Here is a 55499-nt window from a genome sequence, read left to right on the forward strand (position 1 = left end):
CTCGCGCGGGCATTGGTGGCGCTCGCAGCAGCGGGAAGCGCCTTCTGGGGAGGCTCCCTTCCGGCTCATGCCGCCTCACCCGGCAGCGCGGAAGGCACAGCCCGGCCGGTTGCGCTGCGTTACCTGAACGCGCCGCCGGACGGCGAGCCTCTGCTGCGCAGCCCGCTGCTCGGCATCTCCATCAATGGCGGCCGGCGCCGGGCGGTGATGGACACCGGCTCCACCGGCATCGTCATCTCCGCGAGCGCCATTCCCGGCTGGCAATCCCTGCCGGACCTGGGGCCGGGCAAGCTCACCTACACCAGCTCCGGCCGCGTGATGGTGGGGCGCTATGTGGAAGCGGCGGTCACGATCACCGGTGCGGACGGCGCCAGCCTCACCACCCGGCCGATGCCGGTGCTGGCCGTCACCGGCATCGAATGCCTGATGGCCGCGCGGGACTGCGAGCCCAGCACGGCGCCGGAGCACGTTTCCATGCTGGGGGTGGGCTTTGCCCGCGAGAGCGACCGCCAGAGCGGTGGCACGCCGGAAAAGAACCCCTTCCTGAACCTGCCGGGCATGGGCGCGCCGGGCGGCCCGGCCGGGCCGCTGGGGCGCGGCTACATCGTCACGCGCGCGGGCGTGCAGGTGGGCCTTTCGCCTGCCGATGGCGCGGGCTTCACCCGCGTGGCGCTGGCGCCGGGCGAGATCCCCGGAGAGTGGCGGGCGGCGCCAGCCTGCTATTCCCTTGCCGGCCGCACCCCGCCAGCCTGCGGCACCATGCTGGTGGACACGGGCGTGGTGCGCAGCTTCCTCACCGTGCCGGAGGCTCAGTTCGCGGGCCTGCTCGCGCCCGATGGCGCACCCCGGCTCGCCGATGGCACGCGCGTGGATGTGGTGCCGGGGCCCGGCGCCGCCGCGCCGCACTACGGCTACGCGGTGGGTGACTGGATGAATCCGGTGGCGCCGACAGAGGTGGTCGTGGTGCCGCATGCCGGCAAGCCGGCCTTCCTCAACACCTCCGTGCGCTTCCTGAATGCCTACGACTATCTCTATGACGCGGACGGCGGCGCGGTAGGCTTGCGCGCGCTCCGCTACTGATGCCGAGGCTCTGCGGGCCTTGACCTGCGGGGCCTTCGGGGCAAGCCCCCGCGCGGCATCGACCTCGACCGGACGCCGATGAAAAGGGGGCGGCTGGACACGCCCGGCGGAAGCGATCACCCTCTTCTCCAGGTCCCGGGGCTGCCCCAATTTTCCCCCGGGGGAGAACATATTGCCATGTCCACGCTCATCGACGCGTCCCCGACGCTCCGCATTCCGTTCGACAATTCCTATGCCCGCCTGCCCGAGAGCTTCTTCGCCCCGGCCCTACCGACACCTGTGGCGGCGCCGCGCCTCGTGAAGCTCAATACCGCTTTGGCCGAGGAACTGGGGCTCGACCCCGCCGCTCTTGCCACCCCCGAGGCGGTGGAGATGTTCGCGGGCGTGCGGGTGCCCGAGGGGGCAACCCCCATCGCGCTCGCCTATGCGGGGCACCAGTTCGGCCAGTTCGTGCCGCAGCTCGGCGACGGGCGCGCCATCCTGCTCGGCGAGGTCATCGACCGGGCGGGGCGGCGGCGCGACATCCAGCTCAAGGGTGCGGGCCCCACCGCCTTCTCCCGCCGCGGCGACGGGCGCGCGGCCCTCGGCCCGGTGCTGCGCGAATATATCGTGAGCGAGGCCATGGCGGCACTCGGCGTGCCCACCACCCGCACGCTCGCGGCCGTCACCACCGGCGAGCCGGTGTGGCGCGAACGGGCCCTGCCGGGCGCGGTGCTCACGCGCGTGGCGGCGAGCCATATCCGCATCGGCACCTTCCAGTTCTTCGCCGCGCGCAAGGATGTGGAAGGGCTGCGCACGCTCGCCGACTATGCCATCGCCCGCCACTACCCCGAGGTCGCCGCCACCGCGCGGCCCTATGCCGGGCTGTTGGAGAAGGTGATGGAGCGCCAGGCGGCGCTGGTGGCCCGCTGGCAGCTCATCGGCTTCATCCACGGGGTGATGAACACCGACAACATGTCCATCGTTGGTGAAACGATAGACTATGGCCCGTGCGCCTTCATGGATGCGTACCACCCTTCGACGGTGTTCTCGTCCATCGATTACATGGGCCGCTATGCCTTTAAGAACCAGCCGCAGATCGCCCACTGGAACCTCGCGCGGCTGGCCGAATGCCTCATTCCGCTGCTGAACGCGGAGCGGGAGCCGGCGGTGGAGGAGGCGAATGCGCTGCTCGGCACCTTCCCGGGCCGCTTCGAGGCTGCGTACCACGCGGGCCTGCTGGAGAAGATCGGCCTTTCCGCCGGCACGACGGAGGATGTGGCGCTGGCGCTGGAGCTGCTGCAGGTGATGCAAGCGGGGAAGGCGGACTTCACCCTCCTCTTCCGCCGCCTGTGCGCGGCCGCCGAAGGCACTGAGGGCTCCAACCCGGCGCGCGACCTGTTCCCCGACCGCGAGGCGTTCGACGCCTGGGCAGGGCGCTGGCGGGCGCGGCTCGCGCAGGCGGGGCGCGAGGGCGCTGCCGTCCGGGCCGCCATGGAGCGTGTGAACCCCAAGTACATTCCGCGCAACCATCAGGTGGAATGGGCGCTGGAGGCTGCGGTGGACAATGCCGATTTCGCTCCGTTCGAGGAGCTTCTGGGCGTGATCCAGAAGCCCTACGAGGAGCAGCCGCGCTTTTCCGCTTATGCCGATCTGCCGCCGGAGATGAAGGACTACCAGACCTTCTGCGGCACCTGAGGCCACCGACCTCCGGTTCCTGACCGGTGCCACGCGGGTTTCGTTCAAAAGCCGCGCAGGGCGCCCAGAAGGCCCGTGGCGGGATGGGACCGGGGGCAGGGTGCCTCCTGCCAAAAGAAAAGGGCGCGGCCGAAGCCGCGCCCTTCCTTTTTTCACAGACCGATGGGGCTGGATCAGAAGTCCATGCCGCCACCGAAGCCGGCCCAGCCGGCTTCGGTACTCGAAGTCTCGGTCGGCAAGGACGTTCTCAGAAGTCCATGCCACCCATGCCGCCCATGCCGCCGCCGGGCATGGCGGGGAGGGCCGCGTCCTTCTTCGGCAGCTCGGCCACGAGGGCCTCGGTGGTCACCAGCAGGCCGGCCACGGAGCCGGCGTCCTGCAGCGCGGTGCGCACCACCTTGGCCGGGTCCACGACGCCGGCGGCGACGAGGTCCACGTATTCCTCGGTCTGGGCGTTGAAGCCGAAGTTCGGATCGGTCGCCTCGAGCACCTTGCCCACCACGATGGAGCCTTCCACGCCGGAGTTCTCGGCGATCTGGCGGATCGGGGCCTCAAGGGCGCGCAGCACGATCTTGATGCCGGCCTTGATGTCGGCATTGTCGGAGGAGACGGCCTCGACGGCCTTCTTGGCGCGCAGCAGGGCCACGCCGCCGCCGGGGACGATGCCTTCTTCCACCGCGGCGCGGGTGGCGTTGAGCGCGTCGTCCACGCGGTCCTTCTTCTCCTTGACTTCCACTTCCGTGGAGCCGCCCACGCGGATCACGGCCACGCCGCCGGCCAGCTTGGCGAGACGCTCCTGGAGCTTCTCACGGTCGTAGTCGGAGGTGGTGCCTTCGATCTGCGCCTTGATCTGGGCCACGCGGGCCTCGATGTCGGCCTTCTCGCCGACGCCGTCCACGATGGTGGTCTTCTCCTTCTCGAGGATCACCTTCTTGGCGCGGCCGAGCTGGGCGAGGGTCACGTTCTCGAGCTTGATGCCGAGATCTTCCGAGATCACCTGGCCGCCGGTGAGGATGGCGATGTCCTCCAGCATGGCCTTGCGGCGGTCACCGAAGCCGGGAGCCTTCACCGCCGCGACCTTCAGGCCGCCGCGCAGCTTGTTCACCACCAGGGTGGCCAGGGCCTCGCCCTCGACGTCCTCGGCGACGATCACCAGCGGACGGCCGGACTGCACCACGGCCTCGAGGACCGGGAGAATCGGTTGGAGGCCGGAGAGCTTCTTCTCGAAGATGAGGATGTAGGGCTCTTCCAGGTCGGCGATCATCTTCTCCGCATTGGTGATGAAGTACGGAGAGAGGTAGCCGCGGTCGAACTGCATGCCTTCGACCACGTCGAGCTCGGTGTCGGCGGTCTTGGCTTCCTCGACGGTGATGACACCCTCGTTGCCCACGCGCTGCATGGCGCCGGCGATCATCTCGCCGATGGAGCTGTCACCGTTGGCGGAGATGGTGCCCACCTGCGCCACTTCGGCGGAGGAGGAGACCTTCTTGGCGCGGCCCTGGATGTCCTTGAGGGCGGCGGCGACCGCGAGGTCGATGCCGCGCTTCAGGTCCATCGGGTTCATGCCGGCGGCAACCGCCTTGGCGCCTTCCTTCACGATGGCCTGGGCCAGCACGGTGGCGGTGGTGGTGCCGTCGCCGGCGAGGTCGTTGGTCTTGGAGGCGACCTCACGCACGAGCTGGGCGCCGAGGTTCTCGAACTTGTCCTCGAGCTCGATCTCCTTGGCGACGGAGACGCCGTCCTTGGTGATGCGCGGGGCGCCGAACGACTTCTCGATCACCACGTTGCGGCCCTTGGGGCCGAGCGTGACCTTCACGGCATTGGCGAGGATATCCACGCCGCGCAGCAGCTTCTCGCGCGCGTCAGCGGAAAACTTGACTTCTTTGGCAGCCATTGCGGCCTCCTGACTTGAATTTCCAAATGACCGAAGGGGTCACATCACCTTTGGGCGAGTCACTTGGCGATGACGCCGAGGATGTCGCTTTCCTTCATGATGAGCAGGTCCTGGCCGTCGATCTTGACCTCGGTGCCGGACCACTTGCCGAACAGCACGCGGTCGCCGGCCTTCACGTCGAGGGGAACGAGCTTGCCGGCCTCGTCGCGGGCGCCGGCGCCAACCGCCACAACCTCGCCCTCCTGGGGCTTTTCCTTGGCGGTGTCGGGGATGATGATGCCGCCGGCGGTCTTCTGCTCGGCTTCGATGCGCTTGACCACCACGCGGTCGTGCAGGGGACGGAAGGACATGGGTCTATTCCTCTCGGAACATGGATTTGCCGCGGCTCGCGCCGCTGCCTACACTGCTGGCACTCTCGAAAGCGGAGTGCCAAGCTCGCCGGGGAGATAAGCGCGCCTCCCCGCTCCGTCAAGGCGGGCGGCTGAAACTCGCTGCGCGCGGGGGCGGGATACGAACCGGTAACCGGCACCGCGTAAAGTCGTTTTCCGAAGGCCGGCGAGGCGGTTCGCCCCGCGCGGCGGCAGCCGGCACGAAGCATTATCGACGCCGCGGGGATGAGCCGTTATGGTCGGCGCGCCGGCCGGCACCCGTGTGGGCGATGGCAAGGACCGGAGTTGAGACGGCGGAGGCCTCGGAATATCCCATGAACATCACGCTTGCACGATCGAACGCGCGCCCCGGGAAGTCTCCTCGCGCCGGCCTCGCCGGGGTGGCCGCCACCGCGCTGGCGCTGACGCTCGCTGCCTGCAGCACCACGCCCTCGGAGCCGCCTCCGCCCGCAAGGCCGGTGTTCACCAGCCCCATTCCGCCGGACCGCCTCGTCGGCCGCTGGGGTCTTGCCGCCTACCACCGCCCCGATGATGCCGGCCGCACCGAGACTCAGGCCAAGGCCCAGTGCTCGAATCCCTATGTCATCACCGCCGGCAATGGCGGCGGCGTCATGATGTACCTCGCCGATGACAACAAGCTGACCGAGGTGGTGTCCAAGCAGGTGGGCAACGGCCCCATCTTCCTCGGCCCGCCCGACGAGCCCGCCGGCGCGCAGACCGACCGCCAGGTGATGCGCTTCGACGGCAACGTGCTGGTGCTGCGCTGGGTCGATCAGGAGGTCGCCAAGCGCTACGGCACCATGGTCTACGTGCGCTGCAGCTGACGTGAAAAAGGCCGGCGCCCGAGAGGGGCCGGCCTTTTTTGAATCCCGGGGGTCGTGACAAGGGGCGCCCTGCGCGCGGGGGAGGAGCGGCAGGCCCGCGCGGGCGCCGCCGCTCTCCCGGCCTCAGTCTTCCTTGTAGCCGAGCTGCTGGATGCCCTGCTCGGCGCCATAATACTTGTAGGGCAGGAACTTGCCGGACATGGAGATGGCGACGCGGTCGCCCTTCTCGTTGGCCTCGCGGGCGATATCCATGTTGAAGTCGATGGCGGACATGATGCCGTCGCCGAACTCGTCCTCGATCAGCGCCTTGATGGCCGGGCCGTTCACCAGGATCAGCTCGTAGAAGCGATAGATCAGCGGGTCGGTGGGCGGCATCTGGGTGCCGCGCATGGGTACCTCGTTCAGCATCCGCTCCTCGATCTCGGAGAGGCCGAACAGGGTGGCGGCCTTCTTGGCCAGGGGCTTCACCAGCTTCATCTGGCCCAGCAGCGCGCCGGTGATGAGGATGGGCGAGATGCCGCCGATCTCCTCGCAGATATACTTCCAGCTCCAGCCCTTTTCGCGCTTGATGTCGAGGATCTTCTCGGTGAGCTGCTCGCGCTTCATTTTCGTCTCCATGCTTGGATGTCGGATTTCGGATGATGTGCCGGCGCCGGCGGGGCCGTCGGCGGGCGGGTGCCTCGCGCCTCAGTCGCGGCCGGTGGCCGCGGCGGGAAAGCGGATGGTGTTGGCGGTCTCGGCGGCCTCCGCCGCGCGGGCGGCGCCGCCGAGCTGGACGGTGGGCGGGCGGCGGGTGTCGTAGCCGGCGGGTTTCTCGTCGCGGAAGGTGCGGCTGCGGCTTACCAGGAAGTCCACCAGGTGGTTGCGCACCGCGTAATAGTCCTCGTGGCGGTGGATGCTGTCGCGGGCGCGGTCCTTGGGCAGCGGGTTCTCTACCACCTCGGCCACCATGGCCTCCGGGCCGTTGGTCATGAGCACGATCCGGTCGGCGAGGTAGATGGCCTCGTCCACGTCGTGGGTGATCATCACCACGGTCTGCCCGGTGGAGGTGCAGATGCGCCGCACCTCGTCCTGCAGCGTGCCGCGGGTGAGGGCGTCGAGGGCCGAGAAGGGCTCGTCCATGAGCAGGATCTTCGGCTCGATGGAGAGGGCGCGGGCGATGCCCACGCGCTGGCGCATGCCGCCGGAAAGCTCGGCCGGCTTCTTCGCCTCGCTGCCCTTGAGGCCCACGAGCTCGATGAAGCGGCGGGAGCGCTCCTCCACCTCGGCCTTGCCCGCCTTGCGCCAGCGGGAGGTGACCGCATAGGCGACATTGCCGAGCACGCTCTTCCAGGGCAGCAGCGCGTGGCCCTGGAAGATCACGGCGCGGTCGAGGCTGGGGCCGGAGATGGCCTGCCCGTCCACGATCACCGCGCCCTCCGAGGGTGTCTCCAGCCCCGCCAGGATGTTGAGCACGGAGGTCTTGCCGCATCCCGAGTGGCCGATGATGCACACGAACTCGCCGCGCGGCACCTGGAGCCACAAATTCTCGAAGATGGTGGTCTCTCCGCCCTCGCGCCTGGGGTAGCGCCGGGCGATGCCCTCGATGGAGATGAACTTAGCGTCGGTCTCGGCCATGGCGCTCACTCCGGGAAGGTCACGCGCCGCTGGAGGCGCGCCAGGATGAGATCGAGGACCATGCCCACGAGGCCGATCAGCAGGATGCCGACGATCACGTTGGAGATGGACAGGTTGTTCCACTCGTTCCACACGAAGTAGCCAATGCCGGTGCCGCCCACGAGCATCTCCGCCGCCACGATGACGAGCCAGGCGATGCCGATGGAGATGCGCATGCCCGTGAGGATGGTGGGGGCCGCCGCCGGCAGGATCACCGTGAACGCCCGCCGCCACGCGCCCACCTCCAGGGTGCGGGCCACGTTCAGCCACTCCTTGCGCACCGCGCCGACGCCGAACGCGGTGTTCAGCAGCATCGGCCACACCGAGCAGATGAAGATGACGAACACGGCCGAGAGGTTGGAGTCCTTGATGGTGTAGAGGGCGAGCGGCATCCAGGCCAGGGGCGAGATGGGCTTGAGCACCTGGATGAACGGGTCGAGCGCCCGATAGGCCAAAGGCGACATGCCGATGAGGAAGCCCAGCGGCACCGCCACCAGCACCGCCAGCCCGTAGCCGATGGCGACCCGGCCGATGGAATAGAGGAGCTGGAGGCCCAGCCCCTTGTCGTTGGGCCCGTTGTCGTAGAACGGGTCCTTCATGGCGTCCCAGAGCTTGTGCGCCACGTCGAGCGGCCCCGGCATGGCGGACTGGGCCCCGGCCGTGGTGATGCCCATGAGCTTCGCATATTCCGGGTCGAGGGCCGGCCCCGAGCTCGCGCTCGGGGTGACGGCGATCTGCCAGGCGAGGCAGAAGGCGAGGAACAGCATCACCGACAGGATGCCGGCGCGCACGCCGAGGCTCTTCATCGCGTCAGCTCCGCTTGATGGCGAAGGAGGCGAGGTATTGCTCGGGCTGGGCCGGGTCGAACACCTTGCCCATCACCGAGAAGCTCTTGGTGGTGGCGGTGGGCGGGGTAAGGCCCATCTCCTTCATCACCTTGGCCGCGTCGGTGGCGAGGAAGACACGGTTGGCGATGCCCTGGTAATCGACCTCGCCCTTCACCTGGCCCCAGCGCTTCATCTGGGTCAGCATCCACACCGCGAAGCTTTCCCACGGGAAGGGATCGAAATCGATGCGGTTCGGGTCGTCCTTGATCTGGCCGAGGCCGTTCGCATACTTGCCCACCAGCACCTGCTCCAGCACGATGGGCGGGGCGTTGAGATAGGCGGCGGGGGCGATGGCCTCGGCGATGGCCTTGCGGTTCTCGGCCTTGGAGGCATAGCCGGTGGCGTCCACGATGGCCCGCAGCAGCGCCGCATAGGTGTTGGGCATGGTGGCCATGAATTCGCGGCTGGCCGCGAACGAGCAGCAGGGGTGCCCGTCCCACATGGACTTCGACAGGGAGTGGATGAAGCCCACGCCGTCATAGACCGCGCGCTGGGCCACGTTGTCGGGCGCCAGGAAGCCGTCGATGTTCTCGGCGCGCAGGTTGGCCACCATCTCCGGCGGCGGCACCACGCGCAGCTGCACGTCCGTGTCCGGGTCGAGGCCGTTTTCTGCAAGCAGATAGCGCAGCAGGTAGTTGTGCATGGAGAAGTCGTAGGGAATGGCAAGCTTCATGCCCTTCCACGACTTCACGTCCATCTTGTCCTTGTGCTTGATGCCGAGGGTGAAGGACTGCCCGTTGATGTTCTCGATGGCCGCCGCCACGAACGGGATGGGGTTGGAGCCGAGCCCCTGGGAGATGGCAAGCGGCATGGGCGCCAGCATGTGGGCGGCGTCGTATTCCTTGTTGATGGTCTTGTCGCGGATCACGGCCCAGCCGGCGGTCTTCACCACGTCCACGTTGAGGCCGTGCTTGGTGTAGAAGCCCATGGGGTGCGCCATGATGATGGGGGTGGCGCAGGTGATGGGGATGAAGCCCACCTTCAGGTCGGTCTTCTCCGGCTTGCCGGTGTCGGCGAAGGCCTCGGTGGCGGCGTCCAGGGGGAAGAAGGTGGCGAGCGCGGCGGCAGCGGTGGAGGCGCCCACCGCCTTGAGGAAGGCGCGGCGCTTCATGTCCTGCGGGAACAGCGCGCGCATGAGGCCGGAGGCGACCACCTCCCGGTAGCGGGTTTCGTCGTCGAGGTTCCCCGCCCGCTCGGCCGCCAGGTGCGCCTCCGCGCTTTCATGGCGCCCGCAGGCGCACCGCCCCGACAGCTTCGACTTCGTTGAGAACGGGTTCGAGAACATCGACATCGACAGATCTCCTTGGGCTGAAACGGGAAAGCGGCGCACGCTTCGCAACAGGCGTGCCAGCGGGTGACGCAGGGTCGGCTCAGGCGGGGGCGGGGGTGGCCTGCGGCGCCGGGGCGGCCAGGGCGCGGCGCGCCAGCATGTGGCTCTTGGGATCGTTGACGGAGCACACGGCGACCAGCCGCTCTCCCGCGAAATACCGCACGCTGAAGCGTCCGGCGGAAATGTCGCCCTCGCATTCGGTGCGGGTGAAGCCGTCCAGCAGGCCGGCGATCTGCAGCTTCACATCGTATTGATCGGACCAGAACCAGGGCACGGGATCATAGGTGACGGGGCCGCCGGCGATGGATTTCGCGGCCGCCTTTGCCTGATCGATGGCATTCTGCACGGATTCCAGGCGCACCCGCCGCCCATAAAGCGCACTCGGGAAGGAGGCGACGTCGCCGATGGCATACACGTCGGCCATGCTGGTTCGCGCCTGGGCATCCACCTTGATGCCGTTGTCGAGGGCAATGCCCGCTTCGGCGGCAAGCTCGGTGTTGGGCACGGCGCCGACGGCGCTGAGCACGAGATCGGCCGGCAGCACGCGGCCATCGGAAAGCTCGACCCCGCTCACCCGGTCCGTGCCGACGAGGCGCGCCACCCCCGTGCCGGTGAGGAGGGTCACGCCGTGGCCCTCGTGCAGGGCGCGCGCGAAATCGGAGATGGTGGCGCAGGCGACGCGGGCGAGCAGGCGCGGCTGGCCTTCCACCAGCGTCACCTCCAGCCCGAGCTTGCGCGCCTTGGCGGCCACCTCCAGCCCGATGTAGCCGCCGCCGATGATGACGAGCCGCGCGCCCGCCACCGCTCCGGCACGGAAGCGCTTCACGTCGTCGATGGAGCGGATGGAGTGGACGCCGGGCAGGTCCGCCCCCGGCACGGGCAGGTCGCGGGCGCGGGTGCCGGTGGCGAGCACGAGCGTGGAATAGGGCCGCCGCGTGCCGTCGGCCAGCTCCAGCACCTTCTCCGCCGGCAGCAGGCGCGCGACGCGGGTGGCGAGATGCACCTCGACGCCGCTTTCCGCATAGAATTTGGGAGCCTTCAGCTCCAGCCGCTCTTCGCTCATCTCGTCGCCCAGATAGGCCTTGGAGAGGGGCGGGCGCTGGTAGGGCAGGTAGGGTTCGTCGCCATAGAGCGCGATGTCGCCGGCGAAGCCTTCCGCGCGCAGGGAGGCGATGGCCTGGGCCGCGGCCTGGCCGGCTCCGACGATGACGAGGGGCGCGCTCATGGGGGTGTCTCCTGGATGACGTGAGGGGAGGCATCGCCTCGGTGCCGCGCAGGGGCGCCGCGCGGCGGATCGGGACGCTGCGGGATCGGCCGAGGCTGCGCCGCCCCGGCCGGGGCCGCAAGGCCGGCCGCTCCCGCGGCGCTCAGAGGCCGGCGGCCGGGTGCCCTTCCTCGATGGGCAGGGCTGGATCGCGCGACCACTCGTTCCACGAGCCGAAATACATCTTCACGTCCTTCACCCCCGCCTCCTTGAGGGCCAGGAAGGTGTTGGACGCCCGCGCGCCCTTGAAGCAGTAGAGATAGACCGGGGTTTCGGGAGAGATGCCCACGGTGGCGCACTCGGCCAGGATCTCGGGCGCGGACTTGAAGCGCGGGCCCTCCCCCGTGGGCTTCATCATGCGGTACCACTCGATCCAGACGGCGCCGGGGATGCGGCCCTTGCGCGGGCAGAAGTCCTTGCCATAGGGCGAGGAGCTTTCGCCGATCCACTCGTCCACGTCGCGCACGTCGAGCTTGGCCACCTTCGGGTCGGCCACGGCGGCAAGCATGGCGGCGGCGTCGATGACCACCTCGCCGGCCGCATCGTCCACCGGGAAGGCGGCGGGGGCGGGGCTCGGCACCTCGGCGCTCACCGGCAGGCCGGCGGCGCTCCAGGCCGAAAAGCCGCCGTGCAGCACCTTGATCTTCGGATAGCCGAGGAAGGTGAGCAGGAAATAGCCGCGGCAGGACTGGCCGAAGCCAGAGGCCATGGACTGCTCGTAGATCACCGCCGTTTCGGCGCCGGAAAGGCCGGCCTTGCCGAAGGCATCGGCGAACTTCAGCCGCAGCTCCGCATGGCCTTCCGGGGTGGAGGTCGCGAGATAGGTGAAGATCTCGTTGAGGTTGACGGCCCCCGGAATGTGCTCCGCCGCGTAGCTCGCGGTGTCACGGGTGTCGATGACCACCGTGGGCTCGGACGACATGAGGACGGACAGTTCGGACGGCGTAATCAGCACTCCGCTCATGGTAATCCCCTCTGGAAATCAGGCTGAACCGAGACAGGCTGGAAGGTGTGATGGCTTTGCCATCTTGTTTTCGGCGAGGGATTCTTCCCTCGTCCGTCAGGAACTGCGGGGAGAGGCCGGCCTCAGGCCGGTATCTGGTCCAGCATCAGCCGGAGCTGCTTGGTGGCCGGGGTCACGATGGCCACGAAATAGGCCTCGCGCAGGCGCCTCTGGCAGCGGTGGGCGGCCACGTAGCCGCGCGCACCGCAATGGAGCATGGCGTTATGGGCCGCCTGCACACTGGTTTCGCCGGCCAATAGCCGCGCGGAGACGACGCGCCGCCAGAAGGCATCGGAGGTGTCGAACGGATCGGCGGCGAGCGCGGCCACCTCGGCCTCGATGGCGGCCAGCGTCTCGGCCATCTGGCCGGGCTGCACCTCAAGATGGCGGTTCACGTGGCCGAGCGGGCTCTCCACCTCGCGCATCAGCGCGATGCAGTCGCGGATGAGGCCCACCGCCATGCCCGCCTGCAGCAGGATGAAGCCGGCCCGCATCTTCTTCACGAAGGGCATGGCGTCGTCGGCGAGCACCATGTCGTCCGGCACGAACAGGTCGCGCACCTGCACGCCGTAGGTGCCGGTGCCGTCCATGGAAAGGAAGCGCTCGCAGGGCTTCAGGGTGATGGCCGGGTCGGCGCAGTCGAACAGCGCCATGACGGGCGCCTCGCGGCCCTCCACCGCGAAGATGCCGCCGAAGACATGGTCGGCGCCGAGGTTCGAGACCCAGGGCAGGATGCCCTTCACCACATAGCCGCCGGCGACGCGCTTGCCCTTCAGCTTCAGCGTCTCGATGCCGTAGAACGACTTCATGGGATTGGAGAGGGCGGTGCCGCCAAGGATTCGGCCCTGGGCGGCCGCATCGAGATATTTCTCGCGGGCGGCGACGTTCTCGGAATTCACGAGGTACCACACCAGCGTGTTCTGGCACCACGCCATGAAGCCGGTGGAGACGCACTGCGCGGACACCAGCGACATGCCCTCGATGGCGTCGCCGAGCCTGTGGCCCTCGTTCAGGTGCAGGCGGAAGGCGCCGGCCTCGGCGAGGCGCTGCAGCACTGTGGTGGGGTAGGTGCCTTCATCGATGGCGCGGGCCCAGGCCGCAAGGTCGCCCGAGGCGATCTTGCCGATCTCGGCGAGCGCCGCCTCGGGCGGCGGCGGGGCGGCGGCGACTTCAGCCGTGGATGCGGTGGCGGCGAGCATGTCGATCCTCGAAGGCGGGAAGGGCGCGCGCCCGGCCCCGTGCCGGGCGCGTCGTTCGTCGTCTGCGGCCGGGCTCAGGCGAGGCCGACCTCGAGGTTCACAGGGCGGACGAAGGTGTTGGCCACCGGCGACCACTTCTTCACGTGGGCGATGAGGGCGTCGATGTCGTCCTTGGAGACGCCGTCGCACTCCATCTCCACCTTGATGCGCACGTCGGTGAAGCCCACCGGCTTTTCGCTCACGTCGCCCGTGCCCCACACGGCGGTGATGTTGAGGTCACCTTCCAGGTGCAGTTCCAGCTTGCGCACGGTCCAGCCGCGGTGGATGGCATTCGCGTGCAGGCCCACCGCGATGCAGGAGCCGAGCGCGGCCAGGGAGGCCTCGGAGGGGTTCGGCGCGGTGTCGTCGCCCAGCAGGCCCGGAGGCTCGTCCACGATGTAGGGGGGCAGGCTGCGGATGTAGTTGGCGTGGCGGAAGCGGCCCTCGGCCACCGTCTTGCACTTGAGGGTCTTGATGACCTTCGGATCGGCCTTGCCGGCTTCGATCAGCTTGTCGAGGCCATCCTTGCTGATAGGGGCGAGGCAACCCGTGGCCGCTTCCGGCGCGAGGCAGCTGGTGAGCACGGTGTTGGGGGCGGGTGCAGACATCTCAATCTCCTTGGTGCGCCTGTGAAGACAGACCGGTCTGTCTAATGCAGATGGCGTGCCAAGCAGGGGCGGCTGCGGCCATGACTTCGGAGAATCGCCTCAAGCTCCCATGTGGCCTACATTCCCGCCGGGATTCGCCGGCTGCGTCCCGGCACGATCCCTGCTAGATGTAGTCAGACAGGTCTGTCTTTTTGCCTGCTAATGCGGCAGAGTGGCGAGGCCTCATGCAGGACCTGCTTCAGGAAAGAGCGAAGGCGAAGATGGCGCGCTTGACCACCCCCCCCTCCCGCACGGCTGCCCCGACCGCGCCCGCCACCGCCATGCCGTCCAAGCCGCGCAATCCCCACGGCGGCGCCCCCGCGCAGGGTGCCGAGGGCGCGGAACCCAAGGCCCGCGACCGCATTATCGCCGCCGCCACCCGCCTGTTCTGCCAATACGGCATCACCGCCGTGGGGGTGGATGCCGTGGTGGCGGAGGCCGCCACCGCCAAGGCGACGCTCTACAAGACCTTCGGCTCCAAGGAGCGGCTGGTGGAGGCGGTGCTGGAGAAGGAGGGTGCGGCCTGGCGTGACTGGTTCATAGGCGAATTGCTGAAAGGTGAGGCAACGCCGCAGGCGCGCCTGCGCCGCGTGTTCCCGGTGCTGCGCGAGTGGTTCAACGACGATGCCTTCTTCGGCTGCCCCTTCATCAACGCCGTGGCCGAGACCGACAAGCGCGACGACCGCATGCGCCAGATCGCCCTGAACCATAAGAAGGTGGTGCTGGACACCCTGACCGATCTTGCCGCCAAGGCCGGCGCGCGCGACCCGAACGGCCTTGCCCACCAGCTCGGCCTGCTGATCGACGGCGCCATCATTGCCGCCATGATCACCAAGGATTCCAACGTCGCCCTGCTGGCGGGCCAGAGCGCTGACGTGCTGCTGCGCGGCCTGTGCGCTGACGCCGCCTGAGGCGGGCGGCGGCGCTGCGCTCTTTTCCTGACGGATTGGAAATTTGCGCCACGCCCTTGGGAGGACGCCCCGCGGCGCGGCGCTCAGCATGCCCTCTCCCGCGCGGGGAGAGGGCCTCCGAGTGCCCGGCGAAGGCGACGCGCGCGCGGCCGATGACAACGGTGCTGCGGGCTATTCCGCCGGGTGCGCGGGGCGGCCGGTGCCGTGTCCGGCGTGGTCCTCGGGCTCGTCCTTGCTGCCTACGAAGCGGCCGAACAGGCGGCCGAGCAGGCGGCTCAGGTCGTCCATCACCGTGAACACCGCCGGCACGAACACCAGCGACAGCACGGTGGAGGTGATGAGCCCGCCGATGACCGCGATGGCCATGGGCGCGCGGAAGCCGCCGCCTTCGCCCAGCGCCAGGGCCGAGGGTAGCATGCCCGCGGCCATGGCGATGGTGGTCATGACGATGGGCTGCGCCCGCTTGTGGCCGGCCTCCATCAGGGCGGTGAAGCGGTCGGCCCCCTGCTTGATGGACTCGATGGCGAAATCCACCAGCAGGATGGCGTTCTTGGTCACGATGCCCATCAGCATCAGGAAGCCGATCACCACCGGCATCGAGACGGAATTGCCGGTGATGAGCAGCGCGATGAACGCCCCGCCCACCGAGAGCGGCAGCGAGATGAGGATGGTGATGGGCTGCAGCACGTCGTGAAACAGCAGCACCAGCACCGCGAGCACCAGCATGAGCCCGGCCCCCATGGCGAGCGCGAAGCCGGTGAATACCTCGCCCATGATCTCGGCGTCGCCCGCCTCCTTGAGGGTCACGCCGGGGGGCAGGTCGCGGGCGGTGGGCAGCGCCTTCACCGCGTCCACGGCGGTGCCGAGGGGGGTGTCACCCACGAGGTCCGCCTCCACGGCGATGCGGCGCGCACGGTCGTAGCGGTCGAGGGCGGTGGGGCCCTTGCCGAACTGGATGTCCGCCACCGCCGAGAGCGGCACCGCGCCGCCGCTGGCGGTCGGCACCTTCAGGGCATCGAAGGTGGACAGGGCAGTGCGCGCCTTCTCGTCGAGCTGCACGCGGATGTCGATCTGCCGGTCCTTGGCGGAGAATTTGGCGAGGTTGGCGGAGACGTCGCCGATGGTGGCGATGCGCACCGTCTCGGCGATGGTGTCCACGGAGACGCCCAGCTCCGCCGCCTCGTCCAGCTTGGGCACGATGCGGATTTCCGGCCGGTCCAGCGCCGCGGAGGACACCACGTTGGTGAGCACGGGCACCTCGTGCCGCATCTCCTTTTCCAGGGCCAGGGCGGCCTTTTCCACCGCCTCGCCGTCGTTGCCGGAGAGCACCATCTGGAAGCCGCGCTGGGCCGCCTGCCCGTTGGAACTCCAGGTGAAGCGCATGTCCGGGATGGCGGAGAGCGGGGCGTTCAGCGACGCCTCGAAGCTTTTCTGGTCCATGGTCCGCTCGGCGCGGGGCTTCAGGTTGATGACGATCTGCGCCTTGCGCACCTCGCCGGCGAGCATGGCGAGCCCGCCCGAGCCGCCGGCGCCGGCGGTGGCGAAGACATTGGACACCTCCGGCCGCTCCAGCAGCATGCGGGTGATGCGGTCCGACACGTTCTGCGTCTCCGCGAGCGTGGTGCCCGGCGGCAGCTCGATGGAGACCATGGAGCGGGAGATGTCGTTGGTGGGCAGGAAGCCCGAGGGCAGCAGCGTCGAGAGGAAGATGGTGCCGACGAAGATGCCGAGCCCCATGGCGATGGTGAGGAAGCGATGGTGGAGCGACCAGTTCAGCAGCCGCATGTAGCCCGCCATCACCGGCCCGTCATGGGTGTGGCGGTGGCCGTTGTCGCGCAGGAAGTAGGCGGCCAGCAGCGGCGTGACCAGCCGCGCCACCGCCAGCGAGAACAGCACCGCGATCGCCACCGTGAGGCCGAACTGCTTGAAATACTGGCCCGCGATGCCGCCCATGAACGACACCGGCGCGAACACCGCCACGATGGTGAGCGTGGTCGCCACCACCGCGAGGCCGATTTCGTCCGCCGCCTCGATGGCGGCACGGTAGGGAGATTTGCCCTGCCGCATGTGGCGTACGATGTTCTCGATCTCGACGATGGCGTCGTCCACCAGGATGCCGGTGACGAGCGTGATGGCGAGCAGGCTCACCCCGTTGAGCGAGAAGCCCAGCATGTCCATCACCGAGAAGGTCGGCAGGATGGAGAGCGGGATGGCGAGGGTGGTGATGATGGTGGCGCGCCAGTCGCGCAGGAAGATGAACACCACGATCACCGCCAGGATGGCGCCCTCGATGAGCGTGTGCATGGCGGACTGGTAGTCCGCCTTGGTGTAGCGCACGGTGGTGTCGATCTCGGTGACGGTGACGTCGGGGTGCAGGGCGCGCAGGCTGCCGACCGCCTCCTGCACCCTGTCGTAGACGGTCACGTCCGAGAAGCCCTTGGCGCGGTAGACGCCGAAGGCCACCACGTTCTTGCCGTCGAGCCGGGCGAACACCCGCGGCTCGGCGGCCCCGTCGGTGACCGTGCCGAGATCCTTCAGGCGCACGTAGCGGCCGTTGGAAAGGGCGATGCGGGTCTCCGCGAGGTCGTCCACGCTGCCCGCGCCGGCCAGCGTGCGGATGGACTGCTCCTGGGTGCCGACCTCGCCGCGCCCGCCGGAGACGTCGAGATTGGTGGCGCGCAGCTGACGGCTGACATCGGCGGCGGTGATGCCGAGCGCCATCAGCCGGTCGGGGTCGAGGGCGATGCGGATCTCGCGGTCGAGCCCGCCCTCGCGCTTCACCTGGGCGACGCCCCGCACCCCCTGCAGGGCGCGGGCGATGGTGTCGTCCACGAACCAGGACATCTCCTCCGTGCTCATGGAAGGGGAGGAGACCGCGAAGGTGACGATGGGCAGGCCCTCGATGTCCACGCGCTGGATCAGCGGCTCGTCGATGGAGCGCGGCAGCTCGGAGCGGATCTTGGTGACCGCGTCGCGGGTGTCGTTCACCGCGCGGTCCACCTGGGTCTCCAGGTGGAACTCGACGGTGGTGACGCTGGTGCCCTCGGAGATGGAGGAGGTGATGTGCTTCACCCCCGACACGCCGGCGATGGAATTCTCCACCTTCTTGGTCACCTGGGTTTCCAGCTCGCTCGGCGCGGCGCCGGTCTGGGTGATGGTGACCATGACGATGGGCACGTCGATGTTCGGCATCTGTGTCACCGGCAAGGTGCGGAAATGCACCAGGCCGAGCACCGTGAGGATGACGAACAGGACCAGGGTGGGGACGGGCTTGCGGATGGCCCAGGCGGAGATGTTGATGGCCATCAGCGGGCCTCGCCCAGGGAAAGCGGGGCCTCGACCGGATTGACCCTGTCGCCCTCGCGCAGGAAGCCGCCGGCGCGGGAAACCACATGCTCGTCGCCGGAGAGCCCGTGCGACACCAGCACGCTGCCCCGGCTCTTGAGGGCGGGGGTGATGCGGCGCGCCGCCACCGTGCCGTCGTTCACCACCAGCACATAGGCGCCGTCTGCGTCGAACATCACGGCCGACTGGGGCACCACCAGCCCCTCGCGCGCGCCCAGGGTCACCTGCGCGCGGGCATAGGCGCCGGGCTTCAGGCGCGGATCAGCGGGCAGGGCGATCTTGGCGCGGCCGAGGCGCGAGGCCTTGTCCACCTCGGCCGAGACCAGCCGCACCGTGCCCGGAACCGGTGCGTCGAAGCCGGCGGGGATCACCTCGGCCGAAAGGCCGGTCTTCATGCGCGGCATGGCGCTTTCGGGCACCTCGGCATCGAGGTCGATGGCGCCATCCTCGGCGATACGGAACAGGGGCTCGCTGCGCGCGGAAAGGGCGATGGCACCCACTCTGGCGGTGCGGGAAAGGATGATGCCGGCCTTCGGCGCGCGGATCTCGGTGCGCTTGAGCTTCACCTCGATCTCGTCGCGCTGGGCCTTCACCAGCACCGCTTCCGCCTCGGCCGCCGCGAGGCTTTCCTGGGCGGCGGCCACCTGCGCGGTGGCGACCTTCACGGCGCGTTCGCGCTCGTCCAAAGTCTCCTGCGAGGCGGTGCCGGTGACGCGCAGTTTGCGGGCGCGGTCCACGGCTGCGGCCGCCTCGGTCTGCTGGGCGAGGGCCTGGTCGAGGGCGGCGCGCTGCTGGGCGATGGCGGCCTTGGCCTTGGCGGCGCTGGCGGTGTTCTGGGCGAGCTGGGTGTCGAGCACCTCGCGGGAGAGGCGGGCCAGCACCTGGTCCTTCGCCACGCGGTCGCCGGCCTCCACCAGGATGCTCTCCAGGCGCAGGCCCTCCACCTCAGGCCCCACCTCGATCTCCTCGCGCGGGAGCAGGGAACCGGTCACCAGAAGGGTTTCCGGCAGGGTCTCTCGGCGTGGGCGCAGCACCGAGACGGTGAGCGCCGCGGGGGCGGCGGGGGCTGCGGCCGCCTGCCCGCCCTCTGCGCGCGCGGGGGCGGCCCCGAAGGTGCCGCCCGCTGTTCCCATGAGGCAGGTGGCGAGCGCGAGGGCGCGGGCGCGGCGGGCGAAGGCAGGCATGGTGAAGCGAACCTCGTTTGCAAAGCGGGAGGCACCCTGCCGGGCCGCGGCGGCATTCCCGTGACGGGGGCAGGGCGTAGGGCGGGAAGGAGAGGGCAGCACGGCGGCTCAGCCCGGTGGATCGGGCGCAAGCATCCGGCGCACCAGGGCAGTGAGGGCATCGATGCGCCCCGCGACGTTCCAGGCCGGGTGGAGCTGGTGGTGCAGGATCAGCCCGTCGGCCATGGCCTGGAGCATGATCATCACGTCGTCGAGGTCGAGGGCGGGGTCGATCTCGCCCCGTGCCATGGCGGCGCCGAGAGCCTCGCGCAGCTCGGCGCGTGCCTCCTCGTCGGCGGGTTCGATGGCTTCGCGCAGGGCGGTGTTGCGGATCGCCTCGGCCATGATCTCCGGCGCGAGCTGCGCCGTGGGCAGGGTCGGCTCGTTCAGCATCAGCCGCATGCAGTCCGTCAGCGCGTCCAGCACCGAGGGCGCGTGCGCCAGCTCGTCCAGCAGGTGCTGGCGCTCGCTGCGCTCGTCGGCGACGATGGCGGCGATCAGCTCCTCCTTGGAGCGGAAGTAGCGATAGAGGGCGCCGGGGCTCATGCCTGCCTCGGCGCAGATCTTCTGCATGGAGGTGGCATGGAACCCCTCCCGCGCGAAGCAGGCCATGGCGGCGGAAAGGATGCGTCGGCGCTGCTCCGCCCTCCGGTCGGCGGGAGCGCCGGGCGGCGGCGAGGCCGTGTGGGGCGAGGTGGGGGGCGATGCCATCTTCGCAGCGGTTTCCGGTTCCGGCGGCGCGCCGTGGCGCCAGGATGTGAGTGAACGTTCGTTCACATTCAACAAGCTTCTAGTGCCTTTCCACCTGATCCGGCAAGAGTGAACGTTCGTTCGCATGCTGCGGCGCAGCGCCGCCCCTTGAGCCCGGCGGCGGGAACGCCTACCTCTCGGCGGACACCGGAGCCCGAAGCGCCATGCTTGCCGCCGCCCTCGAAGCCCTGCGCCAGACCTTCTCGCCCCTGCTGCGCGGAGTGCTGCTGCGCTCCGTCGGCCTTGCCCTCGGCCTGCTGGTGGTGCTCGCCATCGGGCTTGAGGCGGCGCTGGGCCATTTCGTCCATGTGCCCTCCTATCCCTGGATCGAGACCACGCTGGCGGTGGTGGCGGGGCTCGGCTTGGTGTTCGGGGTGTTCTATCTGGTGCCTGCGGTCTCCTCCCTGGTGGCGGGCCTGTTCCTGGATGAGGTGGCCGAGAAGGTGGAAGCCGCGAGCTATCCGCAGGACCCGCGCGGCGTGCCCCAGCCGGTGCTGCGCTCACTGCTCTATTCGGCGCGCTTCTTCGGCGTGGTGCTGGCGGTGAACATTGCCGCCTTGATGCTGTTGCTGGTGCCGGGGGTGAACGTGGTCATCTTCTTCGTGGCCAACGCCTATCTCATCAGCCGGGAATATTTCGAGCTGGCCGCCATGCGCTACCGCAGCCCCGAGGAGGCGCGCGCGCTGCGGCAGGCCAATGCCACCACGGTGTTCATCGCCGGCCTGGTGATGACGCCGATCCTGCTGGTGCCGGTGCTGAACCTCATCGTGCCGGTGTTCGGCACCGCCTTCATGGTGCACCTGCACCGCCGCCTCGCACCCCTGCCGGCGCGGCGCGGGCCGGATGGCGGGCTCGTCATCGAGGGGCGGGCGCTCTGATGGCGTGGGCGCCGGCCTTTTCGGCCGGTGCCGGGAGAACTTTGCTCAAACGCCGTGCGGAGTGTGGTTCGAGGGGACGCGCCGCTCAGTGCAGGCCGGTGGCGGCGAGCGCCGCCATCTGGCGCACGGCCACCCGCCCCGCGTCGAAATCGCCGATGGCGGCCTCGAACAGGCGGTGAAAGTTGAGCTGCGCGCGCAGGTGCAGGAACACCGCGCCGAGGCCCACCGCCGCGCGGTCCATGAACACGAACTCGCGCGGCACCGTCACCGGCCCCAGGCGCTTCAGCTCGGTGTGCACCTTGAACGCCTCCTTGCGGCCGTACTGGCCGGGCGCCACGCCGTCGGCGATGGTGCGCACGCGGTCATCCATCAAGGGGCCGTAGATGAAGCGCGCCCAGATGTTCAGCGCATCGATCAGGTCGCGGTTGAGGCCCTTGAAGCCCCAGGTCTCGTAGGCGTGCACCACCCGCGCGGCGTCGCCCTCCAAAAGGCCGCGATAGAGGTCCACCACCCCCGCCACGAACGAGGGCGGGAAGATGCGGATGCAGCCGTAGTCCAGGAGATTGATGCCCGCCGGGCGGCCAGCCTCGTCCACGAACACGGTGTAGTTGCCGAGATGCGGGTCGCCATGGATGACGCCGAACCGGCTGAAGGGCTGCCACCAGGCGGTGAACAGTGCCTGCGCCAGCGCGTTGCGCTCGGCCTGGGCGTGGCGGGTGAAGGAGAGGATCTTCTCCCCCTCCAGCCATTGCATGGTGAGCAGGCGGCCGGTGGAGAGATCGGCCCGCACGGAGGGCACGCGCACCCGCGGCTCGTCCTTCAGCATCAGGGCGTAGAGGGCGGCGTGGCGCGCCTCGCGGCGGTAGTCGAGCTCCTCGCGCACGCGCTCGCCGATCTCGGTGGCGATCTCCCGCGTGTCGAGGGTGGAATCCATGCGCCGGTGGAGGGAGAACAAGAGCTGGAGCTGCGTCAGGTCTGCTTCCACCGCCGCCTGCATGTCTGGATACTGGAGCTTGCAGGCGACGGTTTCGCCGTCGAGCGTCACCGCCTTGTGCACCTGCCCGAGGGAGGCGGCGGCGGAAGGCTGGTGCTCGAAGCGGGCGAATCGCTTCTCCCAGTCGCGGCCCAGCTCGGCGCTCATGCGCCGCTTCACGAACGACCAGCCCATGGGCGGGGCGTCTGACTGCAGGCGCCGCAGCTCTGCGGCGTATTCGGGGGGCAGCAGGTCCGGCACCGTGGCCATGAGCTGGGCCACCTTCATGAGCGGGCCCTTGAGCCCGCCGAGGGCGGACGCGAGGGCGGCGGCGTTGTCGCCCGCCCGGTCGGCGCGGCCCAGCAGGCGGTTGCCGGCGATGCGCGCGGCCACCCCGCCCACATTGGCGCCCACCTTCGCGTAGCGTGCGGCGCGGGCCGAAAAGCGGTTTCTCTCGTCGTCAGCCATGCGTGCCTCCGCCGCGCCGGGGCCCCAGCCTCAGCTTCGCGCCCTCCGCGCCGTGAGCGCGAGCAGCACCAGCAGCGACAGGGGGGTGAGCATATCCGTGTAGAGGATGGGGCCGGCATTGCCCGCCGCCATGTTCCCCGTCTGCGAGATCTGCACCAGGTGGCCCACCGCCGCGCCGCCCAGGAAGCCCGCGGCCACCACCGCCACCCCCGCCCGGAAGCCCCAATTGGAATAGAAGGCGGCGACGACGCCGGCGAGGCCGATGCCCAGGTTCGCCACCCCCACCTCGAACTGGAACGGGCTCGGTGCCCAGCCGATGGCGCGCGCGGCCTCCTGCGCGAAGGCGATGTGGCCGAGCGCGCCCCACAGCCCCATCAGCCCCAGCGGGAACAGGCAGATGTAGCGCATGAGCCGGTCCGCGATCAGGCCGAAGGTGCGTGGCGCCGGGGCGCGGACGATGGCGAGGAGGGCGCAGGCCAGGGCCGCCGCCCAGGAAATGATCGGGACCCAGAACACCATGCGCGAGGCCTCCCGTCGTGCTGCGCCGCAAGGTGACAGATCACGCGCCCCATCGCCAGCGCAACATGCGCCGTCCCCTCAGGCCACGGCGTAGAGCGGGTGCTCGCGGCGGATTTCCTCGCCCAGGATCTCCTCCACCTTGGCGAAGGCGGCGGTGCGCGCGCCGGGCCGCCCGTAAAGCACGAATTCCATGTTCGGCAGCGGCGCGGTGGCGAGGTCGTTCACAACCGCGAGATCGTGCCGCAGCGAGCGGGGCGAGCGCACGGTGACGCCGAGCCCCGCGCCCACCGCCGCCATCAGCCCCGGCAGGGAGGGGCTGGTAAAGGCGATGCGGAAGCCGCGCCCGGCCGCCGTCAGCGCGGCGATGGCGGCGCTGCGGCAGACACAGGGATTCTCGAACAGCACCAGCGGCACCGGCGCGTCGCGGTCGAGCCGCAGGTGGCGCGCGGCGATCCACACCATGGGCTCGCGCAGCAGCACGGTGGAGGGCAAATCGGTGTCGTGGCGGAAGCCCACGGTGAGGTCCAGTTCCTCCACCATCAGCTTTTCCAGCATGGCGGCGGTGGAGCACACCCGCACCGTGATGGGTGCCTGGGGGAAGGAGCAGGCCACCCGCGCCAGGATGCGCTGCATCACCGCCTCGCCCACGTCCTGCACGAAGCCCAGCCGCAGCGGCTGGGCGAAGCTGCCGTGGACATGCTGGGTGAGCACCTGGTCGTTGAGGTCGAGCAGGCGGCGGGCATCATCCAGGAAGGCGCCGCCGCGCGGGGTGGGCACCACGCCGCGCCCCTTGCGCGCCAGCACCGGGAAGCCGAGCGTGTCGGCAAGGCGGTCCATCTGCAGGCTCACGGCCGACTGGCTGCGCCCCACCCGCCGCGCCGCGGAGGAGATGGACCCCAGCTCCGCCACCGCCACGAAGCTGCGCAGGAGATCGAGATCGAGGTTCCGGATCATTCCATGAGGTTAGCAAAAGAGTTGAATTTTTGAATTCAATTTTTTTCATGGGTGGGTGCCAGATAGGGTGAGTCGTCCCCAAGAGCCGAGGAGGCGCCCATGCCCTTGCTGAACGTGACCCTTTCCGCCGCGCCCGACGACGCTTTGGCCGCCGCCGTGGCCGAGACCCTGAGCGCGCTGACCGCCCGCATCCTGCGCAAGGACCCGGCCGTGACGGCGGTGTGCGTCGCCTTCGTCCCGCCGGAGCGCTGGTTCACGGGCGGGGTGTCGCTGGCGGCGAAGGGGGCGTCCTCCTTCTCGCTCGACATCCTGGTGGTGGACGGCACCAACACCAAGGACGAGAAGGCCGCCTATCTGGAGGCGGTGTTCGCCGCCATGTCCGGCCTGCTGCCGGGCCTCGACCCGAAAAGCTACATCCTGGTCTGGGAAGTGAAGGCCGACGCCTACGGCTATGGCGGGCAGACGCAGGAGCGGCGCTATATCGCCCGGCGCCTCGCGCAGGCAAACCTTGCGGCCTGAGGCGGCCCGAAATGCAGCAGGGCCCGGAGCGGGAGCTCCGGGCCCTGCTTTTCCTTCTCCATCCGCCGAAGCGAACCGGCACAGGTCAAAGACCGGTGCCGTCGGAATGACCTGGGACCTACTTGCCGGCCAGCAGCGGGGCCAGCTCCTTGTCCCACTCGGCGATGTCGAGGGTGCCGGAGAGCTTCTTGCCGTTCACGAAGAAGGTGGGGGTGGCGTTCACGCCCAGCTCGGTGTTGGCGTACTTGGCACTGTCCTGCACCTTCTGGGCGAGGTCCTTGTCGCTCAGGCACTTCTCGAACTCGGCCTGGCTCATGCCAGTCTGGCGCACCACGGCCAGCAGCGCGGCCGCCGGGTCCTTGCCGTAGGCCCAGGTCTTCTGCGTCTCGAACAGGGTCGAGACCATCGGGAAGTATTTGTCCTGCGGGGCGCAGCGCGCCAGCATGAAGGCGGCGGTGGCGACCGGGTCGAACGGGAACTCGCGGAAGATGAAGCGCACCTTGCCGGTGTCCACGTACTTCGTCTTCAGCTCCGGGAACACCTTGGTATGGAAATCCGCGCAGTGGCTGCAGGTCATGGAGGCGTATTCCACCACCGTCACCGGCGCGTCGGGATTGCCCAGCGCCTGGACGGTGAGGGGGCTCGCGGCCGGCGCCATCACCTTCGCCACGTCGGCCGACTGGGCCTTCGCGTCATGGGCGGTGAGGGGCAGGCCGAAGCCGGCGAGGAGGGCGGCGACGCCCGCTCCGGCAAGGACGCGGCGGCGGTCGAAGGTCATGGTCGTCTCCATGGGAAGCCGAAAACGCTGGGAATTCGCGTGAAATGAGGGGCCTGACGCCAATGTGCAGCGCGCTAGCATGTCGGGCGTGCGGCGGCAAATGGTGCGCGATCACAGATGGGTCAGGAGCCGCCCTTGGGTCCGCGCTCCGGGCCGCGGCGCTCGCGCCGCACCAGGGCGCCGAGCCGGGCGAGGGACGCCGCCAGCGCCTCGTCCTCGAAGGCGCCGATCTCGCGGCGCACCGCGCTCACGGTGGCGGGCTCCGGTGGCGGCATCGGCCGGGGGCGGGCATGGCGCGGGGGAACGGGCCCCTGGCGCAGCGCGATTCGCCCGACGCACCGCCAGCCGAAATAGACGTTGATGCGCTCGATCACCACCGGCGCGGCATATTGCATCTCGATGGCATAGGCGCCCTCCACCCGCACCACCAGCGTGGCCGGCTCGGTCTCGCTGCCGCGGGCCCATTGCAGCTTTACGGGCAGGGAGCGGGGCGCGAGATCCGGCCCCACGATCTCATCCCAGTGGGTCACCACCTCCACCACGGAGAAGCCCGCCTTGCCGCACACGTCGGCGATGGTGGGGGCCACGAAATCGGCAAGCGGGCGCGCGGCGCGCGGGCGGAAAACGCGGGGGGCGGGGCTTTTCATCGGTCGGGGTTCGGCTCGCTGTGCATCTCGCGTCGGGCGCGGCGCCCTGGCGGCACCCCCTTGCCGGGATGGGCCGGGGCGGCCACCTTGGGCGCATGACATCTTCGCCCGCCGCCGCCACGGGGACAAGGCCGCCCAAGGCGCCCGACTCCGCAGCCCTGCTCGCCTGGTACGATATCCACCGCCGCCGCCTGCCGTGGCGGGCGGAGAAGGGCCGGCGCGCCGACCCCTACCACGTCTTTCTCTCCGAGATCATGCTGCAGCAGACCACGGTGAAGGCGGTGGTGCCCTATTTCGGCGCGTTCCTGCGGCGCTGGCCCAGCGTGACGCATCTCGCCGCCGCGCCGCTGGAAGAGGTGCTCTCGGCCTGGGCTGGGCTGGGTTACTATGCACGGGCGCGCAATCTCCACGCCTGCGCAAAGGCGGTGACGGCCCGCCACGGCGGGCGCTTCCCCGCCGATGAGGCGGCGCTGCTCGACCTGCCGGGCATCGGCCCCTATACGGCGGCCGCCATTTCCGCCATCGCCTTCGACCTGCCGGCGAGCCCGGTGGACGGAAACATCGAACGGGTGGTCTCGCGCCTCCATGCGGTGGAAGAGGCGCTGCCGAAGGCGAAGCCGCGCATCAAGGCGCTGGCGGCGGCCCTGGTGGCGCGGGAGCGGCCGGGGGACCACGCCCAGGCGATGATGGACCTCGGCGCCACCATCTGCACGCCCAAGTCGCCCGCCTGCGCGCTCTGCCCCTTCTCCGGCGCCTGCCGGGCGGAGGCGGAGGGCACGGCGCTGCGCTATCCGCTGAAGGAGAAGAAGGCGGCGAAGCCCGAGCGCGTCGCCATCGCCTTCCTGGCGGTGCGCACCGACGGGGCGGTGCTGCTGCGCACCCGCCCGGACAAGGGGTTGCTCGCGAAGATGACGGAGGTGCCGGCTTCTCCGTGGTCTGCTTCGGAGGGGGCGATTCCGGCCGATCCCGCCCGCCATGCGCCGGTGAAGGCGCAATGGCGCGCGCTGCCGGGCGCGGTGCGGCACGTCTTCACGCATTTCGCGCTGGAGATGACGGTGTGGCGGGCGGAGCTGCCGGCGGACACCGTAGCGCCGGAAGGCCTGCGATTCGTGCTGCCGCGCGATTTCGAGGGCGAGGCGCTGCCCTCCCTCATGCGCAAGGTGATCGCCCACGGTCGGGCCGACCGGCCGCCGCCGAAGGCGTGAGGGAACGGGCGCGGGGCGGCGGCGTCAGAGCTTCGAGCTCACGCGTTTGCTTCGCGCGAACCGGTGTCCACTTCGCCCGAAAATGCTCTATTCCGCCGCGATGCCCATTTCCGAGCGCAGGCGGGCGCGCAGCACGTCGATGGGGTGGCGCCGGCCGTCCTGCTCCACGTGCCAGAAGGTCCAGCCGTTGCAGGCCTCGGCCCCCTGGGCGAGGGCGCCGACGCGATGGATGGAGCCCACCTTCTGCCCCTCTCCCGAAAGGGCGATGGTGCCATCCGCCCGCACCACGGCGCGGAAGCGGCCCTTGGCATCGGTGAGCTCGGCGCCCGGCGTCACCAGCCCGCGCTCCACCAGGGCAGAGAAGGCGACGCGCGGTGCTTCCCGCGCGCTCGGGGGGGCGATGAGGGTGTGCTCGGGCAGGGGCTCCACCGCCGCGATGCGGGCGCGGGCGGCCTCGGCATAGCTCTCCTCGCGCTCGATGCCGATGAAGCGGCGGCGCAGGCGCCGGGCCACGGCGCCCGTGGTGCCGGAGCCGAAGAAGGGATCGAGCACCACCTCGCCCGGCTTGGTGGCCGAGAGCAGGATGCGCGCCAGCAGCGCCTCCGGCTTCTGGGTGGGGTGGAGCTTGCGGCCCTTCTCGTCCTTCAGCCGTTCCTGGCCGGTGCACAGGGGGAACAGCCAGTCGGAGCGCACCTGCACGTCTTCGTTGCCGGCCTTCAGCGCCTCGTAATTGAAGGTGTAGCGGGCATCGGCGTCGCGCGCGGCCCAGATCAGGGTCTCGTGCGCGTTGGTGAAGCGCCGGCCCCGGAAGTTGGGCATGGGGTTCGCCTTGCGCCAGATGATGTCGTTGAGGATCCAGAAGCCCAGATCCTGCATCGTGGCGCCGACGCGGAAGATGTTGTGGTAGGAGCCGATGACGAACAGCGTGCCGTTCGGCTTCAGCACCCGGCGCGCGGCCATGAGCCAGGCGCGGCTGAAGGCATCATAGGCCTGGAAGCTCTCGAACTGGTCCCAGGCATCGTCCACCGCGTCCACGCGGCTTTCATCCGGGCGCTTCAGCTCGCCGCCGAGCTGGAGATTGTACGGGGGATCAGCGAACACGAGGTCCACCGAATGGGCCGGCAGCCGGGAGAGTTCCAGGATGCTGTCGCCCACCAGCACCTCGTCGAGGGGCAAGGCGGGCGGGGTTTTTGTGGCCAAGGGGGCGAATGACGCAAACTCACTCGGGTGCTCGCCGGACCGGCGGGGCGCCCGCGCGGGTGCCCCCTTGACCACACTACGCATGACGCAACCCTACGCAACGCTTACTCACGAAAGGGAGTATGGCTGCAAGGGGTTAAGGCGGGGTGAAGGGCGCGGCGCGGGCCCGCGGCATTACCGCGTCACGGCTCGCACGATGGCTTCCGCCACCAGCTCGGGCATGCACAGGCGGGTTCGCTGCTCGGCGGGGGAGGGGCCGTTCACCGGCATCGGCGCCTGGCCGGGCGCGGCGGGCTGGGAGAGCAGGTAGCTCGTGGCGGCGTATTGCTGCACCACGTTCATCTTCTCCTGGTCGGAGACGGCGTCGATCTGGTTGACGATGCGGCCGTAGAGCTGCTCGTGCGACACGTTGGGCACGAACGGCGGATCGATGAGGACGAGATCGATGTTCCGTCCCTTCAGATAGCCGGATGCCTGCTCCAGCGTGTGGCCGAATTCTTCCGGGTCGGTGGCGGCGAGGGCGTCGCCCGTGCCCACCTGCCAGATCACGAGGTCGGGTTCGTACTGCTCGATGGCGCTGCGGATGCGCTGGAAATCCTCCCGCGCCAGCCCCGGCTGGGGGCCTTCCTCGATGATGCTGAAGGCGATGTCGGGCAGGCGGCGGTTCAGCTCCACTTCCAGCCGGCTGCGCTTGTGCGGGGAGAAGGCCTGCCGGTCCGGCTGCGGGCCGATGAGCAGGATGCGCACCGGCTGGGAGCGGTCCACCAGGCGCTCGGTGCGCTTCAGTTCGCTGTCGAAGGTGAGGAGGATGTCCGGCACCCGGCAGGGCTTCGACATGTCGGCCCGCGCCGGCCCTGCCAGCAGGGGGAGCGTGGCCAGAAGCAGGGCCAGAAGCAGAGCTAGGCGCGCCGCCCTCATGCCCCCGGCGCGAGGGGCCGTGGCGCGCTCGCGCCCGGCGCGCGTGCGTTCACTGTGCGTCCGCCCTTCTGCCATTCGAGCGCCCATGCGAGCAACCACTGAAGCGAAAACCCGACTAGAACGATTAACAAATCAAACGATACAGCGCCATCAAATGCAGGCCGCAGCACCTGCGCGCCGAGGCTCAGCACCGTGCCCAGGCAGAACACCGGCAGGCCATGCCGCCCGATGAGGGTGAGCGGCGCGCTCAGGGGGGTGGCGCGAAGCCAGCGTTCCACCGGCAGCCGCGCGGCGCAATAGGCGAGCGCCAGCACGTGCAGCACGCGCGGCAGGTCCAGCGAGGACTTGTCGAAATCCCACATGAAGGCGGGCAGGGGCCACACTTCCAGCGAGAAGGGGAAGTGGAGCTGCGCCCATACGAGCGCCGCCAGCAGGTAGGCCGGCGCCAGGATGTCGAGGCTGCGCCGCGCGAATCGCACGCCGCCCCGGTCCAGCACCACGCCGATGGCGAGCCCGATGGTGAACAGGAGCTGCCACGCCAGTGGGTTGAAATACCAGCGTCCCGCGCCCGGCCACACCGGCGGGCCGAGGCCCGCGAGCTGGGTGGCCAGATAGAGCACCGCGGAAAAGCCGAGCGCGAGCGCGATGGAGCGCCGGGTGAGCATCACCAGCAGCGGCGCCAGCAGCAGCAGGCACACATAGAGCGGCAGGATGTTGAGATAGGCCGGCTGGAAGGTGAGCATCGCGATGCCCACCAGCGCTTCCAGCGGCGCCTCCATGATGACGTCCAGGTGGTACCAGGCCAGCACGCGGGTGTCGGCGGTCTCCACCACGAAGCCGCCGATGACCGCCACCGCCACCATCACCAGCGCCAGATGCGCCACGTAGAGGTTGAAGGCCCGGGTGACGATGCGCGCACCGACCAGCAGCCGCCGGCCCGGCTCGAACGGGCGCGCATAGGCGAAGGCCGCGGACACGCCGGCCAGGAGCACGAACAGCTCGGCGGCATCCGACACCCCGAAGTTGCGGAAGGTATAGGCGCCGAGGATATGGCCGGGGATGTGGTTGACGAAGATCGTGAGCAGGGCGAAGCCGCGCCAGAAATCAATGCTGACGATGCGCGAATCCGCCACCGCGTCCACCTCCGCTCTTCGCTGGAAACGTCAGCCCGCCCATCCCGTTCCCGCCCCAAGGCGGAAAGGCGCGCGCCGCGATGCAGCATGTCTAGGCGTGATTCATGTTCAAATGGTTGTCAATGGCCACCCAGGGGAAGACGCAGGGGAGCACGAAAGGGCAGGGCACCACGGCCCGCGTCGCAACGCGCGGGCCGTGGTGCGGCAAGGCGCCGGCCGCGTCAGGCGGCCTTGATCGTGATGGTCTTCTCCTGGCTGCGGGCCTGCGCGCTCTTGGGCAGGGCCACGGTGAGCACCCCCTTGGAGAAGCGCGCCTCCACCTTCTCGGGATCGACGCCCTCCGGCACCTTGAAGGCGCGGGAGAAGGCGCCATAGCGGCGCTCGGAGAGGTAATAGTCCTTCTCCTGTTCCTCCCGCTCCTCCTTCTTCTCGCCGCGGATGACGAGGGTGCCGTTGGCGAGCTTTACCTCGATGTCCTTCTCCTCCATGCCGGGAAGCTCGGCGGTGATCTCGTAGGCACCCTCGCGCTCGGTGATGTCCACCGCGGGCGCCAGCGCCGCCGCGCCGAGGCGCGGCCAGGGCAGGTCGAGCCCGCCGCGTGTGAGCGGGAAGCCGAGCGCGCCGAGCCGGACGTTCTCGAACACCTGCTCGATCTCGCGCCGGAGCTGGTCGAACGGCGAGGCGGACGGCACCGGAGCCGCACCGGCAGCCCGGCCGGGATCAACATTCACGGGGACTTTCTTGATGTCGGCCATGATCGTCTCCTTCAAGCGGACAATGACCGGCGGCACGGTCGCCGCCGTATCATCGGCTTCGCGCCGGCCGGGGATGGAACCCGGCGCCGGACACAGGAAGTCGAACGCGATCACTCGTTTCGGCCCGTCCCGCGAGGCAATGCCCGCGAGACGCGCCGGTGACGATGTCATGCGCCCGGAGGATGGCGGCATTGTGCCGGCCGCGCCTGCCTTGGAAGGGGGGATGCCTTCCAGGGCCCCGCGGTGCCCCGGATCAATGGGATGCGGCCATCTCCGTGGCGCATGAGCCTCATCAGCTGCGGGCATCAACTCCAGCGGGCACCTGCGCGCCTTGATGTACGTCAATACCAGGCGTTGCGTCGCTGGCATGGTGCGCGCGACGAGCGGCCGCTATAACGCGGCATCCGCGCGGCTTTTCTCCGCGCCCCTTCCGGCCTGCTCCTATGATCCTGCCTATCACCGACCCCGACGACCCCCGGATCGCCGACTATCGCGACGTGCGTGAGCGCGACCTCGTGGGCCGGCAGGGCCGCTTCATGGCGGAGGGCGAGGTGGTGCTGCGCCTCCTCGCCGCCCACGTGGACGTGGAAGGGCGCACCGCCCACGGCCACCGCCTGCTCTCGCTGCTGCTCTCGGAAGGGCAGGCGGAGCGGCTCGAAGACGTGCTGGCGGGCCTGCCCCCGCAGGTTCCGGTGCATGTGGCGGGGCAGGGGGTGATGGACCGCATCGTGGGCTTTCCCATCCATCGCGGCATCCTGGCGCTGGGCGCGGCGCGGCCGTCGGCGGAAGCGGGGGCGCTGCTCGCGGGCCTCGGGCTCCGTGCGCTGGTGGTGGGGGTCGCGGGCATCACCAACCACGACAACATGGGCGGCATCTTCCGCAACGCCGCCGCCTTCGGGGCGGATCTGGTGCTGCTGGACGCGGCGAGCTGCGATCCACTCTACCGCAAGGCCATCCGCGTCTCCGTGGGGGCGAGCCTCATCGTGCCTTTCGCCCGCGTGCCCGACGCCACCGCCATGATGGCGGCGCTGGAGACGGCGGGGGTGCCGGTGGTGGCGCTCTCCCCCGCGGGCCGCGAGCGGCTTTCGGCCTTCGCGCCGCCGCCGCGGGTGGCGGCGCTGTTCGGCACGGAGGGGCCGGGCCTGCCGGCCCACGTGCTCACCGCCGCGCGCACCCTCTCCATTCCCATGGCGCCGGGCTTCGACAGCCTGAACGTCGCCACCACATCGGGCATCGTGCTGCACCACCTGGCGGGGGTGTGAGGGCATCAGTTCTGGGTGGTGATTTCCCAGGTGGCGTGGGCGACGCCGGGCACATGCTTCAGCCGCTCCACCACGTCGTCCAGCTCGGCGCGGTCCACGGCGGTGCTGACCAGCCGCGCCACGATATCCACGCCATCTCCCACACCACGTTCGGTATCGACGTCGGCGGCCGGGTACTTGGCGGCGTCGAGGATGTCGTTGACGAGGTCGCGCACGACGGCAGCGGTGGCGGTGCCGGTGGAGACCCGCACCTCGTAGGTGATCTCCGAGACCCGCTCGTTGATGGGGATGCGGTCGATGAAGGCCGCGAGCGGCCGCAGCACGGTGTTACCGGCGACGATGATGAAGGTGATGAGCACCGCCTCGGCAAGCATGTCGGAGCCGGTGCACGAGCCCACCGCCGCCGAGCACCACAGGGTGGCCGCCGTATTGAGCCCGCGGATGTTGAGGCCTTCCTTCATGATGACGCCGGCGCCCAGGAAGCCGACGCCCGTGACGACGTTGGCCACCACGCGCATGGCGTCCTGCGGGCTGCCGACGCGGTTGGCGAGGTCCGCGAACGCGGCCGCCCCCACCGCCACCAGTACGTTGGTGCGCAGGCCCGCCGTGCGCTGGCGATACTGCCGCTCCGCCCCGATGATGGTGCCCAGCACGAATGCCGCGCCCAGGCTGATGATGGAATCGAGGAAGCTCGCCATTTCGAACGCCGCGATGAAACGCACGCTGTTTCCCCCAGATTGCCGGGCGCCCGGGCCCGGCGGGTGCGTAGCCGCCGGCCGCAAGCGTGGCAATACCCCTTCGCCGGGGTGCGCCGCGGCCATCTCTCGCTCATGTGTGGGGCCATGTGGCGGCGCATGATTGTCGCGGCAGCGTGGAACTGCTACAAACCCTTCATGTCCTATGCGTGCGCCATTTCCACGAGCCTGAGCCGGGCGGCCTTCTGCGCCGCCGGGCCGTTCGCGCGCACCACCATGGAATTCGCGGCGGTGCCTGACCATGTGCGCCTGCCGGGCCGTTTCTTCGGCCGCTTCACCACCGCCGCCTCGGCCGTGCTCGGGCGCTGACGCGCCCTCCCATCCGCCTTTCCTGTTCGGACCGGCCGCCCCATGCGCGCGCCGGCCTCTACTCGGCTTAAGACCTAAGGACAGACCCATGACCGCACCCGCCGGCAGCCCGCGCACCCTGTACGACAAGATCTTCGACGACCACGTGGTGGCCCGCCAGGACGACGGCACCTGCCTGCTCTATATCGACCGCCACCTGGTGCACGAGGTGACGAGCCCGCAGGCGTTCGAAGGCCTGCGCATGACCGGCCGCCCGGTGCGCGCGCCGCAGAAGACCCTGGCGGTGGTGGACCACAACGTCCCCACCACTGACCGTACCCTGCCGAACCCCGACCCCGAGAGCGTCGCTCAGATCGCCGCTTTGGCGGAGAACACCAAGGAATTCGGCATCGAATATTACGACGGCTTCGACAAGCGCCAGGGCGTGGTGCACGTGGTGGGCCCCGAACAGGGCTTCACCCTGCCCGGCACCACCATCGTGTGCGGCGACAGCCACACCTCCACCCACGGCGCTTTCGGCGCGCTCGCCCACGGCATCGGCACGTCCGAGGTGGAGCATGTGCTGGCCACCCAGACGCTGATCCAGAAAAAGGCGAAGAACATGCGCGTCACCGTCGACGGGAAGCTTCCCGAAGGCGTGGGCGCCAAGGACGTGGTGCTGGCCATCATCGGCACCATCGGCACCGCCGGTGGCACCGGCTATGTGATCGAATATGCCGGCGACGTCATCCGCGATCTCTCCGTGGAAGGGCGCATGACGGTGTGCAACATGTCCATTGAGGGCGGCGCCCGCGCCGGGCTCGTGGCGCCGGACGAGAAGGCGTTCGAATATCTCAAGGGCCGGCCCAAGTCGCCCAAGGGCGAGGACTGGGAGAAGGCGGTCGCCTTCTGGCGCTCCCTGCGTTCCGATGAAGGCGCGGTGTTCGACGCCGAGATCCGGCTCGACGGCGCGGCCCTGCCGCCCATCGTCTCCTGGGGCACCAGCCCCGAGGACGTGATCTCCGTGGAAGGCGTGGTGCCCGATCCGGAGCTGATCGCCGACGAGGTGAAGCGTGCCGCCAAGAAGCGCGCGCTTGCCTACATGGGCCTTTCCGCCGGCACGAAGATCACCGACATCGGTATCGACCGCGTGTTCATCGGCTCCTGCACCAACGGCCGCATCGAGGACATGCGCGCCGCCGCGGCGGTGGTGGCGGGCCACACCGTGAACCCCCGCGTCAATGCCATCGTGGTTCCCGGCTCTGGCCTCGTGAAGGAGCAGGCGGAGGCCGAGGGCCTGGACAAGATCTTCCTGGCCGCCGGCTTCGAGTGGCGTGAGCCCGGCTGCTCCATGTGCCTTGCCATGAATGCTGACCGGCTGAAGCCGGAGGAGCGCTGCGCCTCCACCTCGAATCGCAATTTCGAGGGCCGCCAGGGCTTCAAGGGGCGCACCCACCTAGTGTCGCCCGCCATGGCGGCGGCCGCCGCCATCGCCGGCCACTTCGTGGACGTGCGCGCCTTCCCGAAGGCGGGCTGAGCACGGGGCGCAGCGTTGCGGATGGGAGACGCACCAGCGAAAGCCGTAACGTCTCCCATCACGATCGCGTGATTGTGATGGGGCCAGTGATCCCCCGCACGATCCCCGGTTCAGGCCGGAACGGACGCGGTGAGCGCGAAGGCGGCGGTGGTGGCCTCGTGCGGGGCGAAAAACGCTGCAATTCCGAGAATGGTCGCCAGCGCACCGGCGACCGCGAGCTTGCGAAGCATGGTGTCACTCCTGATCGCTGTCTTCAGGGTGAACGTCGCGGGCCGTTAACAGTTCCTTAACCATAAGGGGGTGCGCGGGTCCGTGTTTCGGGAGCAGGGCATGTCGGCAAGAAGCAAATCGGAGGCGCGCGCGCCGGCGCACGCCTGGGACGATCTGAAGGCGCCCGGCCTCGCCGAATGCGAGGCGCTGGCCCACGCCGCTTTCGCCCGGCTGCCCGCGGACTTCCGCAAGCTGTGCAAGGACGTGGTGATCGTGATCGAGGACTTCCCCACCGACGACGTGCTCGACGCCCTGGGCGCCGAGACGCCGTTCGATCTCCTGGGCCTGTTCCAGGGGGTGGGGCAGGCCCAGGGCGGAGCCATGGCCCAGACCGGGCAGATGCCGAACATGGTGTTCCTCTATCGCCGCCCCATCCTCGATTATTGGGCGGAGCACGAGGAGACCCTGGGGGACGTCGTCTCCCATGTGCTGGTGCACGAGATCGGGCATCATTTCGGCCTGTCAGACGAGGACATGGCCGCCGTGGAAGCGGAGGCGGAGTGAGCGCGGTGCTGGACCCGCTTACGGCACCGTTTTAGAAGAGTTCCAGAAACAGGAGCCCTCCATGCCCGTCGACCCTTCCCTCACGCGTTATCCGCCGCTCGCCAGGGCGCTGCACTGGCTCACCGTGCTCGCGGTGATCGTGGTGTTCGGTCTCACCTATCTCACCGGCCTGTTCGAGCGCGGCTCGCCGCCGCGCCTCCTCATCTGGTGGCTGCACATTTCCTTCGGCCTGCTGCTGATCGCCGTTCTGGCGGTGCGCATTCCCAACCGCATCTTCGGGCGGGTGCCAGCGCCCTCGAAGCAGATCAGCCGCCCGGTGGCGATCGCTTCGGAGGCGGCGCACGGCCTGCTCTACCTGCTGCTGATCGCGACGCCGCTCGTGGGCGTCTATCTCGCCTTCCTGCGGGGCGATGCGGTCACTTTTTTCTCGCTGTTCACGATCCCCTCGCCGATCGCGGTCGACCGCACCTTCGCGCGACAGGTGATCGAGGTGCATGAATGGCTCGCGAACGCGCTGGTTATCGTGGCGCTGCTGCATGCGGTGGCGGCGATCGGGCACCATTTCGTGCTCAAGGACGACGTGCTGAGGCGGATGCTCCCCGGACGGGACGGGGCCGCCTGAGGGCGATCATGAATGCGCGCGCCGGGCGGGCATGGCCCGGCGCGCCGACACGTTTCGAATGAGGGAAGGTTCCATGGAGAAGTTCACCGTTCTCGAAGGCGTCGCGGCGCCGCTGAAGCTGGTCAATGTCGATACCGACATGATCATCCCCAAGCAGTATCTGAAGACGATCAAGCGCACCGGCCTCGGCACCGGGCTGTTCTCGGAGATGCGCTACAAGGAGGACGGCTCGGAGAATCCCGATTTCGTCCTGAACCAGCCGGCATATCGCACGGCGAAGATCCTGGTGGCGGGCGATAATTTCGGCTGCGGCTCATCGCGTGAGCATGCGCCGTGGGCGCTGCTCGACTTCGGCATCCGCTGCGTGATCTCCACTTCGTTCGCGGACATCTTCTACAACAACTGCTTCAAGAACGGCATCCTGCCCATCGTGGTGTCCAAGGACGACCTCGACAAGCTGTTCGAGGATGCCGAGCGCGGCGCCAACGCCACCCTCACCGTGGACCTCGCGGCCCAGGAGATTCGCGGCCCCGACGGCGGCAAGGTGCGGTTCGAGATCGACCCCTTCCGCAAGCGCTGCCTGCTGGAGGGGCTGGACGACATCGGCCTCACCCTGGAGAAGGCGCCCGCCATCGCCTCCTACGAGACCGCCAAGGCGGTCGAGCAGCCCTGGCTCTGAGCGCGTCATCCCCCTGAGCGAAGGGCACCCCCGTCGGGGTGCCCTTTTTTGTGTCCGCCGGCCGTCTTCTGACGTGCTGTCTTCATGTGAATCGGATTCCAGTTCCCGGTACGGCAGGCGCCCCCTGCGACCATGCGACCTGATTTACGGGAAATGCTGGACCCGCCTCAGCTTTCCCTTAATCTGAGGGCATTTCCTGCATTCCCACATCGGCGCGCCCTCGGGCACGCGGGTACCTTTTGTTTGTTTCGATGCTCCGGAGGTGAAGCTTGCCCCACGATACGCCGCTGATCGCGACCCTCGTCGGGGCTTTCGTGCTGGCTTTCGCCTTCGGCGCGCTGGCGCAGCGGCTGCGGCTGTCGCCGCTGGTGGGCTACTTGCTCGCGGGTGTCATGGCGGGGCCGTTCACTCCCGGCTTCGTGGCGGACCAGCACCTGGCCGAGCAGCTGGCCGAGGTGGGCATCATCCTGCTCATGTTCGGCGTGGGTCTGCATTTCTCCCTGAGCGACCTGCTCTCCGTGAAGGCCATCGCGGTGCCCGGCGCCGTGCTGCAGATCGGCGTGGCGACGGCGATGGGCATGGGCCTCGCGTATTTCATGGGCTGGGGCATCGGCGGCGGCCTGGTGTTCGGCCTTGCCCTCTCGGTGGCGAGCACGGTGGTGCTGCTGCGCGCCCTGCAGGAACGGCGCATGATCGAGAGCGAGCAGGGCCGCATCGCGGTCGGCTGGCTCATCGTCGAAGACCTCGCCATGGTGCTCACGCTGGTGCTGCTGCCGGCCATGTCCGAGGCGCTGGGCGGCAAGGCGGTGCACGCCGGGGCCGCCGGCGACTGGTTCGGCCCCATGGATGTGTGGACCTCCATCGCCGTCACCCTCGCCAAGGTCGCGGCGTTCGTGGCGCTCATGCTGGTGGTGGGACGGAGGGTGATTCCGTTCATCATGCATTGGGTGGCGCATGTGGGCTCGCGCGAGCTGTTCCGCCTCGCGGTGCTGGCGGTGGCGCTCGGCGTGGCGTTCGGCTCGGCCAAGCTGTTCGGCGTGTCGTTCGCCCTGGGCGCCTTCTTCGCCGGCATGGTGCTGAGCGAGTCTCCGCTCTCCCAGCGCGCCGCGGAGGAGACGCTGCCCCTGCGCGATGCCTTCGCCGTGCTGTTCTTCGTCTCCGTGGGCATGCTGGTGGACCCGGAGATCATCATCACCCAGCCGCTGCCGCTCATCGCGACCCTCGCCATCGTGCTGCTGGGCAAGTCGGTGGCGGCCTATGTGCTGGTGCGCATGTTCGGCTATGCCAAGCTTACGGCCTTCACCATCTCCGCCTCCCTGGCGCAGATCGGCGAGTTCTCCTTCATCCTGGTCGCCCTGGGCATGAGTCTCGGCCTGCTGCCGAAGGAGGGCAGCGACCTGATCCTGGCCGCCGCCATCATCTCCATTGTCGCCAATCCATTCTTCTTCCTGGTGCTCGATCGCTTTCGCGCCCGCAAGATGGCGCAGGACATGGCGCGCACCATGGCCCGCAAGATGGAAAAGGCCGAGGCCAAGGCCGTGAAGGCGGAGGAGAAGGCCATCGCCAAGGCAGAGGCGAAGGCGGAAGCCAAGGCCGAGGCGAAGCAGGCTAAGGCGGAGGCCAAGGCTGCCGCCAAGGCGGAGGCGAAGGCGGTCACGGCCGGCGAGGCGGCCGCATCCGCGCAGGACGACGACAACCCCGAGGTTCTGCAGATCACCGATAAGGAGGGCCACACGGTCATCGTCGGCTATGGCCGCGTGGGCCGGCTGGTGGCCGATGGCCTGAAGGCGGCGGGCGTGCCGCTGCTGGTGATCGAGGACCAGCAGGACCGCGTGGAGGAGCTGCGCGCCGGCGGCTTCGAGGTGGTCAATGCCAACGCCGCTTCGCCGGCTGCCATCACCGCCGCCAACCTCGCCGGGGCGAAGCGGCTCATTCTCGCCATTCCCAACGGTTTCGAGGCGAGCGGCGTGCTGAAGAAGGCGCGGGCGGTCAATCCAGGCATCGAGATCATCGCCCGCGCCCATTCCGACGAGGAAGTGGACCGCCTGCGGGCCACCGGCGCCAACTTCATCATCATGGGCGAGCGCGAGGTGGCGCGCGGCATGCTGGGCCATGTTCTGCCCCCGGCCGAGGCTGCGGCTGAGATTCCGGAAATGGCCCCCGTGCCGGAGGAGCCCGCGGCTGAAGCTGCGCAGGAAGCCGCCGCCGAAGAGGCGCCGCCGCAGGCCGCTGCGGCGCCTGCAGGCGCACCGACGGCGGAAGACGCGCGGTAGGTTGCGCCCAGTGCCCTCCGCGGCGCGGCGGGCCATGTCTCAAGCATGCGTGGTGGCGTGGGTGGTGCTGCGTGTCAGCGCCTGCCCACCGCCGTTTCCGGGACAACGCGGAGGTCACATCCGCCGGCGGCATGGTGCGCGACACCGTGGGGCCTGATCGCGCTGCCTGAACGCATAGTCGTGGCGGCTGCGGTGGGCGGCGCCTTTCCCGCGCCGCGCCGCGGCGTGCCGGCCTCCGAGCCGGCAGCGCGCCTGTTCGCGACGGCCTTCGCTTTTCCATCTTGCCGGTACTGCGCATACCTGCGCGCGGGCGCCGCGGCGGCGCTTCCCGATATGCTTGATCCTAAATGCAACCATTTAGTGTTTCTTAACCATGCGTAGCGTAAACCAGTATTGCCGAGCACATATACATGCGCCTTTCATGTTTTTATCTTCCTGCGCGAACTCAGGCGTGGGCGGAAGAGTAATCCCGCGCGCATACGGTGCTCTGTTCAGTTTGTGTCCTGATTTGGTCCGTTGTGGGCTGGGAGCTGAATATGAAATCCGCAATTCTCGCCGCTGCCGCATTCGCTGTCGTGTCGGCGCCGGCTGCCGCTGCCGACCTCGGCAGTGCCTATCCTGTCAAGAGCGCGCCGGTGCCCACCTTCTCCTGGACCGGTTTCTACATCGGCGGCAATGCCGGTGTTGGCGCGGGCCGGGTGCAGAATGATGAACTGCGGTCGGTGGGGCCCAACAACCAGACTTATTACAACTACCGCACCAATACGTTCCGCAACTACGGGCCGGGCACGCTCCTCGGCACCAGCTCGAATTCGGTCACCTCGTCGGGCGCGGTGGTCGGCGGGCAGGTCGGCTACAATTATCAGCTTCGCAACAACATCGTGCTTGGTGTCGAGACCGATCTCCAGTGGTCCGGTGTCAAGGGAAAGACGCGGAGTGATTTCAATAATGGTCTGGTAAATCAGTATTATTATTATTACGATCCCGCAACAAATACGCAGAACGTCGCGAGCATTTATGGCGGCCAGGGTGAAAGAAGCGCTGGCGTCGATTACTTTGGAACCATCCGCGCCCGCGTAGGCTATGCGATGGATCGGTTCCTGCCTTATTTCACCGGCGGCGCAGCCTATGGGCGCACCTCGGTGGAGGGCTCCGACACCACCCTCACCAATGTCGCGTCGTGGGATTGGACCGGCACGCGGCTGCCGGACAGGACGCGTAGCACCACTGTCGGCCTGCCCTCGCAGTCCGAGGAAAAGTGGGGCTGGACCATCGGCGGCGGCGGCGAGTTCGCCGTGACCAACAACTGGCTCGTGAAGGCGGAATACCTTTACGTTGATCTTGGCAGTTCAGAATATACCTACCTGAACACCCAGGATAACACCTACCACACCGGCACCGCCGACTTCAAATTCCACACCGTGCGGGCCGGCGTGAACTACAAGTTCTGATCGGTGTTCCGGGGAGCCCGCAGCAGTCATCGGCGGGCGCCCGACCTCTTCCAGAGCGCCGCAACGGAAGCCGCGCGGGCCGTGCTTGACGCGCCCCGCGCCGCGGGCGTATCGCCACGCGCGGGCCACCTCCCCCCAACGGGAGGCGATCATCTGGAAGGATGCTCATGACTGCGAACCCCGCTCCGGCCACGCGACCGGAGAATCCCAATTTTTCCTCCGGCCCGTGCGCCAAGCGCCCCGGCTGGTCTCTTGAGGCGCTTTCCGATGCGCCGCTCGGCCGTTCCCACCGCGCCAAGGTGGGCAAGGTCAAGCTGAAGGAGGCCATCGACCTCACGCGCGAGGTGCTGGAGATCCCGGACGGTTACCGCATCGGCATCGTGCCCGCCTCCGATACCGGAGCGGTGGAGCTTGCCCTGTGGTCGCTGCTGGGCGCGCGTCCGGTGGACATGCTGGCCTGGGAATCCTTCGGCGAAGGCTGGATCACCGACGTGGTGAAGCAGCTCAAGCTTTCCGGCGTCCGCGCCATCACCGCCCCCTACGGCGAGCTGCCCGACCTGTCCACGGTGGATTTCAGCCACGATGTGGTCTTCACCTGGAACGGCACCACCTCCGGCGTGATGGTGCCCGACGGCGAATGGATTCCGGCCGACCGGCAGGGCCTCACCATCTGCGACGCCACCTCGGCGGCGTTCGCGCAGCGGGTGGATTTCGCCAAGCTCGATGTGGTCACCTTCTCCTGGCAGAAGGTGCTGGGCGGGGAGGGCGCGCACGGCATGCTCATCCTCTCCCCGCGCGCGGTGGAGCGGCTCGAGAGCTACACCCCCGCCTGGCCGCTGCCCAAGATCTTCCGCCTTACGAAGGGCGGCAAGCTCATGGAAGGCATCTTCGTGGGCGAGACCATCAACACGCCCTCCATGCTGTGTGTGGAAGACTATATCGACGCCCTGACGTGGGCGCGGAACATCGGCGGGCTCGCGGCGCTGCAGGAGCGCTCCAACCGTAATTTCGAGGCCATCGCCCAGTGGGTGGCGGTGACGCCGTGGGTGGATTTCCTGGCCAGGGACCCGGTGACCCGCTCCAACACCTCCGTGTGCCTCAGGGTGGTGGACCCGGCCGTGACCGCCCTGCCGGCGGAAGCGCAGGCGGCGTTCGCCAAGGCCATTTCCTCGGGGCTGGAGAAGGGCGGCATCGCGTATGACATCGGCTCCTATCGCGACGCCCCTCCCGGCCTGCGCATCTGGTGCGGCGCCACGGTGGAGCGTTCCGATGTCGCGTCCCTGACCCACTGGCTCGACTGGGCCTTCAACGAGGCCAGGGCCGCGCTGCCCCAGGCGGCCTGAGCCGCCCGCGCGGCGAACCTCGGCGCCGGAGCATGGTCATGGCCCCCCGCGTCCTCATCTCCGACCCGCTCTCCCCGGCCGCGATCCGCATCTTCGAGGATCGCGGCATCGCGGTGGACCTGCGCCCGGAGCTGGGGCCGGACAAGGAGCGGCTGGCCGCCGCCATCGGCGCCTATGAGGGGCTGGTGGTGCGCTCCGGCACGCGCGTGACACCCAAGGTGCTGGCGCACGCGGGGCGGCTGAAGGTTATCGGCCGCGCCGGCACCGGGGTGGACAATATCGACCTTGCCGCCGCCACCGCGCGCGGCGTGGTGGTGATGAACACGCCGTTCGGCAATTCCATCACCACCGCCGAGCATGCCATCGCGCTCATGTTCGCCCTCGCCCGGCAGATCCCGGCGGCGGATGCCTCCACCCAGGCCGGCCGCTGGGAGAAGGAGCGCTTCATGGGGGTGGAACTCACGGGCAAGACCCTGGGCGTCATCGGCTGCGGCAACATCGGCTCTATCGTCGCCGAGCGGGCGCTGGGGCTGCGCATGAAGGTGATCGCCTTCGATCCCTTCCTCTCGGTGGACCGTGCGCTTGCCCTCGGGGTGGAGAAGGTGGAGCTCGACGCCCTGCTCGCCCGCGCCGACGTCATCAGCCTGCACACGCCGCTCACCGAGAAGACACGAAACATCCTCTCCGCGCAGAATATCGCCCGCGCCAAGGCGGGGGTGCGCATCATCAACTGCTCGCGCGGCGGGCTCCTCGACGAGGCAGCGCTGGCCGCGGCGCTCGACAGCGGCCATGTGGCCGGCGCCGCGCTCGACGTGTTCCAGGACGAGCCGGTCCTGGCGAGCCCGCTGTTCGGCCGCGAGAACGTGGTCTGCACCCCCCATCTCGGCGCCGCCACCACCGAGGCGCAAGAGAACGTGGCCCTGCAGATCGCCGGCCAGATGAGCGACTATCTGCTCTCCGGCGCGGTGGTGAACGCGCTGAACTTCCCCTCCATCACGGCGGAGGAGGCGCCGCGCCTGCGGCCCCATCTGGCGCTCGCGGAGAAGCTGGGCGCCTTCTTGGGCCAGCTCACCGATACCGACATCGCGACCGTGCGCGCCACCTATGAGGGCGCGGTGGCGGGCCTCAACGTGAAGGCGCTCACCGCCGCCGCCGTGGCGGGGCTGCTGCGGCCCATGCTGCAGGAGGTGAACCTCGTCTCTGCGCCCGCCCTGGCGCGGGCGCGGGGCGTGGGCATCGAGGAGACCACCCGCGCCGCGGCGGGCGACTATGAAAGCCTCATCACCCTTTCGGTGGTGGCGGGCGGTGCCGTGCGCACGGTCTGCGGCACCGTGTTCGCGGACGGGCACCCGCGCATCGTCGCCGTCAACGGCATCAAGATGGAGGCCGCCTTCGCCCCGGCGATGATCTATGCGGAGAACATCGACAAGCCGGGCTTCGTGGGCCAGCTCGCGAGCCTGCTGGGGGCGGCGGGCGTCAACATCGCCACCTTCTCCCTCGGCCGGGACCGGGCGGGGGGCGAGGCTGTCGCTTTGGTGGCGGTGGACGGACCCCTGCCGGCAGGGCTGATGGACGCGGCGCGGGCCCTGCCGCAGGTGCGGCTGGCGCGGCTGCTCGCCTTCTGACGCCCGGCCCCGGCCGCTGCCAGTTCAGTTTTGCTCAAGCAGCGCGCGGGCTTGGCCTGGGAGCCGTGAGAAAGGCCTGCGCGCCTCTGGCATGGGCCTCAGCGCGGATCGCCGGCCGTGGGCGTCCCTTCCGGCGCCGCCTTGGGCCGCGCCTTGCGCGCGGCGAAGGTGGCGAGGGCGATGCCGGTGATGACCAGCGCATAGCCGCCGAGGTGGAACCACGCCACCTGCTCGCCCAGGAAGGCGATGGCGAGCCCGGTGCCGAACACCGGCATCAGGTGCAGGAAGGGCGCCGCCGTGTTGGCGCCCACCAGCTCCACCGCGCGGTTGAAGAAGAGATAGGCGACGAGCGAGGGCCCCACCATCACGTAGGCGAGGGCAAGCAGGGATTGCGTGTCCACCACGAACACGTGCCCGCTCAACGCCTCCCACAGGCCGAACGGCGCCAGCAGCAGCGCCCCGAGCGCCATGATGACGGTGAGGAAGGAAAGCCCCCCCAGCGGCGGCCGCGTGCGCAGGATGGCGGCATAGAAAGCGTAGATCAGCAGCGCGATCAGGATCCACACGTCGCCGATGTTGGGCTTCAGGTGGAGCAGGGTGTCCACCTCGCCCCGGCTGATGATGAGCAGCACCCCGCACAGGGAGGTGAGAATGCCCGCCGCCTGCCCCAGGCTCAGGCGATCGCGGAACAAGGCGAAGCTCCACACCCCCACCAGCAGTGGCGCCATGGACTGTAGCAGCAGGCCGTTCAGCGCCTCCGTATACTGCAGCGCGTAATAGCTCATGGCGTTGAAGCAGGAGATGCCGGTGGCGGCCAGCAGCAGCAGCGACCAGAAATGCGCGCGAATCACCGGCAGGTCGCGCATCACCTGCGCGTAAGAGAAGGGCAGCACGATGAGCGTCGCCCCCACCCAGCGCAGCAGCGCCAAAGTGAGCGGCGGCACGTGGCCCGCCACGTAACGCCCCACCACGAAATTGCCGGCCCACAGCAGGGAGGTGAGGGCCAGGAGCAGATAGGGCGCGTCGAACAGGCGGCGCAGGAGATGTGGTGCCGGCATGTTTCCCCCCATGTGCCGGCGCCGCGCCGGCGCGCGCCGCCGCCGCGGTGCCTCGTGGTGGGCCCGCTGCATTTGAAGGGACCTGATCGGCCAATCCGCCATGCAGTGCAAGGACCGGCCACGCGCCGCGCCCTGCGGCCAGCGCATGGCGCCGGTGGTCGGGCCGCCGCGGGCGCGGTAGTGTCCCGCCGGCGGGGGATGGAAGGGCGCCATGCGCACATTCGCGAGCGGGGAGCATGAGGTGGTCCACGGCGACGTGCTCGAGGCTCTGGCGGGCATCGGTACCGGCACGGTGGATCTGATTTTCGCCGATCCGCCCTACAATATCGGCAAGGATTTCGACGGGGTCGGAGACCGGCGCGAGGAGGGGGAATATCTCGCCTGGTGCGAAAGCTGGATCGACGAATGCCGGCGGGTGCTGCGGCCGGGCGGCAGCTTCTACCTGATGGCCTCCACCCAGATGATGCCGCACCTCGACCTCTATTGCCGTGCGCGCTTCACCATCCTCTCGCGCATCGTATGGGCCTATGACAGCTCGGGCGTGCAGGCACGCCGCAGCTTCGGTTCCATGTGGGAGCCCATCCTGCACATGGCGGCCGGGGGCGGCGCCGCAACCTTCAACGCGGAAGACATCCTGGTGGAGGCGAAGACCGGCGCGCGGCGCGGGCTGATCGACTACCGCAAGGAACCACCGAGACCCTATGCCAGCCGCAAGGTGCCGGGCAATGTGTGGAACCTGCCGCGCGTGCGCTTCCGCATGGGGGAATACGAGAATCACCCCAGCCAGAAGCCGGAGGCGCTGCTGGAGCGCATCATCCGCGCCTCCAGCCATCCAGGCGACCTTCTCCTTGACCCCTTCGCCGGCACCTTCACCACGGGGGCGGTGGCCCGGCGGCTGGGGCGGCGGTCCATCTCCATCGAGATCAACGAGGCCTATGCGCGGATCGGCATCCGCCGGCTCGCGCTGCCTTCTCCTTATTCTCCCGAAGAGCTGGCCAAGGTGAAGCGACGTAAGACCGCCAACCGCTCGAAGCATGATCGCGGGGCGGGCGCGGCTGTGGTGGAGGGCGGTGCGGCCGCAGAGGAGGCCTGATTCCCGCGGCGCCGATGCGGGCCGGGGCAACTGAGATTACGCCGGTGCGCGGCGCGGGCGGCGGAAATGGCGACCCCGGCGTGACTCGAACACGCAACCGCTCGCTTAGAAGGCGAGTGCTCTATCCAGTTGAGCTACGGGGCCGGAAAGCCGGCAACTCGGTCATCACATCCGGCATCCCGTCGTGGGCGCCACACGTGCCGGAATAAGGTGTCCGCACCCGCATGGAGGCCGGCGGAGCGGAGCCGGGAAGCCGGCGGCGCGGCCCGCCTGAAGGGCGCGCGGCGAAGGCCGGCTTCTAAGCACGCGAGCGGTCCGGCGCCCGAGGAGGCGCGGGCCGCGCAGCGGAATCAGTGGGTCCACTGCCCCATGCGGCGGAAGGAGAAGTTGTCCGAATAGGCGATCTTCTTCCGGCTCGCCTCGTGGGGCTCGAACACCTGGTAGGGGATGGCGTTGCGCTCCGCGTAGGCCACCGCCTCCTCCTTGCTCTCGAAGGTCAGGCGAATCTGGCTGCGCATGTCGGTGGAGGCGGTGTAGCCCATGAGCGGCTCCACGGTGCGTGGCTGCTCGGGCTCGTATTCCAGCACCCACTGCTTGGTGTTGGCCACGCCGGACTGCATGGCGTTGCGTGTCGGCTTGTAGATGCGTGCCACCATGATCCTTCAGCCCGCTTCCCGTCGCGGCGGGCATGCCCGCCGACCCACCAGGGTGTCTCTTCCGACAGTTTCTATAGTGAGCGCGCGGCGCGCTGACAACCGATGCCGGGCCACCCTCAGCGCAGCATGAGGCATGAGGCGGCGGCCATGGCTGCGTCATGGGCCCTGTTGAAATCCAGTTGCCCCCCGAGCACCAGCTTGCGCGTCTCCTCTGTCACCACCGCGCGCCCGTCGGCGCCGGGCACCAGCTTCGGCGCGCTCGCGGCATAGATGGCGCGGGCATCGGGCGGGAGCTTCACGGCGCAGCGGTCTGCGGCCGGCTGGTCCGCCAGGGCCGGGCCGGCGGCGAGCAGGGTCCCCAGAAGGGAGGCGGTGAGGACGACCGATGTCATGCGCATCATAGAGTTCCGATTCCGCCCGGCGCGGGCGGGCGGAGTTGAGGCGCAACGCACGAGCGAATGCAAGGGGCGCTCCGGCCACTTCGGAAGGGGTGGTCGGAGCAGCAGGATTTGAACCTGCGACCCTCTGCTCCCAAAGCAGATGCGCTACCAGGCTGCGCTATGCTCCGACACGGGGAGAATGGCGCCATTCCTACATTTCGCGGGGCCGGAGCGCAAGGGCGGCGGAACACGATCGGGGAACGGAATGGAGACGACGGGCATGATGCGGGGTGAAAATCCCCGAAGAATTCTCGAAGTGCGCGCATGCTCCGGTCTCATCGGGCCGAAGGCCGGTCTCCGGGTTTTTGCGTGACCGCCACCGCCTCCGTCGCTCGGGGCAAGGGTCCGCAGGGGGGGCACGGCGGATGTGGCGCGCAGCATCCCGTTGGGGCATATGGACGCGGCGGGCGGGCGCGGGTGCGGAATAGGCCTCCGGCGCCTTGTTCCGCCCGGCTTGCGGCAGGGCGCGGGGCGCGTCAAAAGCAGGCCCGCCTTGCGCTAGACTGGCGGAAAGCGCGACATGCGGCCCGGCACGCGGGCTGAGCGGAGGGGATGAGCGGATGAGACGGATGATGGCACTGGCGCTCGCCGCCCTGCTCGCGGCCGGCGGGGCTGCGCGGGCCGCGGACGACATCAAGGTGGGCGAGATCAATTCCTACTCGGCGCTGCCCGGCTTCACCGAGCCCTACCGCAAGGGCATGGAGCTGGCGCTGAAGCAGATCAACGATGCCGGCGGCATCAAGGGGCGCAAGCTCGTCATCATCACCAAGGACGACGGCGGCAAGCCGGGCGACGCGCTCACCGCCGCCAACGAGCTCGTCACCCGCGACGGGGTGGTGATGATCGCCGGCGGCTTCCTCTCCAACGTCGGCCTCGCGCTCTCCGATTTCGCGAAGCAGAAGAAGGTGATGTACCTCGCCTCCGAGCCGCTCACCGATGCCATGGTGTGGTCGAAGGGCAATGCCTACACCTTCCGCCTGCGCACCTCCAATTACATGCAGGCGGCCATGCTGGCGGAAGAGGCGGCCAAGCTGCCGGCGAAGCGCTGGGCCACCATCGCACCGAACTATGAGTTCGGGCAGTCCTTCGTGGCGGTGTTCAAGGAGCTGCTGAAGAAGCGGCGGCCGGACGTGGAGTTCGTGGCCGAGCAGTGGCCCCCGCTCAACAAGATTGATCCCGGCCCGGTGCTCCAGGCCATCGACGCGGCCAAGCCAGATGCCATCCTCAACGCCACCTTTGCCGGCGACCTCGTGAAGCTGGTGCGCGAGGGCAATACACGCGGCGTGTTCAAGGACCGCGCGGTGGTGAGCTATCTCACCGGCGAGCCGGAATATCTCGACCCCCTGAAGGACGAGGCGCCCGAAGGCTGGATCGTCACCGGCTACCCCTGGTATTCCATCGACACGCCCGAGCATAAGGCGTTCCTTGATGCCTACCAGCAGCTCCACAAGGACTATCCGCGCCTCGGCGCCGTGATCGGCTATTCCACGGTGAAGAGCATCGCCGCGGCGCTGGCGGCGGCGGACGACCTCTCCACCGAAAGCCTGCTCAAGGCCATGGGAAACCTGAAGGTTTCCACCCCCTACGGCGACATCGTCTACCGCGCGGCTGACCACCAGTCGACCCTCGGCGCCTTCGTGGGCAAGACCGCGCTGAAGGACGGCAAGGGCATCATGGTGGACGTGGTGTTCAAGAAGGGCGCCGACTACCTGCCGAGCGAGGAAGACGCCGCGAAGATGCGCCCGGCGAACTGAGCCGTCCTCGCCGCCTTCTCCGCGTGACCGGTCCGCCGCGCGTCCTTTTTCAGGGCGGGGCGGCGGTCCGGGGGCCTTCCCTCCGGCCCGCGGGTGGCGGGTAATGGGTCCCAAGGGGCGGCGCGATCCAGCCGCCCGGCCGCCCGATGCGGACCTTGCCGCCGAGGGGCGGAACCACAAGACCTCCCCGCCGGGGAACGAAAGGCGCTGCCGTGGATTTCCTGCTGATCCAGGCCCTGAGCGGGCTCGCCAGCGCCGCTTCCCTGTTCCTGGTGGCGTCGGGCCTGTCGATCATCTTCGGCGTCACGCGCATCGTGAACTTCGCCCACGGCGCCTTCTACATGCTCGGCGCCTACGTGGCCTTCACCCTCACCGAGCGCTTCTCGGGGCCGCTTGGCTTCTGGGGCGGCCTGCTGGCGGCGAGCCTCGCGGTGGCGGTCCTGGGCGCGCTCATGGAAATGGTGTTGCTGCGCCGCATCTATCAGGCTCCCGAGCTGTTCCAGCTTCTCGCCACCTTCGGCGTCACGCTGATGGTGGAGGACCTGGTGGTGCTGGCCTGGGGGCCGGACGATCTCATGGGCCCGCGCGCGCCGGGCTTCTCCGGCGCGGTGCCGGTGCTGGGCCGCCTGGTGCCCAGCTATGATCTCCTGCTCATGGCGCTGGGCCCGGCGGTGCTGGGGGCATTGTGGCTGCTGTTCCACCGCACGCGCTGGGGCGTGCTGGTGCGGGCCGCGACGCAGGACCGCGAGATGGTGGCCTGCCTGGGCGTGAACCAGAAGTGGCTGTTCACCGGCGTGTTCGCCCTCGGCGTGTTCCTGGCGGCGCTCGGCGGCGCCCTGCAGATCCCGCGCACCACCGTCACCCATGCCATGGACCTCTCCATCATCGTGGAGGCGTTCGTGGTGGTGGTCATCGGCGGGCTGGGCTCGGTCACGGGGGCGTTCGTGGCGGCGGTGCTGGTGGCGGAGCTGAACGCGTTCGGCATCCTGGTGCTGCCGCAGATCTCCATGGTCACGGTGTTCCTGGTGATGGCGCTGGTGCTGGTGGTGCGGCCCTGGGGCCTGTTCGGCCGGCCGGATGCCGCCCCGCGCGCCGGCACCGGCCTTTCCGCGCGGCCGTGGCGCCCGCTCTCCCCGGCGGCGCGCCTCGGCGCCGTGCTGGTGGTGGCCATGGCGGCGGCGCTGCCGCTGGTGGCGGGCGGCTATGCGCTCGGCGTCGGCGCCGAGATCCTGGTGTTCGTGCTGTTCGCGGCGAGCCTGCAATTCATGATGTCCACCGGCGGCCTCGCCTCCTTCGGCCATGCCGCCTATTTCGGCCTCGGCGCCTATGGCGCTGCGCTCGCCGCCACGGGGCTCGGCGCGTCCATGGGGGTAGCGCTGGCGCTCGGCCCGCTGCTGGCGCTCGCGGGGGCGGCGCTGTTCGGCTGGTTCTGCGTGCGGCTATCCGGGGTCTATCTCGCCATGCTCACCCTCGCCTTCGCGCAGATCACGTGGTCGGTGGCGTTCCAGTGGATGGAGGTGACGGGGGGCGACAACGGCATCCTGGGCGTGTGGCCGGCGGCCTGGGCCGCGAGCCCGCAGGGCTTCTACTGGCTCGCGCTCACGCTCGCGGTGGCAGGTGTGGCGGCGCTGCGCATGCTGGTGTTCTCCCCCTTCGGCTACGCCTTGCGGGCCGCGCGCGACAGCGCCCTGCGCGCCGAGGCGCTCGGCATCGACCCGCGGCGGGTGCAGTGGGCCGCCTTCGCGGTGGCGGGCACGTTCGCCGGCCTAGCCGGGGCGCTGTTCGCCTTCCTGAAAGGGTCGGTCTTTCCCGAGGTGCTGGCGATTCCGGTCTCCGTGGATGCGCTGGTGATGGTGCTCCTGGGCGGCATCGGCACGGTTTCCGGCGCGGTGGCGGGGGCGGTGGTCTACAAGGCGCTCGCCATCTGGCTCATGAGCCAGACCGATCTTTCCAAGCTGGTGCTGGGGGCGGTCATCGTGCTGCTGGTGGTGGCTTTTCCGAAGGGCATCGCCGGCTTCGCCGAAAGCGTTCTCGCGCGGGTGCGCCCGCCGCGGGACGGCGCGGAGACGGCGCCATGACCGCGCTGCTGGAGGCGCGGGGGCTCGCCAAGTCCTATGCGGGGGTGCACGCGGTGCGGGATGTCTCCTTCTCGCTGCGCGCGGGGGAGATGCTGGCGCTCATCGGCCCCAACGGCGCGGGCAAGAGCACCTGCTTCAACATGCTCAACGGGCAGATCCGCCCGGATGCCGGCACCATCTCCCTCGCGGGCGAGGCGGTGACGGGCCTGCCGCCGCGCACCATGTGGCGGCGTGGGGTGGGGCGCACCTTCCAGGTCACCGCCACCTTCGCCTCCATGACGGTGCGGGAGAACCTTCAGGTGGCGCTGCTCTCCCACCATCGCCGGCTCTGGCGGCCGGTGGGCCGCGCCGGCGCCGCCTGCCGCGCGGAGGCCGAGGAACTGCTGGCGCAGGTGGGCATGGTGGACCAGGCGGAGCGGCCCTGCGGCGCGCTCGCTTATGGCGACCTGAAGCGGCTGGAGCTGGCCATGGCCCTCGCCAACCGGCCGCGCCTCTTGCTCATGGATGAGCCCACCGCCGGCATGGCCCCCGGCGAGCGGGCGGAACTGATGCGCCTCGCCGCCTCCCTCGCCCGCGCACGGGGCATGGGCGTGCTCTTCACCGAGCACGACATGGACGTGGTGTTCGAGCATGCGGATGCCGTGATGGTGCTGGACAGGGGCGAGGTGATTGCCCGTGGCGCCCCGCAGGAGGTGCGGCGGGACCCGAGGGTGCGGGCGGTTTATCTCGGCGAGGGCCTGCTGCACGCGGGCGGGCGCCATGGGGAGGCGGGGCGATGAGGCTCGACGCGCAGGGCCTCGACGCCTTCTATGGACAGGCCCACATCCTGTTCGCCGTGGACCTTGCGGTGGGCGAGGGCGAGGTGGTGGCCCTGCTGGGCCGCAATGGCGCCGGCAAGACCACCACCTTCCGTTCGCTGATGGGCCTCGTGCCCCGGCGCGCGGGCCGGGTGCTGCTGGCGGGCGAGGACATCTCGCGCCTGCCGCCCTACGAGATCGCGCGGCGCGGCCTCGGCTACGTGCCGGAAGACCGGCGCATCTTCACCGACCTGACGGTGGAGGAGAACCTGGAGGTGGGCCGCCGGCCGCCGCGCCCCGGCGTCGCCACCTGGACCGTGGAGCGCATCTGCGCCCTCTTCCCCAATCTCGGCGAGATGCGCGGGCGGCGGGGCGGGCAGATGAGCGGGGGCGAGCAGCAGATGCTCGCCATCGCCCGCACGCTCATGGGCAATCCCGCCCTGGTGCTGCTGGACGAGCCCTCCGAGGGCCTCGCGCCGCGCATCGTGGAGCAGATGGCTGAGGCCATCGTGGCCATGAAGCGGGAGGGGCTCGGCATTCTCGTGAGCGAGCAGAACCTCCACTTCGCGCGGCTGGTGTGCGACCGCGCCTACATCCTCGAACGGGGGCGGGTGCGTTTCGGCGGCACCATGGCCGAGCTGGAGGCCGCGCCGGAGCTGCGCGACGCCTATCTGGCGGTGTGACGGCGCGCGGCGCCGGCGCGGGGCGGGAGCGAAACGCGGCCGGCGCCGGCCAGGGACCGGAGCCAATGGCCTGGAATCAGCCGCGCGGCGCCTCCGGCATCAGCGGCGCCTCGTCCGGCGTGCCGGCTGCCGGCTGGATGCGCGGGCGGGCATCCTCCGGCGGCAGGAACAGGTCTGGCCGCCCGCCCGGCACGGATTCCACATAGAGCGACGTGGAGGGGAAGGCGAAGCTGCTGCCGGCGCCCAGCACGATCTCCATGATCTTGTAGGCGAGCCGCTCCTTCACCTGCAGCCACTCGCCCCATTTGGTGGTCTGCGTGAAGCAGTAGACCATGATGTTGATGGACGAGGCACCGAAGGAATCGATGCGCACGAAGGTGGAGGCGAGCGTGTAGGGGACGAAGTCGTCGCAGGTGTGGATGTGCTGCTCGATGCCGTCGCGGATGGCCTTGAGCTGGTCCACCGTTGCGGAATAGGGCACGCCGATCACCCAGTAGATGCGGCGCCGGCGCATCTGGCTGTAGTTGATGACGGCGTTGTCCGCGAGATCCGAGTTCGGCACCTGGACCGCAGAATCGTCGAACTGCCGGATGCGGGTGGAGCGGAAGCCGATGCTCTCCACCGTGCCCTCGATGACGCCCTGCACCTTCACCCAGTCGCCATACTGGAAGCGCCGCTCCAGCAGGATCAGCACGCCCGAGATGAGGTTCTTGAACAGCGCCTGAGAGCCGAGCGCGACCGCCGCGCCGGCGATGCCCATGCCCGCCAGCAGCGGCCCGATCTTGATACCCCATTGCTGCAGGACGGCCGCCAGCGCGAAGAAGGCGAAGAAGCACTTCACCGCCTTGCGGGTCCAGTCGATCACCGAATCCGTCAGCCGGCCCGCGTGCGGCCGAAGCTGCTCGGTGACCGGCTCCACCAGCGCGATGATGGTCCAGTAGACGAAGACGATGAACAGCGTCTCCACCACCCGTTCGGAGAACAGCTTGACCGGGCTGTTTTCGTCGATCTTCACGGCCTCGAAGGCCAGGAACGTCCCGAACACGACGGGCAGGAGCTCCACCGGCCCCGCCAGCGCCCGCCGGAGGTTTTCCCGGAAATCCCGCTTGTCGACGCCGAACAGCAGCCCCATGCCCAGGAAGATGACGTGGCGGATGGGCCGGCGGATGGCGAAGAAGAATGCCAGGATCACCACCGCGACGATGAGCCGGTCGAAGGGAAAGCCCGCGGCGTCGTTGAAGACCTCCATGAGCGGCCTGCTGATGGAGGTGTAGATGCCGTCGAACGTGCTCACGATGTCGCTGGGAACATAGCTGTCCAGCATGGGCGGGGGGTCCTCCCAGGGAAGCGCCGGCGGTGCCTGGTGGGTACCAGGTGGGTTCAGGGGGCGGATGAATTCCCCCGCACCATGGCAGCGCCCGCGAAGGAGGGGAAGCCTCCTCCCCCGCCACGCATTCCTTCCGCAAGGCTCCCGAGTGCCTCGCCCTCAGCCCAGCGCGCGCAGCTCGCGCCGCAGGATCTTGCCGGTGGCGGTCATGGGCAGGCTCTCGGCGAAGGCGATCTGCCGGGGATACTCATGGGCCGAGAGGCGGCTCTTCACATGCTCCTGCAGCTCGCGCGCCAGCTCGGGCGTGCCCGCGTGGCCCGGCTTCAGCACCAGCCACGCCTTCACCGCCTCGGTGCGCACGGGGTCCGGCACCCCCACCACCGCCGCCAGCGCCACCGCCGGGTGCTTCAGAAGGCAGTCCTCGATCTCGCCGGGCCCGATGCGGTAGCCGGCGGAGGTGATGACATCGTCCGCCCGGCCCACGTACCAGAGGTAGCCGTCCTCGTCCTGCCGCCCCCGATCGCCCGTCAGGAGGAAGTCGCCGGCATATTTCTGGGCGGTGGCCTCGGGGTTGCGCCAATATTCCAGCATCATCACCGGATCGCCCCGGCGCACGGCGATGTTGCCTTCTTCGCCCACCGGCAGCTCGTGGCCCGCGTCGTCCACGATGCGCACGTCGTGCCCGGGCATGGGCTTGCCCATGGCGCCGGGGCGGATGGGGAAGAATTCGGAGTTGGAGCCCACCACAAGGTTGCATTCGGTCTGGCCGTAGATCTCCCGCGCCTCCACGCCCAGCCGCTCGGCCACGAAGGCGCCCAGCTCCGCCCCCAGCGTCTCGCCGCCGGTGAGGAGCGAGCGCAGCTTCAGCGCGCGCGGCTTCACGTCCGCCTGCCGCAGCAGCTTCAGGGCGGTGGGCGGCAGGAACACGTTGCGCACGCCGTGTTCCGCCATCAGCGCCATGGCGGCCTCGGGGTCGAACTTCCGGGCGCGGTGGGCCAGCACCGGCACGCCCAGGTGCAGGGTGGGGAACAGCACGTCGAACAGGCCGCCGATCCAGGCCCAGTCGGCGGGCGTCCAGTGCAGGTCGCCGGGCTGGGGCATGCCGCGGTGGATGACCTGGAGGCAGGGCAGGTGGCCGAGCAGAACCCGGTGGCCGTGCAGCGCCCCCTTCGGATTGCCGGTGGTGCCGGAGGTGAAGATGATGATGCCGGGGTCGTCCGGCGTCGTCTCCACCGGCGTGAAGCGGTCGGATGCAGCCTCCAGCGCCGTGTCGAACAGGCGGGCATGGGCCGCGCCGGGGTCCGTGCCGGTGACGAAGACATGGGCGAGATCGGGCAGGCGCGCGCGCAGCTCCTCCAGCTTGGCGAGGCCGGAAAGGTCCGTCACCAGCGCCCGCGCGCCGGAGGCGGCAAGGCGGTATTCCAGCGCCTCGGCGCCGAACAGCGTGAACAGCGGCACAGAGACCATGCCCGCCTTGAAGGCGCCGATATGGGCGATGGCCGTTTCCGGCGCCTGGGGCAGGAACACCGCCACCCGGTCTCCGCGCTGGAGGCCCGCCGCCGTCAGCACGTTGGCGAATCGGTTGGTGAGCGCCTTCAGCTCATCGAAGCTGTAGGCGCGCGTGGCGCCCGTCTCCTCCACGAAGATCAGCGCTGGCCGGCCGGAGCCGTCCGCATGGGCATCGGCGCAGGCGACGCCCATGTTGTAGCGCTCCGGAATGTTCCAGGAGAAGGCGCGCCGAAGGGTCTCATAACAGGGGCTGGCGGGCGACATTGGTTTCCTCCGCATGGCGCCTTTTCGTCTCGCGCGCCGGCGCGGCGGGAAGCTCCCGCTCGCGGCCGGCGCGGGCGGGCGCCTTCCGTGCGTTCAGGAAACGATCGAACGTTTTTTTAATGCGGCGGTCAAGGGGGTGAAAACGCAGGCGGCGCCGGTGGTGGCC

At 69.3% G+C, this 55499-nt stretch carries 50 protein-coding genes and 2 tRNA genes (1 of these 52 running past the window's edge); 22 read left to right on the top strand and 30 right to left on the bottom strand.

Features of this window, described 5'->3' with window-relative positions:
- Together V5F61_RS03245 and V5F61_RS03250 are read left to right on the top strand one after the other, a co-directional pair.
- A protein-coding gene (locus V5F61_RS03245; RefSeq protein WP_393987324.1) for a pepsin/retropepsin-like aspartic protease family protein crosses the window boundary here: on the top strand, positions 1–1080 show its 3' portion. 36 nt of this gene lie to the left of the window's left edge; only the last 1080 of its 1116 coding nucleotides appear in the window; its start codon lies off the left edge, out of view; its stop codon occupies positions 1078–1080.
- A 177-nt stretch (positions 1081–1257) separates the two neighbouring features.
- On the top strand, positions 1258–2757 hold the full coding sequence (locus V5F61_RS03250) for a protein adenylyltransferase SelO (RefSeq protein ID WP_393987325.1): 1500 nt from the start codon (positions 1258–1260) through the stop codon (positions 2755–2757).
- Positions 2758–3004: 247 nt separating this feature from the next.
- Here V5F61_RS03250 and groL read toward each other — a convergent pair whose 3' ends face one another.
- Both groL and groES read right to left on the bottom strand, forming a co-directional pair.
- Positions 3005–4651 carry a chaperonin GroEL gene (gene groL / locus V5F61_RS03255; protein ID WP_393987326.1) on the bottom strand — a complete coding sequence of 549 codons (1647 nt, stop codon included), beginning with the start codon at positions 4649–4651 and terminating at the stop codon, positions 3005–3007.
- A 59-nt stretch (positions 4652–4710) separates the two neighbouring features.
- Positions 4711–5001, bottom strand: a complete 291-nt coding sequence (gene groES, locus V5F61_RS03260) for a co-chaperone GroES (RefSeq protein WP_393987327.1) — start codon at positions 4999–5001, stop codon at positions 4711–4713.
- 353 nt (positions 5002–5354) lie between these two features.
- On the opposite strand from groES, the gene V5F61_RS03265 reads away from it, so the two are divergent.
- Entirely contained in the window at positions 5355–5864 is a 510-nt protein-coding gene (locus tag V5F61_RS03265; protein ID WP_393987328.1) for a hypothetical protein, read from the top strand.
- Positions 5865–5987: 123 nt separating this feature from the next.
- Here V5F61_RS03265 and cynS read toward each other — a convergent pair whose 3' ends face one another.
- From cynS to V5F61_RS03305, 8 genes are all read right to left on the bottom strand, one after another.
- On the bottom strand, positions 5988–6470 hold the full coding sequence (gene cynS / locus V5F61_RS03270; protein ID WP_393987329.1) for a cyanase: 483 nt from the start codon (positions 6468–6470) through the stop codon (positions 5988–5990).
- An 81-nt stretch (positions 6471–6551) separates the two neighbouring features.
- A complete protein-coding gene (locus V5F61_RS03275; RefSeq protein ID WP_393987330.1) occupies positions 6552–7481 on the bottom strand; it encodes an ABC transporter ATP-binding protein in 930 nt (309 codons plus the stop codon).
- Positions 7482–7486: 5 nt separating this feature from the next.
- Complete coding sequence (gene ntrB / locus V5F61_RS03280) at positions 7487–8326, bottom strand: nitrate ABC transporter permease (protein WP_393987331.1); 840 nt, start codon at positions 8324–8326, stop codon at positions 7487–7489.
- A gap of 4 nt (positions 8327–8330) precedes the next feature.
- Complete coding sequence (locus V5F61_RS03285; RefSeq protein WP_393987332.1) at positions 8331–9698, bottom strand: CmpA/NrtA family ABC transporter substrate-binding protein; 1368 nt, start codon at positions 9696–9698, stop codon at positions 8331–8333.
- Positions 9699–9777: 79 nt separating this feature from the next.
- A complete protein-coding gene (locus V5F61_RS03290; RefSeq protein ID WP_393987333.1) occupies positions 9778–10962 on the bottom strand; it encodes an NAD(P)/FAD-dependent oxidoreductase in 1185 nt (394 codons plus the stop codon).
- Between the two features lie 142 nt (positions 10963–11104).
- On the bottom strand, positions 11105–11965 hold the full coding sequence (locus V5F61_RS03295; RefSeq protein ID WP_393987334.1) for a sulfurtransferase: 861 nt from the start codon (positions 11963–11965) through the stop codon (positions 11105–11107).
- A 122-nt stretch (positions 11966–12087) separates the two neighbouring features.
- Positions 12088–13203 (bottom strand): acyl-CoA dehydrogenase, encoded by a 1116-nt coding sequence (locus tag V5F61_RS03300; RefSeq protein WP_393987335.1) that lies wholly within the window; start codon positions 13201–13203, stop codon positions 12088–12090.
- A gap of 74 nt (positions 13204–13277) precedes the next feature.
- Positions 13278–13850: an OsmC family protein gene (locus V5F61_RS03305; RefSeq protein WP_393987336.1), complete on the bottom strand. Its 573-nt coding sequence runs from the start codon at positions 13848–13850 to the stop codon at positions 13278–13280.
- Positions 13851–14110: 260 nt separating this feature from the next.
- Here V5F61_RS03305 and V5F61_RS03310 point away from each other — a divergent pair, with 260 nt between their 5' ends.
- Positions 14111–14800: a TetR/AcrR family transcriptional regulator gene (locus V5F61_RS03310; RefSeq protein WP_393987337.1), complete on the top strand. Its 690-nt coding sequence runs from the start codon at positions 14111–14113 to the stop codon at positions 14798–14800.
- Between the two features lie 171 nt (positions 14801–14971).
- On the opposite strand, the gene V5F61_RS03315 is transcribed toward V5F61_RS03310, so the two are convergent.
- The 3 genes from V5F61_RS03315 to V5F61_RS03325 all read right to left on the bottom strand — a co-directional run bounded on the left by V5F61_RS03315 (position 14972) and on the right by V5F61_RS03325 (position 20079).
- Positions 14972–18106, bottom strand: coding sequence for an efflux RND transporter permease subunit (locus tag V5F61_RS03315; protein ID WP_393987338.1), 3135 nt, complete (start codon positions 18104–18106; stop codon positions 14972–14974).
- Positions 18106–19329 (bottom strand): efflux RND transporter periplasmic adaptor subunit, encoded by a 1224-nt coding sequence (locus tag V5F61_RS03320; protein WP_393987339.1) that lies wholly within the window; start codon positions 19327–19329, stop codon positions 18106–18108. The genes V5F61_RS03315 and V5F61_RS03320 overlap by 1 nt, the downstream gene beginning before the upstream one ends.
- A 108-nt stretch (positions 19330–19437) precedes the next feature.
- Complete coding sequence (locus V5F61_RS03325) at positions 19438–20079, bottom strand: TetR/AcrR family transcriptional regulator (protein ID WP_393987340.1); 642 nt, start codon at positions 20077–20079, stop codon at positions 19438–19440.
- A 203-nt stretch (positions 20080–20282) separates the two neighbouring features.
- Between V5F61_RS03325 and V5F61_RS03330 the strand changes: the two genes are divergently transcribed.
- Entirely contained in the window at positions 20283–20996 is a 714-nt protein-coding gene (locus tag V5F61_RS03330) for a sulfate transporter family protein (RefSeq protein WP_393987341.1), read from the top strand.
- Positions 20997–21081: 85 nt separating this feature from the next.
- On the opposite strand, the gene V5F61_RS03335 is transcribed toward V5F61_RS03330, so the two are convergent.
- The 3 genes from V5F61_RS03335 to V5F61_RS03345 all read right to left on the bottom strand — a co-directional run bounded on the left by V5F61_RS03335 (position 21082) and on the right by V5F61_RS03345 (position 23910).
- Positions 21082–22437 carry an ABC1 kinase family protein gene (locus tag V5F61_RS03335; protein ID WP_393987342.1) on the bottom strand — a complete coding sequence of 452 codons (1356 nt, stop codon included), beginning with the start codon at positions 22435–22437 and terminating at the stop codon, positions 21082–21084.
- 30 nt (positions 22438–22467) lie between these two features.
- Positions 22468–22956 carry a DUF6790 family protein gene (locus tag V5F61_RS03340; protein WP_393987343.1) on the bottom strand — a complete coding sequence of 163 codons (489 nt, stop codon included), beginning with the start codon at positions 22954–22956 and terminating at the stop codon, positions 22468–22470.
- 78 nt (positions 22957–23034) lie between these two features.
- The gene (locus tag V5F61_RS03345; protein WP_393987344.1) at positions 23035–23910 is read right to left on the bottom strand and encodes a LysR substrate-binding domain-containing protein; all 876 of its coding nucleotides are present in this window, start codon (positions 23908–23910) and stop codon (positions 23035–23037) included.
- Between the two features lie 99 nt (positions 23911–24009).
- On the opposite strand from V5F61_RS03345, the gene V5F61_RS03350 reads away from it, so the two are divergent.
- Positions 24010–24429, top strand: coding sequence for a tautomerase family protein (locus V5F61_RS03350; protein ID WP_393987345.1), 420 nt, complete (start codon positions 24010–24012; stop codon positions 24427–24429).
- 118 nt (positions 24430–24547) lie between these two features.
- Here V5F61_RS03350 and V5F61_RS03355 read toward each other — a convergent pair whose 3' ends face one another.
- On the bottom strand, positions 24548–25207 hold the full coding sequence (locus V5F61_RS03355; protein WP_393987346.1) for a DsbA family protein: 660 nt from the start codon (positions 25205–25207) through the stop codon (positions 24548–24550).
- A gap of 122 nt (positions 25208–25329) precedes the next feature.
- Complete coding sequence (locus tag V5F61_RS03360) at positions 25330–25854, bottom strand: DUF721 domain-containing protein (protein WP_393987347.1); 525 nt, start codon at positions 25852–25854, stop codon at positions 25330–25332.
- A 95-nt stretch (positions 25855–25949) separates the two neighbouring features.
- Between V5F61_RS03360 and mutY the strand changes: the two genes are divergently transcribed.
- Positions 25950–27059: an A/G-specific adenine glycosylase gene (gene mutY / locus V5F61_RS03365; RefSeq protein WP_393987348.1), complete on the top strand. Its 1110-nt coding sequence runs from the start codon at positions 25950–25952 to the stop codon at positions 27057–27059.
- Positions 27060–27146: 87 nt separating this feature from the next.
- On the opposite strand, the gene V5F61_RS03370 is transcribed toward mutY, so the two are convergent.
- The 4 genes from V5F61_RS03370 to V5F61_RS03385 form a co-directional block, all read right to left on the bottom strand.
- On the bottom strand, positions 27147–28343 hold the full coding sequence (locus V5F61_RS03370) for a site-specific DNA-methyltransferase (RefSeq protein WP_393987349.1): 1197 nt from the start codon (positions 28341–28343) through the stop codon (positions 27147–27149).
- A 90-nt stretch (positions 28344–28433) separates the two neighbouring features.
- Positions 28434–29096: a hypothetical protein gene (locus V5F61_RS03375; protein ID WP_393987350.1), complete on the bottom strand. Its 663-nt coding sequence runs from the start codon at positions 29094–29096 to the stop codon at positions 28434–28436.
- 77 nt (positions 29097–29173) lie between these two features.
- The gene (locus V5F61_RS03380; protein WP_393987351.1) at positions 29174–30319 is read right to left on the bottom strand and encodes an OpgC family protein; all 1146 of its coding nucleotides are present in this window, start codon (positions 30317–30319) and stop codon (positions 29174–29176) included.
- A 212-nt stretch (positions 30320–30531) separates the two neighbouring features.
- A complete protein-coding gene (locus tag V5F61_RS03385) occupies positions 30532–31065 on the bottom strand; it encodes an Hsp20/alpha crystallin family protein (RefSeq protein WP_393987352.1) in 534 nt (177 codons plus the stop codon).
- 443 nt (positions 31066–31508) lie between these two features.
- On the opposite strand from V5F61_RS03385, the gene V5F61_RS03390 reads away from it, so the two are divergent.
- Positions 31509–32327: a TrmH family RNA methyltransferase gene (locus tag V5F61_RS03390; RefSeq protein ID WP_393987353.1), complete on the top strand. Its 819-nt coding sequence runs from the start codon at positions 31509–31511 to the stop codon at positions 32325–32327.
- A 5-nt stretch (positions 32328–32332) separates the two neighbouring features.
- On the opposite strand, the gene V5F61_RS03395 is transcribed toward V5F61_RS03390, so the two are convergent.
- Positions 32333–33049, bottom strand: a complete 717-nt coding sequence (locus V5F61_RS03395; protein WP_393987354.1) for an MgtC/SapB family protein — start codon at positions 33047–33049, stop codon at positions 32333–32335.
- Positions 33050–33181: 132 nt separating this feature from the next.
- Here V5F61_RS03395 and V5F61_RS03400 point away from each other — a divergent pair, with 132 nt between their 5' ends.
- The 9 genes from V5F61_RS03400 (at position 33182) to serA (ending at position 43674) form a co-directional block, all read left to right on the top strand.
- Positions 33182–33391, top strand: a complete 210-nt coding sequence (locus tag V5F61_RS03400) for a hypothetical protein (RefSeq protein WP_393987355.1) — start codon at positions 33182–33184, stop codon at positions 33389–33391.
- Positions 33392–33479: 88 nt separating this feature from the next.
- Complete coding sequence (gene leuC, locus V5F61_RS03405) at positions 33480–34907, top strand: 3-isopropylmalate dehydratase large subunit (RefSeq protein WP_393987356.1); 1428 nt, start codon at positions 33480–33482, stop codon at positions 34905–34907.
- Between the two features lie 330 nt (positions 34908–35237).
- Positions 35238–35681, top strand: coding sequence for a metallopeptidase family protein (locus tag V5F61_RS03410; protein ID WP_393987357.1), 444 nt, complete (start codon positions 35238–35240; stop codon positions 35679–35681).
- Between the two features lie 61 nt (positions 35682–35742).
- Positions 35743–36303, top strand: a complete 561-nt coding sequence (locus V5F61_RS03415) for a cytochrome b (protein WP_393987358.1) — start codon at positions 35743–35745, stop codon at positions 36301–36303.
- A gap of 73 nt (positions 36304–36376) precedes the next feature.
- On the top strand, positions 36377–36982 hold the full coding sequence (gene leuD, locus V5F61_RS03420; protein WP_393987359.1) for a 3-isopropylmalate dehydratase small subunit: 606 nt from the start codon (positions 36377–36379) through the stop codon (positions 36980–36982).
- Positions 36983–37251: 269 nt separating this feature from the next.
- Positions 37252–39255 carry a cation:proton antiporter domain-containing protein gene (locus V5F61_RS03425; protein ID WP_393987360.1) on the top strand — a complete coding sequence of 668 codons (2004 nt, stop codon included), beginning with the start codon at positions 37252–37254 and terminating at the stop codon, positions 39253–39255.
- 536 nt (positions 39256–39791) lie between these two features.
- Positions 39792–40706 (top strand): outer membrane protein, encoded by a 915-nt coding sequence (locus tag V5F61_RS03430; RefSeq protein WP_393987361.1) that lies wholly within the window; start codon positions 39792–39794, stop codon positions 40704–40706.
- A 167-nt stretch (positions 40707–40873) separates the two neighbouring features.
- Positions 40874–42049, top strand: a complete 1176-nt coding sequence (locus V5F61_RS03435) for a phosphoserine transaminase (RefSeq protein ID WP_393987362.1) — start codon at positions 40874–40876, stop codon at positions 42047–42049.
- A gap of 38 nt (positions 42050–42087) precedes the next feature.
- The gene (gene serA, locus V5F61_RS03440) at positions 42088–43674 is read left to right on the top strand and encodes a phosphoglycerate dehydrogenase (RefSeq protein ID WP_393987363.1); all 1587 of its coding nucleotides are present in this window, start codon (positions 42088–42090) and stop codon (positions 43672–43674) included.
- Positions 43675–43772: 98 nt separating this feature from the next.
- Here the strand turns inward: serA and V5F61_RS03445 are convergent, their stop codons facing one another.
- The gene (locus tag V5F61_RS03445; RefSeq protein WP_393987364.1) at positions 43773–44732 is read right to left on the bottom strand and encodes a DMT family transporter; all 960 of its coding nucleotides are present in this window, start codon (positions 44730–44732) and stop codon (positions 43773–43775) included.
- A 211-nt stretch (positions 44733–44943) separates the two neighbouring features.
- Here V5F61_RS03445 and yhdJ point away from each other — a divergent pair, with 211 nt between their 5' ends.
- Positions 44944–45825: an adenine-specific DNA-methyltransferase gene (gene yhdJ / locus V5F61_RS03450; RefSeq protein WP_393987365.1), complete on the top strand. Its 882-nt coding sequence runs from the start codon at positions 44944–44946 to the stop codon at positions 45823–45825.
- Positions 45826–45892: 67 nt separating this feature from the next.
- Here the strand turns inward: yhdJ and V5F61_RS03455 are convergent.
- From V5F61_RS03455 to V5F61_RS03470, 4 genes are all read right to left on the bottom strand, one after another.
- Positions 45893–45969: transfer RNA gene (locus V5F61_RS03455), tRNA-Arg, on the bottom strand.
- Between the two features lie 206 nt (positions 45970–46175).
- Positions 46176–46481: an ETC complex I subunit gene (locus V5F61_RS03460; protein ID WP_393987366.1), complete on the bottom strand. Its 306-nt coding sequence runs from the start codon at positions 46479–46481 to the stop codon at positions 46176–46178.
- Positions 46482–46597: 116 nt separating this feature from the next.
- Complete coding sequence (locus V5F61_RS03465) at positions 46598–46873, bottom strand: hypothetical protein (protein WP_393987367.1); 276 nt, start codon at positions 46871–46873, stop codon at positions 46598–46600.
- Between the two features lie 99 nt (positions 46874–46972).
- A tRNA-Pro gene (locus V5F61_RS03470) sits at positions 46973–47049 on the bottom strand.
- A 432-nt stretch (positions 47050–47481) separates the two neighbouring features.
- Between V5F61_RS03470 and V5F61_RS03475 the strand changes: the two genes are divergently transcribed.
- The 4 genes from V5F61_RS03475 to V5F61_RS03490 all read left to right on the top strand — a co-directional run bounded on the left by V5F61_RS03475 (position 47482) and on the right by V5F61_RS03490 (position 52233).
- Complete coding sequence (locus tag V5F61_RS03475; RefSeq protein WP_393987368.1) at positions 47482–48675, top strand: ABC transporter substrate-binding protein; 1194 nt, start codon at positions 47482–47484, stop codon at positions 48673–48675.
- 212 nt (positions 48676–48887) lie between these two features.
- The gene (locus V5F61_RS03480; protein ID WP_393987369.1) at positions 48888–50753 is read left to right on the top strand and encodes an ABC transporter permease; all 1866 of its coding nucleotides are present in this window, start codon (positions 48888–48890) and stop codon (positions 50751–50753) included.
- Positions 50750–51532: an ABC transporter ATP-binding protein gene (locus V5F61_RS03485; protein ID WP_393987370.1), complete on the top strand. Its 783-nt coding sequence runs from the start codon at positions 50750–50752 to the stop codon at positions 51530–51532. Before V5F61_RS03480 ends, V5F61_RS03485 begins: the two co-directional genes overlap by 4 nt.
- On the top strand, positions 51529–52233 hold the full coding sequence (locus tag V5F61_RS03490) for an ABC transporter ATP-binding protein (RefSeq protein WP_393987371.1): 705 nt from the start codon (positions 51529–51531) through the stop codon (positions 52231–52233). Before V5F61_RS03485 ends, V5F61_RS03490 begins: the two co-directional genes overlap by 4 nt.
- 76 nt (positions 52234–52309) lie before the next feature.
- On the opposite strand, the gene V5F61_RS03495 is transcribed toward V5F61_RS03490, so the two are convergent.
- Positions 52310–53557 carry a mechanosensitive ion channel family protein gene (locus tag V5F61_RS03495; RefSeq protein ID WP_393987372.1) on the bottom strand — a complete coding sequence of 416 codons (1248 nt, stop codon included), beginning with the start codon at positions 53555–53557 and terminating at the stop codon, positions 52310–52312.
- Positions 53558–53719: 162 nt separating this feature from the next.
- Positions 53720–55333: an acyl-CoA synthetase gene (locus V5F61_RS03500; protein WP_393987373.1), complete on the bottom strand. Its 1614-nt coding sequence runs from the start codon at positions 55331–55333 to the stop codon at positions 53720–53722.
- Positions 55334–55499 lie beyond the last annotated feature (166 nt).

Origin of the sequence: Xanthobacter sediminis, assembly GCF_043195015.1 — a bacterium.
In the GTDB taxonomy this organism is placed as follows: Bacteria; Pseudomonadota; Alphaproteobacteria; order Rhizobiales; family Xanthobacteraceae; genus Xanthobacter.

What these genes read in the sequence shown, in the direction of transcription:
- V5F61_RS03250 (WP_393987325.1), top strand. Translation starts at nt 1,258, where the DNA reads ATGTCCACGCTCATCGACGCGTCCCCGACGCTCCGCATTCCGTTCGAC.
- groL (WP_393987326.1), bottom strand. Translation starts at nt 4,651, where the DNA reads ATGGCTGCCAAAGAAGTCAAGTTTTCCGCTGACGCGCGCGAGAAGCTG.
- groES (WP_393987327.1), bottom strand. Translation starts at nt 5,001, where the DNA reads ATGTCCTTCCGTCCCCTGCACGACCGCGTGGTGGTCAAGCGCATCGAA.
- V5F61_RS03265 (WP_393987328.1), top strand. Translation starts at nt 5,355, where the DNA reads ATGAACATCACGCTTGCACGATCGAACGCGCGCCCCGGGAAGTCTCCT.
- cynS (WP_393987329.1), bottom strand. Translation starts at nt 6,470, where the DNA reads ATGAAGCGCGAGCAGCTCACCGAGAAGATCCTCGACATCAAGCGCGAA.
- V5F61_RS03275 (WP_393987330.1), bottom strand. Translation starts at nt 7,481, where the DNA reads ATGGCCGAGACCGACGCTAAGTTCATCTCCATCGAGGGCATCGCCCGG.
- ntrB (WP_393987331.1), bottom strand. Translation starts at nt 8,326, where the DNA reads ATGAAGAGCCTCGGCGTGCGCGCCGGCATCCTGTCGGTGATGCTGTTC.
- V5F61_RS03285 (WP_393987332.1), bottom strand. Translation starts at nt 9,698, where the DNA reads ATGTCGATGTTCTCGAACCCGTTCTCAACGAAGTCGAAGCTGTCGGGG.
- V5F61_RS03290 (WP_393987333.1), bottom strand. Translation starts at nt 10,962, where the DNA reads ATGAGCGCGCCCCTCGTCATCGTCGGAGCCGGCCAGGCCGCGGCCCAG.
- V5F61_RS03295 (WP_393987334.1), bottom strand. Translation starts at nt 11,965, where the DNA reads ATGAGCGGAGTGCTGATTACGCCGTCCGAACTGTCCGTCCTCATGTCG.
- V5F61_RS03300 (WP_393987335.1), bottom strand. Translation starts at nt 13,203, where the DNA reads ATGCTCGCCGCCACCGCATCCACGGCTGAAGTCGCCGCCGCCCCGCCG.
- V5F61_RS03305 (WP_393987336.1), bottom strand. Translation starts at nt 13,850, where the DNA reads ATGTCTGCACCCGCCCCCAACACCGTGCTCACCAGCTGCCTCGCGCCG.
- V5F61_RS03310 (WP_393987337.1), top strand. Translation starts at nt 14,111, where the DNA reads ATGGCGCGCTTGACCACCCCCCCCTCCCGCACGGCTGCCCCGACCGCG.
- V5F61_RS03315 (WP_393987338.1), bottom strand. Translation starts at nt 18,106, where the DNA reads ATGGCCATCAACATCTCCGCCTGGGCCATCCGCAAGCCCGTCCCCACC.
- V5F61_RS03320 (WP_393987339.1), bottom strand. Translation starts at nt 19,329, where the DNA reads ATGCCTGCCTTCGCCCGCCGCGCCCGCGCCCTCGCGCTCGCCACCTGC.
- V5F61_RS03325 (WP_393987340.1), bottom strand. Translation starts at nt 20,079, where the DNA reads ATGGCATCGCCCCCCACCTCGCCCCACACGGCCTCGCCGCCGCCCGGC.
- V5F61_RS03330 (WP_393987341.1), top strand. Translation starts at nt 20,283, where the DNA reads ATGCTTGCCGCCGCCCTCGAAGCCCTGCGCCAGACCTTCTCGCCCCTG.
- V5F61_RS03335 (WP_393987342.1), bottom strand. Translation starts at nt 22,437, where the DNA reads ATGGCTGACGACGAGAGAAACCGCTTTTCGGCCCGCGCCGCACGCTAC.
- V5F61_RS03340 (WP_393987343.1), bottom strand. Translation starts at nt 22,956, where the DNA reads ATGGTGTTCTGGGTCCCGATCATTTCCTGGGCGGCGGCCCTGGCCTGC.
- V5F61_RS03345 (WP_393987344.1), bottom strand. Translation starts at nt 23,910, where the DNA reads ATGATCCGGAACCTCGATCTCGATCTCCTGCGCAGCTTCGTGGCGGTG.
- V5F61_RS03350 (WP_393987345.1), top strand. Translation starts at nt 24,010, where the DNA reads ATGCCCTTGCTGAACGTGACCCTTTCCGCCGCGCCCGACGACGCTTTG.
- V5F61_RS03355 (WP_393987346.1), bottom strand. Translation starts at nt 25,207, where the DNA reads ATGACCTTCGACCGCCGCCGCGTCCTTGCCGGAGCGGGCGTCGCCGCC.
- V5F61_RS03360 (WP_393987347.1), bottom strand. Translation starts at nt 25,854, where the DNA reads ATGAAAAGCCCCGCCCCCCGCGTTTTCCGCCCGCGCGCCGCGCGCCCG.
- mutY (WP_393987348.1), top strand. Translation starts at nt 25,950, where the DNA reads ATGACATCTTCGCCCGCCGCCGCCACGGGGACAAGGCCGCCCAAGGCG.
- V5F61_RS03370 (WP_393987349.1), bottom strand. Translation starts at nt 28,343, where the DNA reads ATGCGTAGTGTGGTCAAGGGGGCACCCGCGCGGGCGCCCCGCCGGTCC.
- V5F61_RS03375 (WP_393987350.1), bottom strand. Translation starts at nt 29,096, where the DNA reads ATGTCGAAGCCCTGCCGGGTGCCGGACATCCTCCTCACCTTCGACAGC.
- V5F61_RS03385 (WP_393987352.1), bottom strand. Translation starts at nt 31,065, where the DNA reads ATGGCCGACATCAAGAAAGTCCCCGTGAATGTTGATCCCGGCCGGGCT.
- V5F61_RS03390 (WP_393987353.1), top strand. Translation starts at nt 31,509, where the DNA reads ATGATCCTGCCTATCACCGACCCCGACGACCCCCGGATCGCCGACTAT.
- V5F61_RS03400 (WP_393987355.1), top strand. Translation starts at nt 33,182, where the DNA reads ATGATTGTCGCGGCAGCGTGGAACTGCTACAAACCCTTCATGTCCTAT.
- leuC (WP_393987356.1), top strand. Translation starts at nt 33,480, where the DNA reads ATGACCGCACCCGCCGGCAGCCCGCGCACCCTGTACGACAAGATCTTC.
- V5F61_RS03410 (WP_393987357.1), top strand. Translation starts at nt 35,238, where the DNA reads ATGTCGGCAAGAAGCAAATCGGAGGCGCGCGCGCCGGCGCACGCCTGG.
- V5F61_RS03415 (WP_393987358.1), top strand. Translation starts at nt 35,743, where the DNA reads ATGCCCGTCGACCCTTCCCTCACGCGTTATCCGCCGCTCGCCAGGGCG.
- leuD (WP_393987359.1), top strand. Translation starts at nt 36,377, where the DNA reads ATGGAGAAGTTCACCGTTCTCGAAGGCGTCGCGGCGCCGCTGAAGCTG.
- V5F61_RS03430 (WP_393987361.1), top strand. Translation starts at nt 39,792, where the DNA reads ATGAAATCCGCAATTCTCGCCGCTGCCGCATTCGCTGTCGTGTCGGCG.
- V5F61_RS03435 (WP_393987362.1), top strand. Translation starts at nt 40,874, where the DNA reads ATGACTGCGAACCCCGCTCCGGCCACGCGACCGGAGAATCCCAATTTT.
- serA (WP_393987363.1), top strand. Translation starts at nt 42,088, where the DNA reads ATGGCCCCCCGCGTCCTCATCTCCGACCCGCTCTCCCCGGCCGCGATC.
- V5F61_RS03445 (WP_393987364.1), bottom strand. Translation starts at nt 44,732, where the DNA reads ATGCCGGCACCACATCTCCTGCGCCGCCTGTTCGACGCGCCCTATCTG.
- yhdJ (WP_393987365.1), top strand. Translation starts at nt 44,944, where the DNA reads ATGCGCACATTCGCGAGCGGGGAGCATGAGGTGGTCCACGGCGACGTG.
- V5F61_RS03460 (WP_393987366.1), bottom strand. Translation starts at nt 46,481, where the DNA reads ATGGTGGCACGCATCTACAAGCCGACACGCAACGCCATGCAGTCCGGC.
- V5F61_RS03465 (WP_393987367.1), bottom strand. Translation starts at nt 46,873, where the DNA reads ATGACATCGGTCGTCCTCACCGCCTCCCTTCTGGGGACCCTGCTCGCC.
- V5F61_RS03475 (WP_393987368.1), top strand. Translation starts at nt 47,482, where the DNA reads ATGAGACGGATGATGGCACTGGCGCTCGCCGCCCTGCTCGCGGCCGGC.
- V5F61_RS03485 (WP_393987370.1), top strand. Translation starts at nt 50,750, where the DNA reads ATGACCGCGCTGCTGGAGGCGCGGGGGCTCGCCAAGTCCTATGCGGGG.
- V5F61_RS03490 (WP_393987371.1), top strand. Translation starts at nt 51,529, where the DNA reads ATGAGGCTCGACGCGCAGGGCCTCGACGCCTTCTATGGACAGGCCCAC.
- V5F61_RS03495 (WP_393987372.1), bottom strand. Translation starts at nt 53,557, where the DNA reads ATGCTGGACAGCTATGTTCCCAGCGACATCGTGAGCACGTTCGACGGC.
- V5F61_RS03500 (WP_393987373.1), bottom strand. Translation starts at nt 55,333, where the DNA reads ATGTCGCCCGCCAGCCCCTGTTATGAGACCCTTCGGCGCGCCTTCTCC.